Consider the following 57,671-nt stretch of genomic DNA (forward strand, 5'->3'; position numbering starts at 1 on the left):
CAGTTCCCTGGCAAGCTTGCCGAGGCGACGGCCGAAGGCAGGGTCACGTCCAGTGCCTTCACCATGCCAGAAGGGCAGTCTGGCCGAGCGTCCCGGAGCGGGTACCACCACCACACGATCGCGGGTGATCTGCTGGATCCTCCAAGAGGTGGTGCCCAGGGTGATCACGTCTCCCTTTCGGGACTCATAGACCATCTCCTCGTCCAGCTCTCCTACTCGACGGGGTTTGCCACCAGCGGCCTCTGAAGGCATGACCACACTGTAGGAGCCACGGTCGGGAATGGTGCCTCCGGAGGTGACCGCCAGGCGTTGCGCGCCGGGGCGGGCTGTCAATGTGCCTGCCTGGTGATCCCAGACCAGGATGGGGCGGAAGGCGGTGAAGTCCTGGGAGGTGTAGGCGCCGCTGAGCATGCCCAGCACCGCCCGATAGACTTGCTGGTCCAAGTGGGCGAAGGGTGCAGCCCGTCTGACTGTGGCAAGCCAGTCCTGCTCCTTGAGTGGCCCCATGGCAGCTGCGGCCACCGTCTGCTGAGCCAGAACATCCAAAGGACTGCTGGGCATGATGGTGGGTTCGATATCGGCTTGGACCATGCTTTCCATGCTGGCCGTACACTCCAGGATCTGCTCACGAGTCAGGGGGAAAAGCCTGGCTTGCGACACCCGTCCCACTTGATGGTCGGCCCGACCCACCCTCTGCAGTCCCGAGGCGGTCGACAGCGGGGCATTGACCTGGATGACCAGATCGACCGAGCCCATATCGATGCCCAGCTCCAGGCTGGAGGTGGCTACCACGCACCGCAGCCTGCCGGCCTTGAGGTCGTCCTCAACCTGGCGGCGGCGCTCCTTGGACACCGAACCATGGTGGGCCATGGCAATGGGTTGGTCGACACTCAGGCCGGAAGTCCTATCGGAAGTGGACCCGGTGGCCGAATCGTAGTGGGCGGGCTCCCTGGCCTGCCCAGCCCTGCCGGTGGACTCGACTGTTTCATGGGATAAACCTGGCTGGTCGTGATTCGTGGCCTGCAGATCTGACTGGTGCAGGTCGTTCAGCCGAGCGGTCAGGCGCTCGGCAAGACCTCGGGAGTTGACGAAGACCAGGGTGGTGTGGTGGGACAGGACCTGGTCCAGAATGGCCCGCTCGACGGCAGGCCAGATGGATCCGCTTCTTTGGTCGCCATCCTGCCCATCCTGGCCCGATTGGCCGGGCGGCGCAGCCAGATCGCCCATGTCCTTCAGGGGTTCGATAAGCCGCAGGTCCATGGCTGTGGACGACTTGGGCTGAATCAGGCTGACGGGACGGCTGCCTCCCAGAAAACGGGCCACTTGCTCGGGCGGCCGGACCGTAGCCGACAGACCTATCCGCTGCACTGGCCGTCCGACCAGGTCGTCCAGCCGCTCCAAGCTCAGCGCCAGATGAGCCCCGCGCTTGTTGCCTGCCAAAACGTGGATTTCGTCCACAATAACGGTCTGGACGTTCTTCAGTGTGCTGGCCGTCTTTGAGGTCAGCATCAGATAGAGCGATTCGGGGGTGGTGACCAGAATATCCGGAGGATGAGCAGCCAGAGCCCTACGGCCGCGGGCATCGGTGTCCCCAGTGCGGATGCCCGTCCGGACCTTGGGCACTTTTCGTCCCTGTCTGGCGAAGCGCTCGGCAATGCCGTCCAGCGGATTCTGCAGGTTGCGGGCCACGTCCGTCCCCAGGGCCTTCATGGGCGAGACGTAGAGCACAGCGACACCTGGTTCCCGAGAGCGCCGAGGGCTGGTCACGAGCTCGTCAATGGCCCAAAGAAAGGCAGCCAGAGTTTTGCCTGAACCGGTGGGCGAGATGATCAGCGCATTGCCGCCCGAGCGGATGGCCGGCCAGGCTTGTACCTGGGTCGGCGTGGGACCTTCGGGAAAGGCCTGACGGAACCAGTCCGCCGTCTGCGGGGAGAAATTACCCAAGGGATCGTTCATATGTGTCACGTTCCTCTCCCCGTCCTTTTGGACATTCCTGAAGGTCAATCAGGTATCGATCTTGCTCCGGTCGAAGTCGTCGGCATTGTCCACGATGAACTGCTTGCGGGGCGGTACGTCGTCGCCCATGAGCAGGGGGAAGATGCCGGCCGCCTGAGCGGCATCCTCCATGCGGATACGGCGCAGCATGCGGGTCCTGGGGTCCATGGTGGTGTCAGCAAGCTGGTCGGCGTCCATCTCACCCAGACCCTTGTAGCGCTGCACATCGGGATTGTAGTCGATGTGCTTGGCCTGTAGGTCGGCCAGCTTGCCTTCCAGCTCATCGTCCGAATAGGTGTAGATGAACTTCCCCTTGTTCTTGCCTGCAAGAGCGATTCGATGCAGGGGCGGCACGGCTGCGTAGACCCGCCCGTTCTCGATCAGGGGCCGCATGTAACGGTAGAAGAGGGTCAGCAACAGGATGCGGATGTGTGCGCCGTCAACATCGGCGTCGGTCATCATGATGACCTTGTTGTAGCGGGCCTGGTCGATGTCGAAGCTGGCTCCCGAGCCAGCACCGACCACCTGGATAATGGAGGCGCACTCCTTGTTGGTCAGCATCTGGGACAGGGAGGCCTTCTGCACGTTGAGGATTTTGCCGCGGATGGGCAGCAGGGCCTGGAACATGGAATTTCGGGCGGCCTTGGCCGTACCCAGGGCGGAGTCGCCCTCGACGATGAACAGCTCAGCGATGTCGTCGTTGCCAGGCATGGAATCCGAGAGCTTGGAGGGCATGGAAGCTGACTCCAGGGCGTTCTTGCGCCTGGTGACCTCCTTGGTCTTGCGTGCCTGGACGCGGGCGTGCATCTCGCCGACAATCTTCTCCAGTACTTGGCCGGACTGCTCCTTGAAGCCGCGCTTGGAGCCACTGATCATTTGGCCGAACTGATCGTCGGTCATTCGGGTGACGATGGGTTTGACCTGGGCTGTACCCAACACATCCTTGGTCTGGCCCTGGAACTGCGGCTCGGCGATGCGTACAGTGACCACGGCCACCAGCCCAGCCAAGACATCGTCGCGCTCCACCTTAGTGTGAGAGTCCTTGAGGTTGACCTTGAGGCGGCGGGCATTGGCCTCCACGGCCTTGCGCACCTGACGGGTCACGGCGTTCATGAACCCGTCCACGTGCATGCCTCCGCCGGGTGTCTCCACCACATTGACGAAGCTACGGACGACTGAATCGTAGTCATTGACCCAGCGCAGGGCGATATCCACCCCGCAGACACGTTCCACCTGCTCGGCATGCAGCTCGCCGTCCGAACCCACTCGCTGGGTCTCCTCCTGGTAGGTGTCCTGTCCACTGATCCGCCAGATGTCGCTGACCGGCTCACCCTTGGACAGGAAGTCAACAAAGTCTGTCACTCCACCGGTGTGAAGGAACTCTTCCACTCGCTGATGGCCGGACTCGTCCTCCGGCTGCAGCATCAGCCGGTCAGCCCGCTCAGTGGCCGAAAGATTGGCGTCATCCCTCTCATGATCCGATCCGTCGGAATCAGAGCCATCTGAATGTCCGACCGAGGTTAGTGCAGCATCTGCCTGCGTGTCCTCGGCACGTTCGTCTCTGGCACCTTTTTCAGAGATGTCGCCGTTGTCAGACGATTCACGAAGGTTCTCATGAATGTCCTGATCGTCCTGGACCGGAGCGGGGTCGCCGTCAACCTCCAGGCGCAGGTCCTGTTCGGCGCTTCCTGTGGCCGGAATGCGGTCGTCAATCACGGTGATCTTGAGGCCGGGCACCAGGAAGCTGGTCTGACGCACCCGGTCAATCAGCTGGGCGTAGCTGAACCGGGCCGTAGTGTTGAAGATTTCTGGGTCAGCCCAGTAACGCACCCTGGTGCCGGTACGGGACTTGGGCACGCTGCCCACTATCTCCAGGGGCGTAGGCCGGTTCTTCCTGGTGCGTTTAAAGGGCGAGTCAGGCGATGGATGCTCCGAATCTGGGTCCTGGTAGGTGCCGGGATGACCCTGGTGGAACCGCATCCGATGGGTCTTGCCATCCCTGTCCACCTCCACGTCCAGTCGGGAGCTCAGGGCGTTGACCACCGAAGAGCCCACTCCGTGCAGGCCGCCCACAGCCGTGTATGAAGAGTTACCGAACTTGGCGCCGGCGTGGAGCTTGGTCAGGACCACCTCCACGCCGGTCAGCCCTGTCCGAGGTTCAATATCGACAGGGATGCCTCGGCCGTTGTCGTCAACCTCGATAGAGCCGTCCCGGTGCAGGATGACCTTGATGTGGTCGCACTGGCCAGCCAGGGCCTCATCCACGGCATTGTCGATGATCTCCCAAAGGCAATGCATGAGCCCCTGGCTGTCCGTGGTCCCGATGTACATGCCTGGACGCTTGCGTACTGCATCCAAGCCATCCAGGACCGTCAGACTGCCGGCACCATAGGACTTTCCCTCATCAGGCTTTTTCGCCACCATTTACCTCGCCGTTCACCTCATGGCGCCCAGGAGGATACAGCTCCTCACATGGGCCGTCGCTTACGCACCGATGACCATTTCTAGCAAGGAGGCCTCGACAGTGTTCAGAGTCTCCCCACCGGGCGTAGAGGTCACTGATCCAGGAAGTCCCGCAGGGTCTGTGAGCGCGAAGGATGCCGTAGCTTGGACATGGTCTTGGACTCGATCTGGCGAATGCGCTCACGGGTGACCCCGTAGACACGGCCGATGTCGTCCAGGGTCTTGGGCTGCCCATCCTCCAGGCCATAGCGCATTTTAATGACGCCGGCCTCGCGGGGGCTCAGGGTCTCGAGAACCTGCTGGAACTGTTCCTGCAGCAGAGAGAAGGCCACAGCATCCGATGGGGCAATGGCATCGGTGTCCTCGATCAGATCACCGAACTCCGAGTCGCCGTCCTCACCCAGAGGGGTGTGCAGGGAGATGGGCTCACGCCCATACTTCTGGACTTCCTGAACCTTCTCGACAGGCATGTCCAGCTCCCGCGCCAGCTCGTCGGGGGTGGGCTCGCGGCCCAGGTCCTGCAACATCTGACGCTGAACGCGGGAAAGCTTGTTGATGACTTCGACCATGTGGACGGGCACGCGGATGGTTCGGGCCTGGTCGGCCATAGCACGGGTGATGGCCTGGCGGATCCACCAGGTGGCGTATGTGGAGAACTTGTAGCCCTTGGTATAGTCGAACTTCTCCACAGCGCGGATCAGACCCAGGTTGCCTTCCTGGATCAGGTCCAGGAAGAGCATGCCCCTGCCGGTGTAACGCTTGGCCAGGGAGACTACCAGTCGCAGATTGGCCTCCAGCAGATGATCCTTGGCCTTCTTCCCGTCATTGGCAGCCCACTTGAGCTCGCGGCGGCGCTTGAAGTCCATGCCCTCGCCCTCGGTGTCCAGCAGATGCTGGGCATAGAGGCCGGCCTCGATACGCTCCGAAAGGTCCACCTCCTGCTCGGCGTTCAGCAGGCTGACTCGGCCAATCTGCTTGAGGTAGTCCTTAACAGGATCGGCGGTGGCGCCAGCGGTGACCACACGACGCTTGGGGTTGCCTGAGGGGGTGACATTCTCGTCGTCATCAGAATCGTCGACAACGAAGGCACCCTTGACCTTGGCAGCGAGGGCATGAGCGGCCTTGCGGTCCTCCTCGGCCTCATCCTCTACCTGGGAGGCCTCATCCTCCTCCTGATCGTCCTCGTCGGGCTCGTCCTCCAGCTGATCCTCGCCCTTGTCCAGCTGGTCGTCGTCCTCCTGGTCCTCTAGCAGGTCCTCGTCGGGCTCTTGCTCCTCCTGCTGCAGGACGGGCTCCTCTTCGACCTTCTTCGTGGTCTTGGAGGCCGGGCGGTGGTTCGTCTTGGTAGCCGAAGTGCCGGCAGTGGCGGTCTTGCGGGCTGTGGTCTTGCGGGACGCCTTGCTGCTGGTCTTGGACCTGGTGGCGGTCTTGGTCTTGCCGGCGGTTGAACTGGTCCGGCCCTTTCCGGTATCCACTGTGGCTGTCTTGGCTGACTTGGTGTCCTTCGTGGCCAAATTCTCCTCCTGGATCATCCCACCCGCCGACACTGCTTTTAAGGCACAGCTATGGCAAGGTCAAATCGTAGACTCACTAAGTGAACCACCCCAGGGGGACGATTATTCCCGATTCAGCCCGATTGCCTCCAAGCTGGGTCGATACTGCGGCCGATCAGTGCTAGAACGATGGCGGCCAAGCTGCATGAGCGGTCGTCGTCCAGGGCTCCCTCAGCAAGACCGGACGCCAGTGATCCCCCACTCCACCAGTCGACATAGGCCGCGACCGCCAGGGGCTGGGACCGGAACCCCGGCGGAACCTTATCCGCCATGGCCTCAAGCATGGCCAGTCCAGCCTGACAACGTGGTTGGTCCGGCCGTGTCGCAGGATCCTTGAAGACCGCATCCAGAATGCTGCAGAGCGCCGTGACGTTGGATGGATCGTTGGGACGAACACACAGGTCCAGCAACCGATCCCTGTGTAGACCAGGCTCAGGTGCCAGGATGGACAGAATAAGCCCGTCGCGTATGGCCAGGGTCTCCTTGATGGCCACAGCCAGACGGTCAGCTGTATCGGAGTCCAAAGGCGGGTACGGCTGCTGCCCTTTCAAGCCGGCAGTCCAGTCCGTCAAGGGTTGCCGGAGCCATCGCCTGTCAGCATCTTCCACACCCCATCTTCGTCGGCCCTCTCGGTAGTTCTCAACAAGTTTTGTCATGCCGTCTTCGTGCATGTCACTCATACAGTCATCGCCTCCCATCCGCTCCCGGTCCGGGGAGCCTTGGCACCATCCTGAACCAGTTGGAACCGTTGGGAAGGCCACAGCCGATCATGTGGTCAAGTGGGGTCATCCATCCACCATGTTCCTTGCAGCCATGGGCAGTGCAGCCCACCCGCTGGGCAGATATGCAGATAGGCTCTAAGGCATGAAGAGCGTGACAGCAGCACGGGTCGAACAGCGTATGGAGGAACTGCTCCATCGCCATTGCGACCACCTGACTGCTCCGAGGCCCGGACCGGACCATCCCCTAGATCAGGACCCCTCCCAGGAGGCTTTGCAGGCGGTTATTCTCCAGGCAATCGAGGCTGGCCGAGGCGGCAAACGGCTGCGTGCCCTGCTGCTCTGCGACGTCTGGAGGGCTCTGGAATCCGAGCAGAATCCAGACCGTGAACAGGCGGTAGTGGACCTTGCCTGTGCCCTGGAGGTCTACCAGACTAGCGCCCTGGTCCACGACGACATCATTGATGGCTCCCCCCGTCGCCGGGGCCGCCCTGCCGCGCATCTGGCTCTGAGCCGGTCGGTTGCCGAAAACAATCCAAACGACCGGGCCCCCGCCCGACCTGATGCTCGCGGCACTGGCTTGGGCATCCTCCTTGGCGACCTGCTGGCATCGCTGAGCACGGCCCTGGCCCTCCAGGCGGCTGCCGACCTGCCTCAGGGGCCGGCCATCGGCAGGGTCTTCCAAGCTATACAGACAGCTGTGGTCACCGGACAAGTCCTGGACATGGGGATGGAAGAGGCTTCCTTGGACGATCCGGAACGTCTGCGCAGCCAGGCCATGCACACCATGGCATGGAAGACCGCCTCCTACACCACCATGGCCCCCCTGGCTCTGGGGTTGCTAGCTGCCGGAACGGACCTGGAAGAGCATAAAGTGTCAGTGCACGTCCTAGGCCTGGATCTGGGACTGGCCTTCCAACTGTCGGACGATCTGCTGGATGTGGCAGGCGACGACCGCCACACCGGCAAACCCGTGGGAGGCGATATTCGCGAGGGCAAGCGGACCGTCCTCCTGGCCGACACTCTGGCCATGGCCAATCCTGACCAGGCCAAGGAGGTTCGCCGTCTCTACGATTCCCCCTCCCAACGCCGCAAGGATGCCCAGGTGAATATGGTCCGTGACCTGATGCAGTCCTGCGGTGCTGTAGAGGCCAGTCGTCGACGCATAGCCGACCTGTCCGTCCGAGCCCAGGCCCGAGCCCAGGCCCTGGCCGATGACCTGCACCTGTCTGCCAGGGGCCGAACCATCTTCCTGAAGGCCTGCCGACGCTTCCTGCCGCTTGCCACCACCGCCGGGTATCATGAACGTGTATCTTCCATTGATGCCGAGGCCGGTCAGGCCTCCGAGGTGCAGAGGGCCGGACAAGACGAGCATGAGTGAAGCGGACGAGAGGACAAGCGACCGGATCATAGACGGGCGCTACCGCATTCTGCGCGAGATTGCGCAAGGTGGCATGGCCACGGTCTACGAGGCTCTGGATCTGCGGCTGTCCAGGCATGTGGCGGTCAAGATCATGCACACCGTGCTGGCCCAGGGGCCGCACAGGGCCCAGTTCGAGGAGCGTTTCCGCCGGGAGGCCAGGTCTGCGGCCGCCATCGCCAACCCCCACATTGTTCAGGTTTACGATACAGGCGTCGACCAAGGGCTGGACTACCTGGTCATGGAGTATGTCCACGGAATAAGCCTGCGGAGGGACATGGCCCGTCAGGGAGTCTATCCCCTGAAGGAGACCCTGCGCATCGTGGGCGAAATCCTGGACGGCCTGGCCTCTGCCCACCGAGCCGGCGTCATCCATCGCGACATCAAGCCGGAAAACATCCTCATCAACGACCGCGGCCATGTGGAGATCACCGACTTCGGCCTGGCCCGCGCCGCCGCTCAAGCCACTCTGTCCTCGACAGGCATGCTCATGGGCACGGCCGCCTACCTGGCCCCCGAAACCATTGAGAACAATGAGGCCTCCCCCCAGAGCGACCTCTACGCCGTGGGCATCATCGCTTACGAGATGTTGACCGGCACGGTCCCCTTCGCCAGTGACAATCCGGTAACCATCGTCTTCAAGCACGTCCACGAGGATGTCCCCTCCCTGGCCAGGGTCTGCCCGGGAATCGACCCATCCGTAGCCGCCCTGGTCTCCGGACTGACCGACCGCTCCCCCGAAAATCGTCCAGACAACGCAGGCAAGGCCCTGGAAAGCCTGAGAAAGGTGGTCAGGGGACTAGACCGGCAAGCCATGGACTACATGTTGCCTGCAACAGCCACAACGGCCGTAGCAGACGCAGCAAGCGGAGAGCCCGAACTCACCATCGCCGGGACCCTCGGACACGACCCTGAGATGCCCGAATCGCCAACTCAAAGAGCTACGGCACCCAGTGACGATGCCGAAGATGCAGCCACACAGACCATTGCTGCAGCAACCGCCCCGGAGGGTTCAGACACGGTCCTAGCTGTGCCCGCCCCGCCCGAAACCGATGCGGACGCAGCGACCAGACGCTATCGGCTCAACGACGTGGACACTCCCTCCTGGGCCGAAACTACAACCGTTCTACAGCCTCAGGACCCGACGACTTCCCCCGCTGATGTGGCGGCTGTCCCGGCTTCTGTCCAGACCATGCAGCAAGGCGCTGAAGCAGCGAAACCCAAGCACCGGCATCGGGGCTTGATCATCGTGCTGGTGATTCTGCTGGTACTGGCCCTGGCCGGAGGCGGCGGAGGCGCCTGGTGGTATTACCTGGGTCCGGGCAGTTATTACGCACTGCCCAAACCGGATGACATCTCCTGCTCCGAAAATCAGGAGTGTAAGGTACTTGGCGCCGACTACGCCAAGTACACCCGCACGCTCAAGGTCGCAGGCATTAAGGTCTATACCGACTATGACTTCAGCGATCAAGTGCCCAAAGGGGCCATCATGGCTGCGGATCCCGATGCGGTCGGGGCCCATATCAGCAAACGTGGCGGTCGCCTCAACCTGACCGTCTCCAAAGGGGTTCGCCAGGCTACAGTGCCCAAGGACATCCTGATGCCAGACACCTCCAACGGCAAGGACCCCATCCAAGCCCTGAAGGCGGCTGGGTTCGACAAGATCGTCCGTGACTCATCCAAGGACCAGTACTCCATGGATATACCCGAGGGAGCGGCGATTTCAGTGGACCCGGCCCCAGGGACCAAAACCCGGCACGATGCCAAGGTCAGCCTGGTCCTATCCAAGGGTCGGATGCCCGTGGCCATGCCCGACATCATCGGCAAGGCCAGGGACGATGCCAAGGCGGCTCTGGAAGCCCTCCGGCTCAAGGTCAACTACAGCGAGGACTGGTCAGACACGGTACCCCGTAACCAGGTGATTTCCGCCTCCCACCAGGCCCAGGAACAGCTTCACTGGGGCGATGCGGTCAACGTAGTGATCTCCAAGGGGCCGCAGTCCATCACCATGCCCGATGTAAAGGGCAAGAGCCAGGACGAGGCCACACAGATCCTGCAGAGATACGGACTCAAGGTCAACATCTCCGCACCGCTGGGCAACCTGACCCATACGGTGCGAATTCAGGATCCCAACCCCGGCACCCGAGTCAAGGTGGTCAATGATGACGGCTCACCAGCCGTCGTGACTCTGACTGTGGTCTGACTACGCTATTCTCTGCAGTCCGTCGTCAGCCCAGTTCTTCTTTGCTCTCATGCGCCTTGATGACCTGAGCATACACATCCACGTAGCGCTGCCCGCTCATCTCCTCGATCTCCTGCATAATCCTGTCGGTCAGGTTGCGGATCTCCTCGTGGGTGAGGCTGTTGACCGGCACGTAGGGCACAGTAATGGGCTTGCCGAAGATGACCTTGGTCTTGCCGCGGTGTGGAAGCACATGGCCGGGTTCCTGAAGCTGCCGAGTACCGATGATAGCGGTGGGCACCACTGTCGTTCCAGTCTCGAAGGCAAGCCGCGCCGCCCCGGTGTGCCCACGGTAGAGCCTGCCGTCAGGGCTTCGCGTACCTTCTGGATGGATGCCGAAGATATGTCCGTGTTCTAGGATGGAACGTGCGGTTTCCATGGCTCCCAGCGACTTGGAGCCGCCCGACCTATCGACGGGGAAGACTCCGACCGAGCTGAACCACCACTTCTTGAACTTGCCCTTTATTCCCTTGCCGTTGAAGTACTCGGCCTTGCCCATGAAGTGGATCATCCGCGGGCAGGTGATGGGTAGAAGGGCATCGTCGATGACGGCCAGATGATTGGAAGCGATGATGGCAGCCCCCTGCTTGGGAATGTTCCCCGTGCCTTCAACGGTCGGTTTGAACCAGGTACGCGCCAACGGACCGAGCAATTTGACGAAGAACCAGTACAGCACAGAGACTCCTTGGTAGCGAATGCGTGCGGCCGAGGTTACGATGGTTCTATGACCGAGCACAAGCATAACGACGCCGGGAATCAGTATAACAGCGAGGCGGGAACCGGGTCCTCACAGGGGAACGATGAGTGGATGGACTTTCTGAACTCGCACGCTGACGAGCTAGGTTCCCTGGAATCGTCCAAGACGGCCAAGGAATTCGAAAAGAAAGCTCGGAAGTCCGAGAAGAAGGCGGCGCTGAGGGCCGAGGACTTGAAGCGCGATTCCTTCGTCGGCGGCTCCGGGCCTCGCGATTTCCAAGGCAGGAGCTGGCTGGACACCGACGAGGTCATGGACCAGTCGTCGAACTTTGTGCCGCCTAACCCTGACCTGAGCGACCTTGGCAAAAGGCGGATGGCCTTCATCATCATGACGGTGCTGGGCCTGGTCTGCTTCTTCCTGACCATCCTGATCCCCCGCTGGTCCGGCTTGACCGGCCTGCTGGCGGGCTTGCTTCTGCTGATAGGCATCGCAGGATTGATCATTGACCGGAAGAACTTCCGCGATGCCTCAAGCGGCCTCTTCGATGATGACGAACGACACTACCGGCGATGAAGCTGTGAGCCGCCATATATAAACCGCCAATACGTTCGGGCCTCGCTGGCAGAAACATCAGCCAGCGAGGCCCGAACAGTTGTGGCAACCGTGAACCTACAACAATATCGGGCGACGTGCCCGTTCCTCTTGCTGGCAGCGGGTCTGCGCCTCCTGGGCTCCGTGAATCCAGGCGGCTAGCAGGTCGGCGGCCCTGCCCTGGTCCACAACCTCCGTAGCCAGTTGGTAGGCCTGAGCAAACCGGACACTCAGATCGGCTACGGGATCAGCTTCGATCTGTGTGCCGTCAGCTACGATGGCCGACGCTGCATTGAGCAGGGCTGTTGAACGGGAGGGAATCGACTTTCCAGCCAGGAAGTCCCTGACGACACTGGCATTGAAAGCTGGATCGCCGCCGCGTAGGTCATCCAGATCGACCGGATCAATACCTAGCTCACGAGTCGGGTCGAAGGACCGCTCCTCCACCTTGCCCTGGTGTATCTCCCAAATGGAAACCGGGCCGGTCGGGGCCATCTCGTCAAGGCCTTCGACCGAGGTGTAGACCATGCCCTCCTGACCGCGTGAGGCGTAAACCTGGGCCATCATGGGGCTCAGCTGACGCTGGGCGCATCCAATGGCCACATAGCGCGGGTTAACCGGGTTGGTCAAGGGTCCCAGCAGGTTGAAGACGGTCGGAATACCCAGCGACGAGCGGACAGGTCCTGCAAAGCGCATGGCAGGGTGGAAGGTCTTGGCAAAGACGAAGGTGATGCCGTAGCGGTCCGCCATGGCGGCCACCTCCTTGGGCGGCAGATCCAGCGGAAGACCCAGCTGTTCCAGACAGTCGGCGGTGCCGCTCTTGCTGGATGCAGCCCTGTTGCCGTGCTTGACGATCCTGACCCCTGCTGCCGCAGCCACGATGGCGCCCATGGTCGACAGGTTGACTGTTGCAGCCCCGTCGCCGCCAGTGCCGACGATGTCGGTCACGTCACCACTGACCTTCAGCGGCACCGCATGACCCACCATGGCCTTGGCAGCCCCTTCGACCTCCGGACTGGTCAGACCCAGAGTGGACTGCATGGACAGGGCGGCCCCCACCTGCACCGGGTCGGCATTTCCGTCCATCAGGTCGTTCATGCACCACTCGGCCTCATCCGCGCTCAGGTGTCGACCGGACACCAAGGAGTTCAGGACGGATTTCCAGCTAAGTGGCCGCATGATGACTCTTTTCCTTAGAATAAGCGGGGCTGGATGCCCCGCTGTTTGCTCTAGGTTTACTGCCCTGCCCCTCCCTGACACAAGGCCATCCCACATTTCGGTCACTTGTCTACCAATATATGAAAGCACCTAATCCAATATATGGAAACGGCCACCGCCCTAATGAGCGATGGCCGTCGAGTAAATCAGCAACCCTGCCTAGGCAGTCCGCTGCAGATTATGCATACGTATCATTTCTTCTCGTTCTGGCCGTGGCACATCTTGTACTTGCGTCCAGACCCGCAGGGGCAAGGGGCGTTTCGAGGCGTGCCTGGGAAGGTACGGCCATCGGCCCAGGGCGAGTGATCTTCTACGGCCTTAGGCCTCTTATTGGCGGGAACCTTGCCCTCGGCATGACTGATGGGCGCAGGTCCGACCGGAGCCGGAGCGCTAGCGTCATCAGCCTCGCTCGCTTCAGCGATATCCTCGGAAGAGTCTTTATCGGAATCCTCTTCCGAATCCTCCTGGACGCTGCCAGCGGGAGCACCTTCGTCACGCTCCTCGGCTGTCTCGTCGATGTCAGTAGTCTCGTCCTCGGCATCAGGCTCTTCAGGCGCCTGATAGTTGACCGGCTCGGACTGGCTCTCCTCATTCTCCTTGCGCTCCTCGCGGGCCCGCCGCTCGTTCTCCTGGCTGGCCGCGATCTGCTTGAGGTCCACGTTGAAGAGCAGCTGTACAGTCTGCTCCTTAATGGCATCGATCATGGAGTTGTACATCTGGTAGCCCTCACGCTGGTACTCGACCAGAGGGTCACGCTGACCCATGCCGCGCAGGCCTATGCCGTCCTTCAAGTAGTCCATCTCGTAGAGATGCTCACGCCACTTGCTGTCCAGGACGGAGAGGACCACCTGGCGCTCCAGCTGCCTGGAGCCCTTCTCGCCCAGCTCATCCTCACGCTCCTGGTAGATGGAATCGGCATCCTCCACGACCTTGTCGGCCAAGGCTTTAACGGCCTTGTCGCCCTTTAGATCCTCCAGGGAGTCCATGGTCTCATCCTGATCAAGACTGATCGGATATACGGAGGCCAGCGCCTTCCAGAGCCCGTCGGCATCCCAGTCCTTTGGCTTGTCCGAACCGTTCTGAGCCCCGCGGATGTAGGAGGTCACGGTCTCTCGGATGAAGCGGAGGATGTCCTCATGGATGTCCTCACCCTTGAGCACGGCCTGACGCTCGCCATAGATGACCTGACGTTGCTTGTTCATCACGTCGTCGTACTTGAGCACGTTCTTGCGAATCTCGTAGTTGCGGGATTCAACGGACTTCTGTGCATTGCGCACACCTTTGGAGACACTCTTGGTGCCAATGGGTTGACCTTCGGGCAGACTCTTGGAGGACATCATTCGGGCCACCAGCTGGGTGTTGAACAGGCGCATCAGGTCATCCTCCAAGCTCAGATAGAACCTGGACTCACCGGGGTCGCCTTGACGGCCGGAACGGCCGCGCAGCTGGTTGTCGATTCGGCGCGACTCGTGCCGCTCGGTGCCCAGCACATAGAGGCCACCCAGCTTGACGACCTCCTCGTGCTCGTCCTTGACCTGCTCCTTAACGGAGTCCAGCATCTTGGGCCAGCGCTTCTCATACTCCTCTGGTGTGTCGTCTGGCGAGTAGCCCTGCTCCTTGAGCTTCTGATCGGCAAGGAACTCTACATTGCCGCCCAACATGATATCGGTGCCGCGTCCAGCCATGTTGGTGGCCACGGTCACGGCCCCCTTGCGCCCTGCGACTGCCACAACCGCAGCCTCACGCGCATGCTGCTTGGCGTTGAGGACCTGATGGTCGATGCCGGCCACGTCCAGCAGGGAGGAGACCACCTCGGAGGACTCCACGGATGCGGTGCCCAGCAGAATCGGCTGGCCCTTTGCATGCCGTTTGGCAACATCGCGGACGATGGCGGCCAGCTTCTCCTTCTTGGAGCGATAGATCAGATCGTCCTGATCCTTGCGGATCATGGGCTTGTTGGTGGGAATGGGCAGCACGCCCAGCTTGTAGGTATTCATGAACTCGGCGGCCTCGGTCTCTGCCGTGCCGGTCATGCCCGCCAGCTTGTCGTACATACGGAAGTAGTTCTGCAGGGTGATGGTGGCAAAGGTCTGGTTCTCGGCCTTGACCTCCACACCCTCCTTGGCCTCGATGGCCTGATGGAGACCCTCGTTGTAGCGACGTCCCTTGAGCAAACGGCCGGTGTGCTCGTCCACGATCAGGACTTCGCCGTTCTGGACGACATAGTCGCGGTCGCGCAGGAAGAGCTCCTTGGCCTTGATGGCGTTGTTCAGGTACCCGATCAGGGCGGTGTTAGCGGGCTCGTAGAGGTTGTCGATGCCCAGGTAGTCCTCCACCTTGGTGATGCCAGGATCCAGGATGCCGACAACTTTCTTCTTCTCGTCGACCTCGTAGTCCTCATCCCTGGTGAGCTTGGGGACCAGCTTGGCGAACTGCCGATACCATCGGGTCACGTCGCCCTCGGCCGGGCCGGAAATAATCAGAGGAGTTCGTGCCTCGTCGATCAGGATGGAGTCCACCTCGTCCACGATGGCGAAGTGGTGTCCGCGCTGAACCAACTCGTCCTTGTCCCAGGCCATGTTGTCGCGCAGGTAGTCGAAGCCGAATTCGTTGTTGGTGCCGTAGGTGATATCCGCTTGGTATTGCTTGCGGCGCTCGGCGGGGCGCTGGTCGGTGATGATGCAGCCCACGCTCATGCCCAGGAAGCGGAAGATGCGCCCCATAAGCTCGCTCTGGTAGGAGGCCAGGTAGTCGTTGACCGTAACCACATGCACACCCTTGCCCTCCAAGGCATTCAGATAACTGGGCAAGGTAGCCACCAAGGTCTTGCCTTCTCCGGTCTTCATCTCGGCTATGTTGCCCCAGTGCAGGGCCGCTCCACCCATCAACTGGACATCGAAATGCCGCTGGCCCAGGGTACGCTTGGAAACCTCGCGTACCGTGGCGAAGGCTTCGGGCATTAGGGAATCGAGGGATTCGCCGTTCTCCAATCGCTGCTTGAACTTAGGCGTCTGCGCCTTGAGCTCCTCATCACTCATGGCCGAGATCTGATCCTCGAAGGCGTTCGTCGCCTTGGCCACCCCCTGAAGCTTGCGAATCTGACGACCCTCGCCCATACGGAGGACCTTGTCCAAGACTGCTACCACGTTGCGCTCCCTACCGTTTCTTTATGGCCTTCACACGCCCTCAGCTGGCGTAGGCCCAGACCTTGATTATCTTACGCGAATGCACCGATTTTCTCGAAACCGATTGTTCCACAAACCCAGCTGCGGCCTTAGCAGCTGGACCGGGCATTGAAGAAGGGCCATTCTCCGGTGGTCAGACAACCTGCCGCCGGGGAATCGCCCCACAGTTCAATATCCGTTCTTCGGTTACTGCTTTCGGCCTACATGCTCAGGCGTATCGATCTCGAAGACGCCATAGCTCCATCCGTGCCGACGGTAGACCACCGATGGCCGCTTAGTCTCCTTGTTGACAAAGAGGAAGAAGTCGTGGCCGATCAGCTCCATCTCATATAGGGCCTCGTCGATACTCATAGGCTCCGCGATGTGCAGCTTGCGGCGAATGACGATAGGGGTGTCCCCCACCTGCACTTCGACCGACTGGCCCGGCGCCAGGTCCGAGGCCACGGCGCTCTGGGCGCTGTTGTCGGGATTGGACTCCTGGCCCTGCTCTCCCTGATCGCCTGCCTGATTATCCACGGGCAGATCGACGGGCAGGGGCGGATGCTCCAGTCCACGGCGGTGGTCCTTGCGGCGGTCGCGGACTCGCCGCAGACGCTGGGTCAGTTTGTCCAAAGCCATGTCCAGCGCGCTGAACTCGTCGGCGCTGGAGGCCTCGGCGCGAATCACGGTCTTGCCGGCCTGGACAGTGAGCTCCACCCTCTTGGCGCTGTCAGCCTGGCGGGGATTGCCTTCATGTGTCAGAACGACCTGGATGCGCTGGGCATCGGGGGCGATGGCCGTCACCCTGTTCATCTTGCTGTCCACAACATCGCGGAACCGCTGCTTGATTTGGGTATGTCGACCGGTAATGACGATCTCCATGGGAATCTCCTTGCACTCGTGAGCGGACGAACCGCTGGTGCGATGGCGGACTTGGTCACCATCGACTGTGCTTCCGATTGTATCCGAAGAGCAAGGCTGACTCACTGATTGAGCTTGAGGCCACAGCGGAATCATCACCACTGGTACGGTCGTTCAGTTCCGCTATGCTGTATCCCCGAGACCTCTCGGATGGCCGCGGCCCCTCCTCTTGGGAAGGGTTGAGGAACTTCCGGGCTCCATAGAGCACGATGGCGGATAACGTCCGCCCAGGGCGACCTGAGAGATAGCGCAACAGAGAACAGACCGCTCGTCCTGTAAAGACGGGTAAGGGTGAAACGGCGGTGTAAGAGACCACCGGGTCGACGGTAACGCCGACCGCATGGCAAGCCTCATCGGGAGCAAGGCCAAGCAGAAGGCATTCAGGGGTTGCTCGTCCCGCCTTCGGGTAGGCCGCTAGAGCCTGGCGGCAACGTCAGGTCGAGATGGATGGCCATCCGTCGTCCGGATTTCTATCCGGTCGATGACAGAACCCGGGGTATATGAGAGGTCTCATCTACTCTTCTACTGTGTGGTGCTTTGGCAGCAATCAGCTCAATCGAGAGGGTCGTCAGAAGCGAAAAGGTCTGCTGCGACCTGGTTGAGGAGGTCGGGGCTGTGGCCCTTGCGGGATCCAGCACTCCAGAATCGCCGTTTGCGTACCTTGAGATCGAGTCCGGCTGTCTTGCGGGCCACCTTGCGACCGAGCTCATAGGCTGAGTCGACGAAGAGTCCCTCACGAGAGGCCTGGGCCACCACCTGCGCAGCCAGTCCTGAATCCAGACCCTTGCGGGTCATCTCCGAGAGCACGCCCCGCTCCCCCAGTGTTCGATGCAGGCAGGAACGCAGAAGATCCTGGGCATAGGCCTGGTCATTCACAAGACCCAGTCTGGTCAACCGGTCGATCACCTGATTGATCACGTTCGTGTCGAACCCCTTGTCGGCCAGACGACGGGCCAGGGCTCCGCTTGAACGGGCCGCCGCATCCAGCAAAGTCAGGGCAGCCTCCCTGCAAACATCTGCGTCATCCGCATCTGCTCGTGGGACTGCAGGCGCAGAACCTCCGCCAAAGCCGCCAGCACGTGGGTGACGGCCACGACGGCGGGCCTTTCTGTCAAAACCCCGGGAAGAACGGTGCCCCTGGGAAGGATGGTGACCTGCCAGTGATTCGTCAGACATATCAGTATTGGCAGCACTGTCAATATCTTCCAGACTCCCTCCAAATCGAGCGCCATGCTCCAGCCCCAGGGCAGCAGCTTGCACTGGGCTGCTGTCTTCCTTGTAGCAGTCATTCTTCTGGCTAGCAACGGGGCGAACATCCGCAGTGGGCAGGGAATTTACGGTATGCGGAAAGCCTGAGTCAGACCGCGAATCAGTAGCGAAATCTGGGACTGTTCCCATACCCGCCGCACCTACTGAACCTGCCGAGCCAGGCGCACCTGCGGAGTCTGCTTGGAACCGGTCCGGTCGAGAATCCCGCGGCTCTGTGCTGGAGTCGGCAGAATCCTCGGCCTGAACCAGTCGGACAGGATTTTCCTTGAGGAAGTCCTCAGCCGAGATCATGGGGTCATGCAGCCTGGGCAGTAGGCACAGTGCCGTTGACGTCGACAGGAGCTGAGTCGTCTTCCTTGCTGCCTTGGTCGGCATCAGCCTGATCGTCGTTGTTATCCTCGGAGGGAGCAGGGATAAGGCCGAAGGCAACCTTGACCTTATCCTCAATCTCCTTGGTCAGACCAGGGTTGTCCTTGAGGAACTGACGGACGTTCTCCCTGCCCTGACCAAGCTGGTCGCCCTCATAAGTGAACCAGGACCCCGACTTCTTGACAATATTGGTCTGCAAGGCCATATCCAGAACCGAACCCTCCTTGGAGATGCCCTCTCCGTAGAGGATGTCGAATTCGGCCACCTTGAAAGGCGGAGCCATCTTGTTCTTGACCACCTTGACCTTGGTGCGGTTGCCCACCGCCTCGTCGCCGTTCTTCAGAGTCTGGATACGGCGGATGTCCAGGCGGACCGAGGCATAGAACTTCAGGGCCTTGCCGCCAGTGGTAGTCTCCGGGCTGCCGAAGAAGACGCCGATCTTCTCCCTGAGCTGGTTGATGAAAATGGCCGTAGTGTTGGCCTGAGACAGGGCGCCAGTCATCTTGCGCAGGGCCTGGCTCATCAGCCTGGCTTGCAAACCCACATGGCTGTCGCCCATGTCGCCCTCAATCTCGGCCTTGGGCACCAGGGCAGCCACCGAGTCAATGACGATAACGTCCAAGGCGCCCGAACGAATCAACATGTCGGCGATCTCCAGCGCCTGCTCGCCGTTGTCTGGCTGGGAGACGATCAAAGAGTCCGTGTCCACACCCAGCTTCTTGGCGTACTCGGGATCCAAAGCGTGCTCGGCATCGATGAAGGCAGCCACTCCACCGCCAGCCTGCGCATTGGCCACCGCATGCAGGGCCAGGGTGGTCTTGCCCGAGGACTCAGGACCGTAGATCTCGACGATACGGCCGCGGGGCAGTCCACCGATGCCCAGGGCCATGTCCAAAGCCAGGGACCCGGTGGGGATGACCTCCACGTCCTGGGCAGGCTTATCACCCAGGCGCATGGCCGAACCCTTGCCGAAGCTCTTTTCGACCTGCGCGAGGGCCGTGTTCAAGGCTGCCTGGCGACGGGGGTCGATCCCGCTCTCCTCTTCCTTCTTCGCCTTGCCACTGTTGCTCTGACGTGCCATATGGCTCTCCTTCTTCGTAACCGACCTCACGATGACGACATCCTGATTGACAACCTCACGATTGACAGCCTATCCGTCGTCGGAACCCGTCTGCAGTCCCGGCGCCCGATGTGGTCGAACGTGCCGATGGTCACCGGACCATGGGTATCAGTATACCCGACCATGCGAACAAATGTTCGAAAATCGCCTGGAGCAGGAAATAAATTCGCGGAGGATAAAACCCGCTGATCAGGCTGCCGGCAAGGGCGGCGCATTGTGGTCCTTCCCCCAGCGGCGGGAGTCTGGGATCTCCATCTGATCGCAGAGCACGTTCCAAACTACGCGCGGCTCCACGCCTGCATCCAGGGCCTCTATAACGGTCATGGCATCCAGGGCAGTCAGCCTTTGGTCGCGGGCCAGACTGCGTCCGTAGACCCGGCCAAAGACCTCCTCCAGCAGTTGCCAGAATTCCCGTTCACGCACCCGACATCACCTTTCGTCCAAGGCCCACCTTGTCACACCCCTTCTACGGTAGCAACCGACAGTCAGCAGAAGAGGGCGCCTGGTTCATAAGAACCGGACGCCCTCAAGAACGGTCCGCCGGATCAACCAGCCGGATCGGACGTGCTTACTCCTGAGTGGACTCCAGATAGTCCGCCACCATCCGCAGTGTCTGAGGCACACCCAAGCCCAGCGCGTCGGCGATGGAGCTCAACAGTTCAGAGCTGGCCTCCTTCTGGCCACGTTCCACCTCGGACAGGTAGCCCAGGGAGACGCCTGCCTTCTCGCTGACCTCACGCAGGGTCTTGTGATCATTAGTCCTCAGCTCGCGCAGCACGTGGCCCAGGGCCTCGCGCAGAGAGACGGTGTGGGTGACGGCACGGCCGTCGTTGGCGGAGGCTGCCCGCTGACGGCTGGCTTCCATGCCGTCCTCCTCCATCCACATCTTGTTCAGGTTGGCCTGGCGCTCCTCCTTGGCCTTCTTAGCGGCCTTGGCACGAATCACCTGCTGCTGGGCGAAGACAACGGCACGACGCTGGGCGGGTGTCAGATCACGAACCCGCGCATTGCGCTCCACTCCGGGTGCGGCTGGCTTGACATCATAGGTATTGTTGGTTCGAGTCATCACGGTCTCGGTGCTGGCCATAGCAGCCCCTTTCGCCATTATCGTGTTCAACTTCTTACGCAATGACCAACAGACGAGCCCAAAGATTATTCCAGGGGAGGAACCCGAAAGGCCCGTTTTGTGACCAAAGTCACGTATGCGAAAGACCAGAGCCAGGAGGGATGGCTCAATACAGCTAGCCTCTTGCCCCGGGCCTGCCGGCTACAGCAAATACTGCAAGCGCAAGACCCGACATCGGCTTGCGGAAGCCATAAAAGCAACTTACCACATCATGCCCTCAGCCCCGCGAATGCAGGGCCCGATCCAGCTGGTCCAGAATCCTCATGACCGTGCCCCTGCGCACCTGCTCCCGGTCGCCATCCAAGTGCAACTCATAAGCATAGGTCCGGTAGGCATGGGACTGAAGGCCAGTCTCCATACGGCCACCCATCACCCGGACTGGTAGGGCCAGACCGATGTAGACCAGTCCGGCAGGATCATCCCCATCAGGACCCGGACCAGCTACACCTGTAGTGGCCATACCGATAACCGTGTCCTCGTGCCCTGGCCGGGTGTAGAGCCTGGCCGTGCCCTCGGCCATCTCCTGGGCAACGCGTGGATGAACTGCGCCTTGGGTGGCCAGCAGGTCCTGATCCACCTTGAGGATGGCAGCCTTGGCGGCGATGTCGTAAGTGACGGCTGACCCAAGGAAGACGTCTGATGCGCCGGGGATCCTGACGAAAGCATCGGCCAGCAGCCCCCCGGTCAGCGATTCGGCAACGGCCAGCAACAGGCCCGAATCACGGCAGGTGTCGATAATCCTTCCAGCCAGGTCATCGCAGCGGCCCTGCATGCTCTTGCCAATCATCGCCGCATCCCTATCACGTATTCCGCTCCTGAATAGAGGCAGAGGGCCAGGGCCACCAGAATTACCACGCGGGTGGTCACCAGGTACCAGGGCCAGACCGGCGACAGGGGCACCATGAGCATGCCCAGACCGATACATTCAAACAAGGTCTTGTATTTGCCAGCCTGGGAAGCGGCGATGACCCGTCCCTGCCTATTGATGACCAGAACCCGCAGCAGGGTAATGCCCAGCTCCCGCACCAGGAAGAGCAGGGTGACCCACCACCAGAGTTCGCCGAAGACGGATGCCACAACTAGCGCCGAGCAGATCAGCAACTTGTCGGCGATGGGATCCATGAGCTTACCCAGCTCGGTCACTTGATTGTACCGGCGGGCCAGCCACCCGTCCAGCTTGTCGGTCGAGGCGGCGAGGATGAAGAGCACTGCGGCGGTCCACCGCATACCAGGCCTGCGCTCCCCCCAGGGACCAGCCATCAGATCCAGGGCGATGAAGATCAAGACCAGGAGGATACGGGTGTAGGTGACCAGATTTGGGGGTGAATTCCATCCTTCGAGAAGCCTGCGCCTCTCACGACCGGTCTCTGACTCGGCATGCTCCTGCATTGCCACTCCTTATACGCGATACTGGTGCGCTCGGGCCGTCCAACAATACTTGCCGGGCGGCAGTTTCATCATAACGGTAGACCAGGCCTAGCTTTTTGGACCAATGTTCAGCCCTGCGCTTGCTCATCCGGGGCGGAATCCATGGAGGTGGCGTCACCGCGGATGAAGGCCAGAGCCTGCTGCAGCTGCGGCGGCTGAATGAGCACCTCACGGGCCTTGGAACCCTCCGATGGCCCTACGATTCCCCTCGACTCCAGCAGGTCCATCAGCCTCCCTGCCCTGGCGAAGCCCACACGCAGCTTGCGCTGGAGCATGGAGGTGGATCCGAACTGTGTCGTCACCACCAGCTCGGCCGCCTGGAGCAGTTCGTCCATGTCGTCGCCGATCTCCTCCTGGATCTCATTCTTGTGGTCGGCCTTATCGGCCATCTGCTCAATGTCCTCGCGGTAGTGGGGCTTGCGCTGGGTGCGCACATAATCCACCGCCTTGCGAATCTCGGACTCAGAAACCCAGGCTCCCTGGACACGGGTGGGCTTGGCCTGGCCCATGGGCAAGAAGAGGGCATCGCCCTGGCCGATCAGGGTTTCAGCGCCAGTGGCATCCAGAATGACTCGGGAATCCGTGGAGGAAGATGTGGCGAAAGCTAGCCTGGAGGGAATGTTGGCCTTGATCAGGCCGGTGACCACATCCACTGAAGGCCGCTGGGTGGCCAGGACCAGGTGGACGCCGGCGGCACGCGCCAGCTGGGTGATCCGCTGAATGGAGCTTTCCACGTCGTTCTTGGCCACCATCATCAGATCAGCCATCTCGTCGACGACCACGACCAGGTAGGGATAAGGGGCTACTTTGCGATTGGAACCGGCCGGGGCGTGGACCTTGCCCTCGCGCACGGCCTTGTTGAAGTCCTTGATGTGCCGGAATCCGAAGAACTGCAGGTCGTCGTAGCGGGCATCCATCTCCTTGACCACCCACTCCAGGGCCTGGGCGGCCTTCTTGGGCTCGGTGATGATGGGCGTGAGCAGGTGGGGAATGCCGGCGTAGGCGCTCAGCTCCACGCGCTTGGGGTCCACCATGATCAGGCGGACCTGCTCCGGCGTGGCCCGCATGATCAGCGAAACCAGCATGGAGTTGATGAAGCTTGACTTGCCCGAACCCGTAGCACCGGCCACCAGCAGGTGAGGCATCTTGGTCAAGTCGGCGGTCACATAGTGGCCCTCCACGTCCTTGCCCACGGCCGTCATCATGGGGTTGTCGTCCTGCTGGGCCTTGTCGGAGCGCAGCACGTCGCCCAGGTGGACGATCTCGCGGTCCACGTTGGGAATTTCGATGCCGATGGCCGACTTGCCGGGGATGGGCGAGAGGATGCGCACGTCCGAGCTGGCCACCGCGTAGGCGATGTTGCGCTGAAGGTTGGTGACCTTCTCCACCTTGACGCCCGGGCCCAACTCCACCTCGTACTGGGTGACCGAGGGACCGCGCAGGAAGCCCACCACCTTGGCGTCCACGTCGAACTGCTGGAAGGTTGATTGCAGGGCCTTGATGACCGCATCGTTGGCCGAGGTCCTGACAGCGTGAGGCTTGCCTTTGACCAGCAGGTCCGTGCTGGGCAGTACATAGGGCCGGCTCTCGTCTACCTGGCGAGCATCGGAGGAGCTTGAAGCGTCGGCAGCCTGGGTCTGGTCCCCTGCTCCCGGAGCGGTCTGGGCTTCCATCTGCACGGTGTCGGCTGCAGCTGCGGCAGCGGCCCATGGATCCGATGCTCCCACGCCGGACAGGGCGGCCGCATCCACCTTGGGGTGCCCCTGCTCCCTGGCATCCAGAAGGGCGGCCGTAGCCGGGGCCTCCACCGCAGGCATGTTCTGTGTGGACACCTGGTCGGCTTCGGGACCCTGCACCAACTGATCACCCTGGTCAGCCCCCTCCAGCGAAGCCGCCTGGGAGAAGGGCTCATCAGCCTCGTAACGCTCAAGATGGGTGTCCGTATCCTTGCCGATACGGCCATGCAGCAAGCGACTGAACCATCCTGCCAACCCGCCCCGGCCGGAGTCCTTGGCAACCTCCTGATCCGGCTCCTGGTGGATGGGCACGCCGGGAGCCAGGGGCAGGGTGTCATCCCCCAGCCTGACCTCGTTGGGAGCGGTCGGCGCGGAAGCCGAGCTGGAGGCATTGGTCCTCTTGCCTCGCAGCCAGGCCATCAGGTCGCTCATATGGAATCTAAAGGTGATGAAGAGACCGAAAATGGCCACAAGGACAAAGATGATGACGGCGAAGACCTTGGACAGCCCCCAGGCCAGGGGCGATCCCAGGACAAACCCCAGAAGGCCACCTGAATCACTTATGGCCTTCATGTCGAAGCCCCGATAATCCGAGGCCTTGAGAACGTCAAGAATGGAACAGACCGACCAGAGCACCATCATGAGACCGCCCACCACAGGCAGGTTGCCGGCCTCGCGCCCGGTGTAACAGACCAGCCGGAAGGCTGCAAAGAGCAGGACCACCGGCAGGATGATGCTGCAGAGTCCCAGAACGCCCGCAGCCAGGGCGTGCAGTCCCCGCCCCAGGAAGCCGTTGACGCGGAACCATTCGCTGGCACAGAAAAGCACGGCCAGAATGACCAGCACGAAGCAGAGCCCGTCCTTGCGGTAGGCGGAGTTGTCGCCGTTTTTGCCGGCCACCGCACGCACCAGGGATCCCAAGCCCCGGGGCAGGGCCAGCAAGGCCTTGTGCCAGAAGGGTTCCGAGTCCTGGCTCTCCTTGGATGTGGTCCGGCCGCGACCGCGTGCGTCTGCTTGCTGCTTACGTGTCATAACCCCTTCAGCCTACCCAGAACCCCAGTCCGCGTCGGGCCCGACCGATCAGTGTGCACAACTCTTCCAGACGTGGGCCTGCAGGGCTAGCATCGTTGGCATGACACCAGCCGAACGTCAGAGCGCCGTGGCCTTCGCCCTGCGCAACCTGCTTTTGGATGACCGTCAGCCCGGTCCTTGGGCCCTTCAGGTGGCCAGCGACTTTATGGCGGGCAGAAGGCAGGCCGAGGCGCTGGCCGATCAGGCCCGACGCTTGGAGGCCGAAGGTGGCAGCAAGAACGCCGGGGAGAATGCCCCGACGGATGCCCTCTTTCTGCGGACCATCCTGGTCTGTCAGCGGCCTTGGGCGACTGAGGGCGATCTCGCAGAGCTGCGGGCCATCCACCGCCGACTGCTGCCCGGCCTGTCAGAAGAACAGATCCTGCGCCGATCTCAACCAGACGACGACGCCAGTCTGTACCCGGCATCCATGCTGGAGCAGGGAGCAGCAGCCATCGGTCAGGAACTGGCTACCGAACGCAACCTGGCCAGCCTGGACCGCCCGGTCTTCGTTGAGCGCCTGGCCCACTACTACGATGAACTCTCCTACCTGCATCCCTTCGCCGACTGTGACGGTATGACCCTGCGCATCTTCCTCTCGCGCCTTTCCCACGATGCCGGCTGGGACCTGGACTGGGGACGGGCCGATCCGACCGCCCACCGCCGGGCCCTCCAGCGAGCGCTCCGGTGCAGCACCGACGACCTGCAGGCCCTGATTGCGGGCATGGTCCGTCCGGTCAACCCAACCAGGATATTTCTGATCGCCGGATGGGACCAGGGCCCAGCCCACTGAGCCGACAGCCTCAGCCTGCCAGCCGCTCGTTACCGCTGCGCTTGGCGGCCTCGATGATCTGGGCACTCTGGTTGATCAGTTCTGTCGCCCCAGCCTGGTCGTGGTCGCGGATGTGCCCCCAGTATTTTATTTTGAGCTGCACATACCGCTTCCGTGCGCGCAGGTCGGCCATCTGCTGGCTCAGCCGCCGTCCCTGCTCGGCTAGGAGCTCAATCTGCCTTCCGGCGGTCTCAGCTCCCCCGGCGCGGTTGCCCAGATACTCCCGCATGTGCTCCAGGGACATGCCCGTGGCGCTCAAGCAGGAGATGGTCTCCAACAGGTCCAGATCCTTCTGGTTGTAGCAGCGGTGGCCACTTGAGGGATCCCTGGCGATGGGCGGAATGATGCCGATGGTCTCGTAATAGCGCAGAGTGGTCTCTGGCATTCCCGACATGAGCGAGGCCTGTCGGATGGTGTACCAAGGCCCGGATTCCTGGTTGACCTGAATTTGAGGGGTCTGGGTTTCAGCCTGAGGCTGCATGATGGTGGTCATACTCGTCCAGCCTAGGAACTTCAAGTACTTGAAGTCAAAGCGCGCCCAGATGGTGTCTGGTCACCCTCCCCTTGTCCGATTGGTCGGCCTGAGCATCCGCCTGGTCGAAGCAGCCTCGGTCGGACTGGTCCACCAGGTCCAGGGCCTGTTCAGCCAGGTCCGGGGCCAGGGCATTCAGCCAGTGGATGCGCGGATCCCTGCCGAACCAGCCCATTTGCTTGCGGGCCAGGCGCTTGGTCTTCTGCGCTATCAGCTCGAAGGCGGCATCCAGGTCGGTGCGGCCGTCCAGGTAGTCAAGAATCTGCTGATAGCCCAGGGCGCGTGAGGCCGTAGTCCCCAGGCGGTTGCGTAACCCTCGCACCTCGTCAACAAGCCCCTGATCGCGCATGGCCTGGGTACGCTGGTCGATTCTGTGGTCCAGCTCCTCCCGGTGCAGATCCAGTCCCAGCTGCAGGGCGGGCAGCAGGTAGCGGTATCGGGGCAGACTGGCCGAATAGGGCCGTCCGGTAATCTCCATGACTTCCAGAGCCCGCACGGTCCTCCGTACATTCCTAGGATCCATCCGGGCCGCAGCCTCCGGGTCCCGGTCCTGGAGCTCGCGGAAGAGCAGGCCGGGGCCCTCCTCTTGGGCCCGCTCCTCCAGCCTGGCCCTGACCGCCGGATCGGTGCCGGGGAAGGACAGATCGTCGATGACAGCCCGGGTATAGAGCCCGGATCCGCCCACCAAGATTGGCCTGATTCCCTGCGCCCGCAGGTCAGCTATCAGGGACCGGGCCATGGTCTGGAAGCGGGCCACGCTCATGGCCTCCTCCGGCTCGATGATGTCGATCAGGTGGTGGACCACCGCCTGCCGCTCCTGGGCCGAAGGTTTGGCCGTGCCCACATCCATTCCCCGGTACATCTGGTAGGCATCGGCATTGACGATCTGAGCCTCCTGCCCGCGCTTTTGGAGAGCTTGTGCCAGGGCCACGCCCAGGTCAGTCTTGCCCGAGGCCGTGGGACCCACGATAGAGACGATACGTGGCCCCTCCCCGGCAGGCTGCTCCGGTTCAGCGGATGTCATAAACCTGACCTACCTGGGGATCCGGATCAGCAATCAGATAGTGGGGTCCGGCCTGGGTGACGGTGCAGGTCACGAGGTCCCCGGGCTTTGGCGCAGGCATCCCCTTGGGCACGCCGACGTGGACCAGCACGCCGGTGCGCTCATGCCCGGTCACCCGATGGGTGCTGCCGTCATGCCGACCGTGCCCGTCGCCGATGAGTACCTCCACCTGCCTGCCCAGGAAGGCCTGCATGTGCTCCATGGTGATGGACTCCTGCAGGGCCTGCAACCGTTCGAACCTGTCCTGAACCACGGCCTTGGGCAACTGGGGCATGCGCGCGGCCGGCGTGCCCGGACGGGGCGAATACTCAAAGATGTAGGCCGATGAGAAGCGCGCCCGGCGCACCACATCCATGGTGGCCTGGAAGTCCTCCTCGGTCTCTCCGGGGAAACCTACGATGATGTCGGTGGTGATCAGGGCATCGGGCATGGCGGCCCGCACCTTGTCAAGTATGTCCAGAAAACGCTGGGACCGGTAGGAGCGCCTCATGGCCCGCAGAATCCGGTCCGAGCCCGACTGCAGGGGCATGTGCAGCTGGTGCATGACTGTGGGCGTCTCGGCCATGGCCGCGATCACATCGTCGGTGAAGGCCGCAGGGTGGGGCGAAGTGAAGCGGATCCGCTCCAGCCCAGGCACCTGGCCGCAGGCGCGCAGAAGCCGAGCGAAGGCGTAGCGATCCCCCGTGGACCAGCCGTAGGAGTTTACGTTCTGCCCCAGCAGAGTCACCTGGCGGGCCCCGGATCGCACGCAGTCCTCAACCTCCTGCAGAATGTCGTCCATGGACCGGTCCCGCTCCCGCCCGCGCACGGAGGGCACGATGCAGAAGGTGCAGGTGTTGTTGCAGCCGACCGATATGGACACCCAGGCCTGCGAGCGCGAGGATCTGACCGCCGGCAGCCTCCCGGGCAGATCCCGCAACTCCTCAGAAACCCCCACCTGGGGTCGCCCGTCCCTGCGAGCCTTGTCCAGCAAGCCGGGCAACGAGCCAATGTCCCTCGTGCCAAAGACCGCATCCACCCAGGGCGCCGCCTTTACGATCCGCTCCCGGTCCTTCTGGGCCATGCAGCCGCCCACAGCGATGCGCGTGTCGGGCTTGTGCTGCTTGAACCTGTGCCAGCGTCCGATGGTCCCGTACATGCGCTGGGTGGCGTTGTCGCGTACGGCGCAAGTGTTGAGCACCATCACATCCACCTCGCGCGCGCGAACCTGCTCGGGCGTAGCCTGCTGGTAGCCCTGGTCCCGGAGCACCCCGGCGATCCGCTCGGAATCGTGCTCGTTCATCTGGCAGCCCAGGGTCCGTACATAGTAGACGCCCCTGCTGTCCTTACGCTGAGCGGTCACGCTCATACCCTCGCCTGCTTCCATAAGCCATGATTGTATGCGCAGGTCGGGTCCCGCGGCCATCGGGGCCTGTGCGTACCATGAGTCTTGGTTACGAACGGCGGCATGGGAGGTTCATGTGATACTTGACCGTAACAGTGCCATGAGCGCATCCGAAATGAAGCAGCGACTGTCAGACTTGGACGAAAAGGACCGTCCCAAGCTGGACATCGACGAGATAACGGAATTCGTCAATCTCATGCAGACCTACGAGGGGGCCATGTACGAGATTTCGACCAAGCTGGACGTGCTGGACACCGAGTTCCAGGTCCGGTTCAGTCACAACCCCATCCACCACATGGAGCGTCGACTCAAGAGCGTGGACTCCCTGATCGGCAAGCTGCACCGCAAGAACCTGCCCGTCACCATCCCCTCGGTGCGCGATCACATCTTCGACGTGGCCGGCGTGCGCGTCATCTGCAACTACCGGGACGACGTCTACTCGGTCTCCCGCTATCTCTCCGACCAGTCGGACATCCAGGTGCTGAGGGTCAAGGACTACATCCGCAACCCTAAGATGAACGGCTACCGCAGCCTGCACGTCATCTACGCCGTGCCGGTCTTCCTGACCTCTGGTCCCCACTACACGCCGGTCGAGGTGCAGTTCCGCACCATCGCCATGGACTACTGGGCTTCCCTGGAGCACCAGCTGCGCTACAAGTCCGACCTGCCAGACGCCCGCCTGGCCGAACATTCGCAGACCCTGCTGGACTGCGCCCGCTCCCTGCAGAACATCGAGGTGCAGATGCAGTCCATCCACCGAGACATTTCAGGTTCGCCCCAGGAGCAGGAGTCCGACGACGAAGCCATCAGTGGGAATAACGATTAGCTGAATCCTCACAAATCCTTTACCATAGGAATCAGGCCAGGTGGAAGGGTTGGGGCTTCTGCCGGGTCCCGGGAGGAGGCCCCGCCTTCAAGGTCGGGTCTCCTCCTGTACCACCATCACTCAGAAGTCGAAGTTGTCGGGATCCGCGCCTGTGCGCTCGTCCCTGTTCATGGCGGTGATGGCCTTCATATCCTCATCACTCAGCTCGAAGTCGAAAACCTGCGCGTTCTGCTCAATCCGCTCCTTGTGGGTGGACTTTGGGATGACGATGACCCCACGCTGCAGGTGCCAGCGCAGCACAATCTGCGCCGGGGAGCGGTCATAGCGCTCGGCCATGGTCTTGAGCCTGGGATCGGCCAGCAGGTTGCCGCCGGTGCCTCCCAATGGGCTGTAGGCCTCCACATCCACGCGCAGGGTGCCATGGCAGTAGTCGATCAGGTCGTCGTTGACGAACTGGGGCGAGGACTCGATCTGGTCGACCGCCGGCTTGGTGCCGCTGATGGTGTGCAGCTCGTCCAGGTGGTGCTTCTGGAAGTTGCAGACCCCGATGGCCCGCACCCGCCGCTGGGTGTAGAGCTCCTCCATGTCCTCCCAAGCCTGCTGCCAGCCCTTGGCGGGCCAGTGGATCAGGTAGAGGTCCAGGTAGTCCACACCCAGCCGGTCCAGGCTCTCTTTGAAAGCCTCTTTGGTGCGTCCCGCACGGATGTCGTCATTCCAAAGCTTGGTGGTCAGGAAGACATCCCGCCGGTCGACACCAGAGCGACGCAGACCCTCCCCCACTGACTGCTCGTTGCCGTAGATCATGGCGGTGTCGATGTGGCGATAGCCCGCCTGCAGGGCCCAGGTGACGGCCTGGCTGGTGGCCTCGCCGTCGGGTGTTTGGAAGACCCCAAGCCCCAGCTGGGGGATGCTGACCCCGTTGTTGAGGGTGATGACGGTATCGGTGACGTTTCCTGTCATATAGGCATACTCCTTGTCGACCAATCGAAGGTCGCGACGTGTTGTGTTTATTCTAGCTGGCAGGCAAGATGGAAAAATGCCAATCACGACTTTATCGATTGGCGGCTGCTGCACACGCCTAACTTTATGCACTTTATGCATTTACAACTCGCACATTATCTGTTGTCTTGGTGGTAGGGTAAAGGGCGGGATGTCGAGAGACGACTGGCTTCCGCCGGGATTCGCGCAATCTGATACACATCTTACGTCGGCAGGCAGAAGGGCTTCCGACAGGCAGAACTTTAGGAGGCAAACGGCGCTGATTCTGCATGGTGCCGGTGGGGGGTTGGTGTCATGCGTCTGGTTTCCCGTCTGCGTCGCATCTGTGCGATGATGATTGTCCTGCTGGGCCTGCTGGCGGGCCTGGGCGTCGCATCCGCCCAAGCGGACGCTCCTGCACCCGCCGGATCAGGCCCTCGCGTAGCTGAGCAAACCCCCGCCATTCCCCCCAGCAGCGCAACCAATACCCCCCTACCTTCGCCCTCGCCTCTGGAAACCGCCTCGCCGCTGAACCCCACGCCGAGCGCTACAACATCGTCATCGCCGACGGGCACACCAGAAAACACAGACTCCGCTTCAGACAAGCCATCCGATCAGACGGATGATCAAGCCTCGCATATGGTGCGCTTCGACCCTGCCGACGGGAGCAAGACGACACAGGAGAGCGTGAAGACCGGGATTCTCGCCTCCCCTCCGGAACGCAACCCTGTACGTGATGGCTTCCGGTTCGACGGGTGGACGCATGACGGCCAGCCCTACGACTTCCAAACCCCGGTCCTCCAGGATATGACCCTGAAAGCCCAGTGGTCGAAAACCACGGACTGGACGCTGAGCCCGGACCATGGGCCCGCCTCCGGCACCCGTCTGACCATCAGCCCGCCCGGCCTGCAGAAGCCGTACTACGTCAGCATCCACACAGCAGGCGGCCCGACAGTCGGATTGACCGGCAACGGCCGCATCTACACATGGACGAAAGACAGCACTCCCAAACAGGTGCCCTTCCCCACCCAGGCTGCCGAAGGGTTCCACTACCTGCAGGCCGCAGCCGGCAGCCGTTGGCGGGCCGCACTCGGATCCGACCAGCAGGTCTACACCTGGAACAGCGGACAGACTGAACCCGTGATCCTCAACACTGATCAGAACACCGGGTTCACCAGCATCAGCATGCACGATGACCAGCTGCTGGCGGTGGACCGGCAGGGACGGATCCACGCCTTCCAGGCCGGCAGCCAGGACGAGACCCCGGAATTCACCGAACAATCCACGGCCAGCCTGCCCGGGCATTCTCAGGCCGTCACCGCCGTCGCCTCCGACAAACGGATCCTCATCGTGGACGCGGACGGGCAGGCCTGGACCTGGGAGACGAGCAAGATTGGAAAAGCCGAACCCGAACGCGTCATGCAGGGCCAGGGCAGGCGCATCATCCAAGCCCACGCTCTCAGCCAGGGGTTCATCCTCCAGGACGCGGACGGGCACGCCTGGTACCTGGCCGACGGCTCGACCAAAATAACAGCCGCCAGCCTGCCGGAAAGTATGAAAGCCCGCTCAATCACCACCAACGGCAGCCAGGCCGTCATCACCGGCAAGGACGGCCAAGTCTGGGCCTGGAAGCCCGGCAGCAAACCCGTGCGCGCGGACGACGGCAGCCAAGCCTACACGCAGGCCGCCGAAGCCGACGGCAGGATCACCGCCATAGACAAACAGGGCCGCCTGTTCACGTGGAGCCTGGACGCTCAGGGCAAACCCGGCAAGCCATCCAAGCTCGACACCAGCACCGCGCCCACATTGGAAACAGCCAGCCTGGACGGCCAGCCGCTCACACTCACCAAGACCGGCGACGCCTGGCAGGCGGACATGCCCGCCCGCAAGCCCGGACCAGCCGCCATCACGATCACCGGCAGGCAAGGCAGCCAGCCCTTCACCAAGAGCCTGGACTACACGGTCGACCAGACCCTGACCAGAGACGCCACTACAGACTCCACCCATACAGTCACCTTCGACACAGAAGAGGGAAACACCAAGCCCGAAGACCAGCAGGTCCCCTACCCGTACGGCAGGGCCAAACGACCCTCACCCGACCCGGTACGCGACGGCTACCAGTTCGACGGATGGTTCACAGGCAACACCGCCTACGACTTCAGCACACCCGTCACCCAAAACCTCACCCTCACCGCCAAATGGACGCCAGGCAGATGGACCATCAACCCCGACAGGGGCAGCCAGCTGGGCAACGAAACCACCACCATCACCCCGCCTGACAACACGAGTCGAGGCGTCAGATTCAACCAAGTCAGCGGATCAAAAAACGACAGCAGTATTCCCTATGGTTTTTCCTTGGCTGTGGGCAGTGACGGGAACGCTTACGCGTGGGGCGACAACAGGTATGGCCAGCTCGGCGACGGCACGACCACCAGCCGGCATACACCAGTCATGGTGAAGAAGCCTGATCGTAAGACGTATACGGACCTGCCGGCGGATTTCACCTACGTGCAGGTCAGCGCCGGAAGCTATTACTCGTTGGCCTTAGGCAGCGACGGATACGCCTACGCCTGGGGATGGAACCCGTATGGCCAGCTCGGCAACAACACAACCAGCGGCAATAATGCGAATCCTGTTCCTGTTCGAGTGCGCGACCCAGCCAGCCCTGAGGACGCAAGCAAAGGACTACAAGCCGTACAGGTGAGCGCCGGATACTCTCATTCGCTAGCCGTGGGCAGCGACGGATACGCCTACGCCTGGGGATACAACGAGTATGGCAAGCTCGGCAACAACAACAACCATCCGTCTGATGTTCCTGTGCACGTGTGCGACCCCGCTGACGCAAGCAAAGGACTGAAAGCCATTCAGGTGAGCGCGGAATGGAGGCATTCGCTGGCAATCGGCAGCGACGGTTACGCCTACGCCTGGGGATACAACAAAAATGGGCAGCTCGGCAACAACAGCACCAGCGGCGAGAATGCGAATCCTGTTCCTGTCCGGGTGCGCGATCCCGCCAGCCCCGAGGACGCAAGCAAAGGACTACAAGCCATCCAGATCAGCGGCGGGTACTCTCATTCGCTGGCTGTAGGGAGCGACGGATACGCCTACGCTTGGGGATTCGACTACTGTAGTCAGCTCGGCAACAACAGCACAACGGATTCAACTGTTCCTGTGCACGTGCGCGACCCCGCCAGCCCTAATGACGATGATAAAGGACTGCGAGCCACGCAGGTGGACGGCGGATACGAGCATTCGCTGGCCGTGGGCAGCGACGGATACGCCTACGCCTGGGGAAACAATGACAAGGGCCAGCTCGGCAACAACGCAACCAGCGGCTACTATTCCTACCCTGTGAAGGTGCTCGCCTCCGAGCAGTCCTCGAGCAAGGCCGGCCCCTGGCTGCACGCCGTGCGAATAATCGCCGGTGACCAGCATTCGCTGGCCATCGACACGGACGGAAACACCAAAGCATGGGGACGCAACGACTCTGGACGGCTCGGCGACGGCACCACTAGCAGCTCGAGTGTTCCTGTGCCGGTGGCGTTCAAACTGCAGCTGGTGATCACTGATGTCTGGTTCGACCAGACCCCCGTATCAGGGCTGACCAGCGGCGATGGCAACAGCGTCACCGTGACCACGCCCGAACACCTGCCGAGCACGGTCACGGTCAGCGTAGACTATACGCTGTGCGGTGCACCCCAGCAGCCGGACACATCCCTCAAATACACGTACACGCCTGCGGGCGTACTCCCCCAGGCCGGAGGGGAAGGCATCCTGCTCGCCCTGACCACCGGCATGACCGGCATGGGCGGGGTCCTGGCATCCCGCCGTCACCGAAGAGAACAGCAACAGCTGTCACACGCTTCGCCCGAATAAAAGAGGCCAGGAGGCGTATCAATCCCCCGCCCTGACCTACACAGGGGAGCAGGGAGGAACGTGCCAGTCAAGGCTCAAACCCCACGGGTCCGATACTCCTCCCGCGCCCCACCACGTCCATCCTGCCAAGTGCTGGGCAACCGCGATGACGAGAAGTGGGCATGCAACCATCCCGCCATGGCAGCCATCCTCGCCTGATTCCAGCCAGAGCAAATACCTTTTATATGGCCAAACCGGCCATGTAGAATTGAACCAGACGATCATCCGCCACAGGCGGGAACGACAAGGAGGAGCAGATGGCTTTCAACGGGGATTCGCGGCCGCAGGCCCCATACAGTCAGTACGCACAGCAACCGATGCCTACCACGCAGGGTGGTGAACCCTACGGCATGGGTTCGCCCATCGACACCAACGCAGCATACAGCTTTGAAAAGGCGGAACGGGTCTCCATGTCCCGTGCCTATGCAGAGATGGCCATCGGCCTGCTGGTCACCGCCCTGACCGCCTACCTGACAGCCCGGACCGGTCTGCTCCTGGCCTTCATGCAGGCCACGGGCACCTTGGGCTGGATCGGCATGGCCGTGGTCCAGGTGGCCTTCGCCATGGTCCTGAGCGTCCGTGTTATGCGCATGCGCACCTCCACCGCCCGGGTCATGTTCTACATCTATGCAGCCCTGATGGGCTTCACCCTGAGCACCATCTTCATGACATACTCCCTGCCGTCAATCATGCTGACCCTGGTGATCAGCGCAGGCTTCTTCTTCGTCCTCAGCATGCTGGGGCTGACCACGCGGCGCAACATGCTGGGCATGGGGTCCATCTTCATGGCCGGCCTGCTCATGCTGATCCTGGTCCAGGTGGTCATGCTTTTCGTGGCCCCCTCCAACACGGCCCTGCGCGTGGTCTCGGCCATCGGCATCATCCTCTTCGCCGGGCTGACCATGTATGACGCCCAGCAGACCAGGGTCATCTTCGCCACCTACCGCAGCCAGGGGCCGGAGGCCATTAAGCGGGTCTCCATCCTCTGCGCCCTCAACCTCTACCTGGACTTCGTCAACCTCTTCCTCTACATCCTGGACCTGGTCGGCGATCGCAACTGACAAGGAAATCCCCGCCCCTGGCATTGGTGGCGGGGATTTTTTATATCTTCTTCAGGCTTCCTGGTTAGCTCTGGACAGCAGACCACGCAGCACGTACTGCAGGATGCCGCCGTTGCGGTAATACTCGGCCTCGCCAGGTGTGTCGATACGCACCTTGGCCGCAAACTCCACCTTGCTACCGTCGGGCCGCTGAGCCCGTACCTGGACCTGCTCGGGCAGGGAGCTGTTCAGGACATCGACACCAATCAAGTCATAGGTCTCCTGACCGTCCAGCCCCAGGCTTTGGGCCGACTCCCCCGCTGGGAACTCCAGCGGCAGCACGCCCATGCCGATCAGGTTGCTGCGGTGGATGCGCTCGAAGGACCTGGCGATGACGGCCCGCACACCCAGCATCCTTGTGCCCTTGGCCGCCCAATCCCTTGAGGAGCCTGTGCCGTACTCACTGCCGGCCAGTATCACCAGGGGCGTGCCCTGCCTGGCGTAGTCCTGTGCCGCCTCGAAGATGGTCGTCTCCTGACCGTCCAGGAAGTCGTAGGTGAACCCTCCCGGGCGCACATCCAGCCCCACCGAGGCCAGCAGCTGATTGCGCAGACGGATGTTGCCGAAGGTGCCCCTGACCATGACCTCGTGGTTGCCGCGCCGGGAGCCGTAGGAGTTGAAGTCCCTGGGGGCTATGCCATGTTCCTGCAGATAGCGGCCGGCCGGAGCGTCAGCCTTGATGGCCCCTGCAGGCGAGATGTGGTCGGTGGTGACCGAATCCCCCAGCAGGGCCAGCACCCGGGCCCCATGGATGTCTTCCAGGCGGTCGGGCTGGGCCTTCATGCCGTCGAAGAAGGTCTGGCGACGGATGTAGGTGGAATCCTGGTCCCAGTGGAAGAGCTCGCCCTCCGGCACCTCCAGCTTCCGCCAGCGCTCATCCCCGCCGAAGACATCCGCATAGTCGCGCAGGTACATGTCCCGGTCCAGGGCGGTGCCCACCACGGACTCGATGGCCTCCTGGGAGGGCCAGATGTCCGCCAGCATGACTGGTTTGCCCTGGCTGTCCTGGCCCAGGGGGTCGTGCCAGGGGTCGAAGTCCATGGTGCCTGCCAGGGCGTAGGCCACCACCAGGGGCGGCGAGGCCAGGTAGTTCATCTTCACATCCGGGCTGATGCGCCCTTCGAAGTTCCTGTTGCCCGAGAGCACAGCCGTCACCGTCAAGTCATGATCGGCGATGGCCTGGTGAATGGCCGGGTCCAGAGGGCCGGAGTTGCCGATGCAGGTGGTGCAGCCGTAGCCGACCAGCTCGAAGCCCAGGGCGTCCAGGTCCTCGCTCAAGCCGGTCCGGGTCAGATAGTCCGTCACCACCTGGGAGCCAGGAGCCAATGAGGTCTTGACCCAGGGCTTGGGCTTGAGGCCCCGGGCGCGTGCCAGGCGGGCCAGAAGACCAGCAGCCACCATGACCGAGGGGTTGGAGGTGTTGGTGCATGAGGTGATAGCCGCAATGACCACATCCCCGTCCCGCAGGCTGAACTCGCTGCCGTCGGCCTTCTTGACCGGCACAGCCTCGCCGTTGTCCCTGCCCTGGTCGCTGTAATCTTTGAGGTCCCGATGGAAGGTCTTTTGGGCCTGGTCCAGCAGGATGCGGTCCTGGGGCCGCCGGGGGCCGGCGATGGATGGCCGCACCGTAGACAGGTCCAGCTCCAGCACCTGCGAATACTCAGGCTCGGGGCAGTCGGCATCCTCCGGGTCCATCCACAAGCCGTTGGCCTTGGCATAGGCCTCCACCAGGCGCACATGGTCGTCGCTGCGACCGGTCAGACGCAGGTAGTCCAGGGTGATTTGGTCGATGGGGAAGATGGCGCAGGTGGAGCCGAACTCAGGGCTCATATTGCCCAGGGTGGCCCGGTTGGCCAGGGGGACCTGGGCCAGGCCCTTGCCGTGGAACTCCACGAACCTGCCGACCACGCCCACCTCGCGCAGCATCTGAGTCACGGTCAGCACCACGTCGGTGGCGGTAACCCCCTCGGGGATGGATCCGGTCAGCTTGAAGCCCAGGACCTGGGGCACCAGCATGGAGATGGGCTGGCCCAGCATGGCCGCCTCGGCCTCGATGCCGCCCACGCCCCAGCCCAGCACGCCCAGGCCGTTGACCATGGTGGTGTGGGAGTCGGTGCCCACGCAGGAATCCGGGTAGACCAGAGCCGGCCCCTCCCCCTGGGTCCTGTCCCTGCGCATTACCACTTGGGCCAGATACTCCAGGTTGACCTGGTGGATGATGCCGGTGCCCGGGGGCACCACGCGGAAGTTTTGGAAGGCCTGCTGGCTCCAGCGCAGGAAGCGGTAACGCTCACTGTTGCGCTGGTATTCAAGATCCATGTTGTGCTCCAGGGCGCCGGGCACGCCCGAGCTGTCCACCTGGACAGAGTGGTCAATCACCATCTGCGCTGGGATGAGCGGGTTGACCAGAGAGGGGTCGTCGCCCAGGGCCTTGACGGCATCGCGCATGGTGGCCAGGTCGACCATACAGGGCACGCCGGTGAAGTCCTGCATGAGCACCCGGGCGGGGCTGAACTGGATCTCCCTGTCAGGCTGGGCCTTGGGGTTCCAGTTCAGAAGTTGGTCCAGTTGGTCCCGGGTCACCGTGGTTCCGTTCTGGTGCCGCAGCAGATTCTCAGCCAGGATGCGCAGGCTGTAGGGCAGATGATCAATCCCCGGCAGGTCGCTGATTCGGTAGTATTCGAACTCCTCGGAGCCCACCTTGAGCTTGGAACGACCGGCATCTTGTGCGGATTCTGACATGCACCACCCCTTCCTTGGACGCTCAGGCATTAGTCCTTGCGCCCATGTGGACCGGCGGCGGGAGAGCCCCAAACCGTCAGCGACGCTTATCTGTGCTTTTGAGGTTCATTCTTAGCGCCCATGTGTTACCTGCCGGATGTAACGTGCGCATGCTGGATAGCCCAGGACGGCCAGGACCATGAGCAGAGCACCAACTAGGGCGAAGGCCACGGTGGCGGCCAGGGCAGGACCGGTGGGCAGACTGATGGCGAAGAACTGCGCCACTATGGGAATCAGGGCTCCGATCACTCCGGCTGTGGCGAAGAAGAGGACCAGTAGGCCCCTCCAGGAGCGCAGAGGTCGGGCCACCTGGGTCAGGACTAGCACGCCCATGCAGAAGAGAATGATGGCGCAGACGGACCGCCAGCGTCCCAGATCCCCGGGCCGAGCCAGGTTCAGGTCCAACAGACCGGGCAGGCTCCAGGCCGCCGCCAGCACAATGAAAGCCGTGGCGATGCCCGAGGGCAGGGCGAAGGTAACCACCCGCTTGAGGAAGCCGGGCCGGTAGCGCCTGGTGTTGTGGGCCAGCGCCAGGAAGAAGGCCGGTGTGCCGATGGTCAGGGCGCCGATGTAGGTGATGTGCCGTGGCAGGTAGGGGAAGGGGATGCCGGTCAGGACCACGCCCAGGGAGATCAGGGCCGAGTAGACGGTCTTGACCAGGAAGAGGCCGGCCACACGCTCCATGTTGGCCATGACTTGCCTACCCCGGGCCACCACGTCAGGCAGATGGGAGAAGCGCGAATCCACCAGGACCAGCTGGGCCACGGCCTTAGTGGCGGCCGCAGCATTGCCCATGGCGATGCCCAGATCCGCCTCCTTCAAGGCCAGGGAGTCGTTGACCCCGTCGCCGGTCATAGCCACTGTGTGACCCTTCAGGTGCAGGGCCTGGACGATGGCCTTCTTCTGGTCGGGCAGAACCCGGCCCAGCACGTCCACGTCCTCCAGGACCTCGGCCAGAGCTGCCGTGTCTTCGGGCAGCTGACGGGCATCCATGGCCCGGGGTGCCCGGTCGCCGGTCAGACCCACCTTGCTGGCGATGGCCGCCACCGTGGCCGGGTTGTCGCCCGAAATGACCCGGCAGCGCACGCCCTGTTGACGGAACCATGCCAGAGTCTCGGCAGCGTCGTCGCGGATGTGCTCAGAGCAGGTGATCAGGGCCAGGGGCTTCAGGTTCCCGGGCAGATCGGGACTGCTGGTGAAGTAGTCAGACTGGTCGGTGCTCGGATACCCATCGGGGGCGGCCAGCATCAGCACCCGGTAGCCGCGGTCGGCTAGGTCGGCCACTTGCTGATCCACCTGGGGCCATCTGCCCGCCTGGGATGCCAGGAGCACCTCCGGGGCGCCGAAGTACCAGATCCGCCCGGACTGGTCGGCCACGGCGCTCCACTTGCGGGCCGAGGAAAAGGGCAGGCGGCTGACGGCTCTGCCAGGATGCAGGTCGTCTATCCCCTTGAGAATGGCCCGGCCGGTGGCGTTGGGGCTCTCCTCTGCGCAGACGTCCACCAGGGCCTGCCGGAGCTGCTGTGCCGGCAGATCCTCGGCCAGCTGGTGCAGGTCGTCATAGACGATGCCCCCGTCGGTGATGGTGCCGGTCTTGTCCAGATTCAGGGCATCCACCCTGGCCAGGGTCTCCACGGACTCCATCTGCTGGACCAGGGTCTGATGCCGGGCCAGGCGGATGGCGGCTAGGGCGAAGTTCAGGGAGGTCAAGAGGACCAAACCCTCGGGGATCATGCCCACAACACCGGCCACGGCAGACACCACAGCCTGCCGCCAGGCTCCCGTGGCCAGCGCCGTCTGGAAGCCGCCCACGGTCCGCATCTGGGTGAAGATGAGCAGCAGACAGAGGGGAATGACCACTACCGTCATGACCTTGAGGATGGTGTTGATGCCCTCGTTCAGGTCAGAGCGAACCTTCTTGTAGACCTTGGCCTTGGCCGTCAGCGTGGCGGCGTAGGAGTCGGCGCCCACGGCGGTCACCTGGGCCAGAGCCATGCCCGAGACGGCTGTGGAACCCGAGTAGACCTGGTCGCCCGGCTTGTGCTTGACTGTGCGCGACTCACCGGTCAGCATGGACTCGTCCAGCTCCAGACCGTAGGTGTCGATGATCTGCGCGTCTGCGGGCACCTGGTCCCCGGAGCGGATCCAGAGCAGGTCCCCCTTGACGATGGCATCGTGGGGCACGGTCAGGTTGCGCCCATCCCTGCGCACCGTGTAATCGGAGGCCACCAGGATGGACAGCCCGTCCAGGGTGTGCTTGGCCTTGAGCTCAGTGGCCACGCCAATGCCGGTGTTGATGATGATGATCAGGCCAAAGACCGCGTCATTCCACTGCCCGGTCAGCAGGACCACCACCATGGCGGTCAGGATGATCCCATTGAAGAGGGTGAAGACGTTGTCACGGATAATCTGGCCCAGGCTGCGCGAGGTTTGGTCCTGGGAGACGTTAACCAGACCCTGGGCCTTCAGCTGCTCCACCTCCTGCGAGCTCAGCCCCGGCCGGTCAGTGTCAGGAAAGCCTGTGCCCACTGTCGGCTCTTGCTCACTGCCTGTGCTCATCCTCGGCCCCCTCTCGGTCGGCGCTCAGGCGCACGGCCATGATCCTGGCATGCGGCCCGTCGTCCACTATGGTCTGCAGAGCGTCAGCCAACATAGGCGAGTGCGGATGCCCAGCAGGATCCACCGGGTGGACCGTAGCCGCATAGTAGAGCCTACCTGGGTCAGGGGTCCAAGCCTTGGCGCTTTGAGCGAACTCTACCACAGGGATGCCCGCCTTCCGGGCCGTCTTCAGGACGGGAGTCCAGTTCCCGGCCCCGGGCCGACGGATCAGAATCAGACTGACACCCCGGTTGACGGCATCCTGCACCCCATCCTGCTGATCGCTAGTGGACTGCGCTGAGGAGAAATAGCCCTTTATACGCTCCGCCTTCAGCGATGCCAGGATGCGGCTGTCAAGACCGGCATCTGGGTCCTTGTCACCTGTCTGCGGGCAGCCAATCAAAGCCACTAGTATGTCGGAGCGATCGACACCGTCATGGGGCACGGTGCCATCATTCCAGGAGTCGCCCACTGCCCTGCCCTTTGGGGCACAGCCGGTCAGCATGGGCAAGCCTGCCAACAGGGCGACCGCCATCAACAGACCGCAGAGCCGCCTGACCACTGCCAAGACCCGCCCGGCGCGGTTCAAGTCAGCGCCGCCTTCCCGCCGTGCGGGTGAAGACCGCCACCGTCTCCACGTGGTGGGTCATCGGGTAGATGTCAAAGGCCTCAAGATGCTTGGGACTATAGCCTAGGGAAATCAGGGTGGACGTATCCCTAGCTAGGCTGGTCGGATCGCAGGCCACATAGATGATGGTCCCAGCCCCGCTGGCGGCCAGCAGTCGACAGACCGCAGCCTTGGCGCCGGCTCTAGGAGGATCAAGTAGGATCAGGTCGGGATGGCCCAGTCCCTTGGGCGGACCTCCAGTCAAAACCTTGGCCACATCACCTCGACGCAGGACCACTCGGTCCAGTCCAGCCCGTTTCACATTGTTTTTCGCACTGGCAATGGCTCCGGCGGAACCCTCCACAGCCAGGAGCCGGGCTCGTCCGTCCGCCAGGGCAGCCAGGGGCAGGGTGAAGAGACCTGATCCGCAGTAAAGATCCCAGATGACCGGCTCAGCGACCCCAGCCAGGGCCCTCTTAGCCTGGTCCAATACCGCCCTGGCCAGCACGACTGGAGCCTGACGGTGAACCTGCCAGAATCCGTCAGCCTGGACCCGGTACTCAGGTCCCGTCCCTGCCTCCAACCGCTCTGTTAGCAGGCGGCTCCCCTGGCGCAGACGGCCATTGACCAGTAGGGCGTAGTTGTCGCCAATCGGTCCCCCGTCGCGCGGCTGGGGCGCAGCCAGACGTATACGGGCTCCTGCGGGCAGGCCGCCTTCCCAGATACCCAGGTCCTCGGCCAGCTTCAGCAACTCCTGCGTAGCAAGGGGCATGGTCTGAATCGGTAGACGGTCATGCGAACCCCGCCGACGCATGGAGGGACGGCCCTGTTCGTCGGCCACCAGCTCGATTCGGGTCCTCCAGTGTAGACCGCCCAACTCTTCATCGCCTGGAACCCGAGCCACAGGCACCTGGACATCCACCCCACCCAGCCGGGCCATCTGCTGGCCGATCAGATCGGCCTTCCAAGCCAGCTGACCGGGAAGGCTCACGTGAATCAAATCGGCGCCACCCAGGCCTCCTCCCCAGGCCAGCGGTCCAGCCAGGGGCCAGACTGGCTCACGGCGGTCAGGACTGGCCTCCAGCACTTGAGTGATCTCGCCTGTGGCGAATCTACCGGCTCGGCCGTGAGGCTCGTCCAAAAGAACCTCCACCAGCTCCCCAGGCAGGGCAAAGCGGACGAAGACCACCCGGCCGTCCTCCAAGTGGCTCACGCAACGGCCCTGGTCGGCATAGCGTTCGATGCGCAGACGAACCCTGGTTTCAGTCATGATCGGCATGGACCTCCTGGTCGACCTGGCGACGATGATAAGGGCCTCCGATCAGCAGCCAGCTGATCCAGATGCCCAGAGCAAACAGGGGCAGGCCCAGGATCAAACGCGCTGCGCCGAGGAACCCGACGGAGCCGGCCATGTAGAGCGGCAGCTGAACCAGCAGACGAAGCGCAAAGACGGCGATCCAGACCAAGGTGGCCTGGGTATAGGCCCGAATCAGATCAGGTTCGCCCCGCCAGGAGACCAGCCATTGCTTCCAGCCTGAGACGACGGGTCGGCGCAAATACTCCACCAGCAGGCCTATGCCGGGCATCCGTGCCAGCAGTGAGGCGGCCAAAACGATAATCCAGAATCCGTTGGTCAGGAATCCTGGCAGGTAATAGTTGCGGGCATCCCGGGTCAACCATGCAGCCACCAAGCAGATGCCCACCGAGAGCAAACCGGTCAGAGCTCCCAGAAAAGACTGCCGCTGGACCAGACGAATCAAGAGTTGCAACAGGGCCATGGCTGCTGAAACCGCAACGGTCAGACCCAGACGGCCGGTCACCAGGAAGAAAAGCAGAAATACCAGTCCTGGCAGCAAGGACTCGACGATCCCCCGCCATCCGCCGATGGCCTCCATGACGGAGAAATCGTCGTCGGCCAGCGCTGCCAGCCCGGAATGCTTCTGCTTCACAGCCTTAGCGAACCTCCGAGAACATGGGTCCGCGAGACAGTGTGGTCTTCACCTCGGTCTGCTGGTCCGAGTCGAAGGGCCCCTCCGGCTTGCCAGGGATCTGCGCACTCTCATCGTCCTTGGACTCCGAGTCTTCAGCTTCCCCGCGGCGCTGATTGGGGGTGATGGGCGCATGCATGGGAACCAGGTCACGAGGGGCCAGAGGCTCATCGCCACGGACCACCACCAGGTCGGCCAGGTAACCGTCAAGAACATCCTTCTCCTTGCCGCCCTTGGCTGCCGGGCCGGAGAAGATGCCACGCAGCATCCAACGGGGTCCGTCGATGCCCACCACCCGAGTCAGCAGGTTCTTGCCCTTGACCTTGACAGGCAGGGTCAGCTCCTTGCCAAAGACGCCGTCCACCTCCTTGCAGGAGGGGTTGGCCTTTAGCAGGTCGGCCCGAACCTCGTCCCACAGGCCTAGAGACTTGGGGGCAGCGAAGGGCTCCAACTCCAGACTGGAAGACTTATAGGTGATGGTGGCTCCCAGCACGTCGCCGGTCTGCGAGTTGGCCTTGAGCCTCAGCTCGCTGCCCTGCAGGAAGGGAAGCATCAGGGCGCCGATGTCCAGATACTCATCGGTATCGGGGGCCTCGGGATCCATGCTGTCCCAAGGGCCTTGGCCGCTCTGCTCGGCTTCGTCCTGCTCCGCAGCCGTCTCGTCACGATCCGTCTCTGACGTCAGATCAGATTGCTCAGTGGATTCCTCAGCGTCCTTGGACTTGTCGAGCCCCTTGGACTTGTCCTCCTGATCCTTGATGTCCTCCTCGGCCTGCCTCTTGGCGCGTTTCCTGCCGAAACCGAACAATCCCATGATGCCTCATTTCCTTGTGAGTCTGTGCAAAGGATACCTAGTCGAGACCCAAGCGCAGCTTACCGCCTGGGATCGCGTCCAGCAGATCCTTGGTGTACTGGCGCTGCGGATGGTCGAAGACCTCGTCGGTGGTGGCGTGCTCCACCAGCCGGCCGTGCTGCATGACCACCACCTCGTCGGCGATCTGCCTAACCACGGCCAGATCGTGGGTGATGAACAGGTAGCTCAGACCTTGCTCGGCCTGAAGGTCGTTGAGCAGCCGCAGCACCTGGTCCTGGACCAGCACGTCCAAGGCGGAGACGGCCTCGTCGCAGATGATCACATCCGGATTCAGGGCCATGGCCCGAGCGATGGCTATGCGCTGACGCTGACCGCCGGAAAGCTCGTTGGGATAGCGCCCCATGACCGACTCGGGCATCTCCACCATGTTCAGCAGCTCCTTGACCCGCTTCTGCCTGGACTTGGCGTTGCCGATCTTGTGGATGCGCAGGGGCTCCTCAATGGAGCGGTAGATGGAGTACATGGGGTCCAGGGAGCCGTAAGGGTTCTGGAAGACCGGCTGCACGTGCCGCCGAAACTCCATGAGCTGACGGCTGCCGAAGTCGGCGATGTCCTGGCCCTCGTAGGTCACGCGGCCCGAGGTGGGCTTGAGCAGGTGCAGAACCATGTTGGCCACGGTGGACTTGCCCGAGCCGGACTCCCCCACGATGGCCAGGGTGGTTCCCCGCTTGACCGAGAAGGAGACGTCGTCCACTGCCTTGAACATCTCCTTACGACGCGGCAGCCTGAACTCGCGGGTCAAGTGCTCCACAGTGATGACGTGCTCGCTGCGCTCCAGGGTGCTCTCGCCCTTGACATGATGCTCCAGCAGCCCCTCGGCATCCTGACCACGTTGCTTGGCGGATATGATGCGCTGGGAGGCCAGCGAGGGCGCAGCCTGGACAAGCCGCTTGGTGTAAGGGTGCTGGGGGTGTTGCAGGACCTCCAGGCTAGGACCTGACTCCACCACCTGACCCCGGTACATGACCACGATGTGCTGGGCGCGCTCGGCTGCCAGACCCAGGTCGTGGGTGATGAAGAGCACCGCGGTGCCCAGGGATTCGGTCAGGCTGCGCAGGTGGTCCAGAATCCTCTTCTGGACCGTCACATCCAGGGCGCTGGTGGGCTCATCCGCAATCAGCAGGTCAGGGCGGGAAGCCAGGCCGATAGCGATCAGGGCGCGCTGGCGCATGCCGCCGGAGAACTCATGCGGATACTGCCGTGCCCTGGTTGCGGCCTCAGGCAGCCCGGCCTCCGACAGCAGACCGGCAATACGGTCATCCATATCCGATCCGGTCACATGCTCCTTGGCCAGCGTCCAGGCTTTGTCGTCATTCACACCGGCATCGATCAGGGACTTGGCCACACCCCATCGGGTCTCGGAACCCACATCCCACTCGGCCTTCATGGCCTCCATGGTCTTGTCCACGTCGGCAACCCCGGCGTCGCTCAGGGCCTGGCGAGCGGCCTCGAGCAGACCAGGCAGGTCCTTGGAGGAGATGAAGAGCTCGTCGTCAGACTTCTTTACTTTCACCTCTTCGTCGCTAGCCAGAGCCTTGGCCAGCCGGGAGCGCTTCTCCCGGGAGACATCCATGTGGTTGGCGGTCAGCGCCTCCTTGACCTGGGAACCGATGCGCCAGACCGGGTTCAGATTGCTCATTGGGTCCTGCGGAACCAGGCCCACCTGGGAGCCACGTAGCGCCTCGTAGTCCTTGCGGCCCAAGCCCACCAGCTCACGCCCCTTGAGCCGGATGCTACCGCCGGTCACCTTGCCGGTGCCGGGTAGAAGGCCCAGCACAGCCATGGCCGAGGTGGACTTGCCCGAGCCGGACTCCCCCACGATGGCTACCCACTGGCCGGGATAGACGTTGAAAGAGGCATTGCGAACTGCGTGGACGATGCGCCCATCGGCGGTGAAGTCCACCTGCAGGTCCCGTACATCGAGCAGGGGCTGATTCTCCTGATTGGTGGTCATGTTCTTATCTGCTTCAGTCATGCTTCCTCCACTCAGGCCGTTCTGCTCTTGGGATCCAACGCATCCTTGACCGCGTCACCCATCATGATGAAGGCCAACACAGTGATGGCCAGGGCTGCGGAGGGATAGAAGAGGACCGAGGGATTGGTGGTCAGGAGGCTCTGGGCCGTCGAGATATCCCCTCCCCAGGAGACCACGGTGGAGGGTAGACCGATGCCCAGGAAGCTCAGAGTGGCCTCAGAGACGATGTAGCTACCCAGCGACATGGTAGCCATGACAATGACCGGAGCCAGTGAGTTGGGCAGGATATGCCGGAAGAGGTTGCGCAGAGGCGTGGAGCCCAAGGCCGTGGATGCGGTATTGAACTCCAGGTTCTTGGCTTCCAGGACGGCGCTTCGGGTGATACGTGCCATGTTGACCCAGCCGAAGAGGGTCAGGGTCAGGATGATCTTCCACAGTGAGGTGGAGGTACGGAACATCTGCAGGAGCACGATGGCACCCAAGATCATAGGGATGGCGAAGAAGATGTCGGTGATGCGGCTGAGTACTGCGTCGACCCAGCCCCCGAAGAATCCAGCGATTGCGCCGATGAGTCCGCCGAAGACGGTGACCAGGATGGTGGTCATGACGCCGATGGCCACCGAGGTCCGAGCCCCATGGATGACGCGGCTGTAGACATCGCAACCCTGCAGGTCGAAGCCGAAGGGGTGTCCCGGCCGACCTGGCTCCACAGAGTTGGACAGGTTGCAGGCCATGGGGTCCTGCTTGGCGAAGAGGTTGGGGAAGAGGGCCACCAGGATGACCACAATCGCCAGGATTGCAGAGATGATGAAGAGCGGGTTGCGCCTCAGGGTCTTCCAGGCATCGGCCCACATGCTGGTAGGCGGCACGTCCTCATCCACCGAATCCACCTCGCGCAGTGGCGTCTCGTCAATGGGGGCCACGAACCGCTCCTGCCCCGGCAGGGGGTCCGGGAAGTATACGTGGACCTGGCTTTCGTTCTGTTCGCTTGACTCGTTCATTGCCGTTTCACTCATAGTCGGTCCCTCTCCCTCACGCATACCGGATTCGCGGATCGAGCACTGCGTAGAGCAGGTCGACCAGGAGGCTGGTGATGACGAAGATCAGGACCAGAATGGTCACGATGGAAACCACCAGGGTGCCTTCGCCCCTCAGGATGGCCTGGTAGAGGGTGTTGCCCACGCCCTGGATGTTGAAGATGCGCTCGGTAATCATGGCCCCGCCCATGAGTCCACCGATGTCAGCACCCAAGTAGGTGACTACGGGAATCAGGGAGTTGCGCAATACATGCCGGACGATGACGGATCGGTTGCTCATGCCCTTGGCCCGGGCCGTGCGTACATAATCCTCAGAGATGTTGGAAGTGATCTCCGTTCTGGTCAGACGGATGATGGAGGCCATGGATACCGAACCCAGCACGATGGCCGGCATGAGCAGATCAATAAAGCCCGGATTGGCTCCCGCCGTGGCTGGCAGCAGATGCCATTTGACACCAAACAGATACTGAAGGATGAAGCCGGTGACGAAGGTAGGCACCGAAATCAGCAGCAGGGAGAGGACCAGGATGATGTTGTCCGACCACTTGCCCTTGGTCAGGCCGCCGATGATGCCGAAAATCACACCGAAGATGCCCTCGAAGACGAAGGCCATCAAGGCCAGCTTGATGGTTACCGGGAAGGCCCTGCCGATCACACTGATCACGGGCTGACCGGCGAAGGTGTTGCCGAAGTTCAGGGTCAGCGCGTTCTTCAGGAAGAGCACATACTGCACGATGAAGGGCTTGTCGAGATTATATTCCGAACGTATCTGTGCGGCAACGGCCTGATTGACCGGCTTGTCCCCGAACATGGCGGCCACAGGGTCACCAGGAAGCGCGAAGACCAGCGCGTATATCAGCAGTGTCGTGCCGAGAACGACGGGGATCATCTGCAGAATACGTCGCAGAAGATATTTTCCCATCGGCTATTCTCCTTTGTCATCCGCGACCGGGATCGGCATGGGGATCGGGGCCGCCGCAAAAATTCTTGTTTGAGTCTACCAGCACACCTCAACAGGGGTGTAAGAACACCAGGGCCGGCGCGGAGTAAATCCTTCCGCGCCGGCCCGGGCGGTGTCAGTTTTAAGGTGCGGGATTCAGGCTCCCGTCACCTCACTTGCTGATGTTGTAGTAAGCGGGGACACCCTTCCAATTGAAGGAGAATCCCTTGATGTTCTTGGCGGCCACGCCGTTGGAATTCTGGTAGTAGAGCGGGACTGCGGGCAGGTCACGGAAGAGCAGCTCCTCGGACTGCTGATAGATCTTGTTGGCCTCGTCAATACCCTTGGCGGAGGCTGCCTTGTCCATCAGGTCGTCGAACTCGGGGTTCTTGTAGTCGCCGTCGTTGGACCCGTTGCCGTTGGCAGCCGAGCTGGCGAAGTTGCTGGACAGATAGCTCTCAGGCGAGGGGTAATCAGGCTGCCAACCGGAGCGGAAGGCCGAGTCGGTGAACTTGCGGTTCTGCACGTTGGAGCGGAACTCGCTAAAGGTGGGCAGAGGGTTGCCCGAAGACTGGATTCCCAGGGCGTTCTTGATGGAGTTGGTGACGGCGTCGTAGATCTCCTTATGGGCACCATCGGCGTTGTAGGCGATCTTGAAGGTATCGCCCTCTCCCCATGGGGAGATCTTGTTGGCCTCGGCCCAGAGCTCCTTGGCCTTGGACGGGTTGTACTTGAGCACGTCGGATCCCTTGATGCTGGTTGAATAGCCGGGGATGACAGGGGCGGTGAAGTCGTGGACCTCCTTGGCGGTTCCGGACAGCACTTTTTTGATGATGGTTGGCCGGTCGATGGACATGGAGATTGCCTGGCGACGGAGCTTGCCCTCCTGATCCTGGCCGAAGTGCTTCATGTAGGTAGGAATGGTGAACATCTGGATGACCGAGCCCGGGTCGTTGATGGCCTGGACCGTGTTGTCGGTCTGGAAGGTCTTGCGAGCCGAGGCAGGCAGGGTATCCAGCACGTCCAAGTTGCCGGCCTGAACGTCGCGGTAGGCTGCTGTGGCATCGGTGTAAGCGCGGAACTCAACGCCGCCGTTCTTGACCTTGACGCCGCCCTTGTATGAAGGATCCTTGACCAGCTTAATGGACTTGTTATGCTCCCAGGACTTGAACTTGTAGGGTCCAACGGTCACCGGCTTCTCGCCGAAGGCCTTGGTGTCCTTGTAGAAGGATTCAGGTAGCGGCGCGAAGGCGGTGTAGCCCACCTGGATGGGGAAGGTGGAAGAGGGCGAGCTCAGGTCCACGGTGAAGGTCTTGTCGTCGATGACCTTGAGGCCAGACAACTGGGCATCGCTAGGGGTGCCCTCCTTCTGCAGATCGTCATAGCCCTTGATGTTGGCGAAGAAGCTGGAACCCAGCTGCTTATTGGCGATGCTGGATGCCCAGGACCAGGCCTTGGTGAAGGACTGTGCGGTGACCGGGGTGCCGTCCGAGAACTTCCAGCCGTCGTTGATGGTCACCGTGTACTGGGTGTTGTCCTCGTTGGCCTTGATCTGCTTGGCGATCTCGTTGGCTGGCTTGCCCTTGTCGTCGAAGCGGACCAGCTTGGAGAACATGACGTCGATGGGGTTGCCGCCGCCCACCTCGTTGGTCATGCTGGGGATGAGTGGATTGGCCGGCTCCGGGTTGAAGACCGAGATCATGGCATCCGAGCTACCACCGTTGGTCCCCTTGGCTGAGGAGTCGGATCCGCCGGAACCGCCGCAGGCGCCCAGCGTGAGCGCCATGACGCACAGTCCGGCGCCAGCAATGGTCAGGGCCGATTGCTTCTTCATATATACTGCTCTTTCCTTTAGTTGGTTTCCCGAATCCGCTGCCAGTGCATAAGACCCGGGTACGGATTCGCTTTGCTGCGAAGCCGGCCGGGTCGGCGACGACGGATTATGCCGTTTCCGGCACGATCATTACTTTTTCTTGGACAACTCCGCAAGGTTCGCATGGCCGTCCCAGCGCATGACCAATCCCTGCACATTCTTGGCTGACGCACCCTTGTTATTGGAGTAGTAGAGCGGAACCGCAGGCATGTCTTGTAGAAGGATCTCCTCGGCCTGCTGGAAAAGCTTGTTGGCTTCGTCAGTGTTCTTGGCCTTGGCAGCCTGTTTCAGCAGGTCGTCGAACTTGGGGTTCTTGTAATCGCCGTCGTTGGACCCGTTGCCGTCGGCAGCCGAGCTGGCAAAGTTGCTCAACAGGTAGCTCTCAGGAGATGGGTAGTCGGGCGACCAGGCCGACCGGAAGGCTGCATCCTTGTAGGCGCGCTTGTTGACGTTGCCACGGAATTCGCTGAAGGTGGGCACAGGAGTAGCCACTGCATTGATCCCCAACGTATTCTTAATAGAGTTGGCCATGCCGTCATAGAAGTCCTTGGCACCGCCATCGGCGTTGTAGACCAGCTGGAAGCTCTTGTCAGCAGGCCACTGGCTGATGGCATCGGCCTTGGCCCAAGCATCCTTGGCCTTCTTGGCATCGTACTTCAAGTTATCGGAACCCTTGAGGTTCTTGGCATAGCCTGGGATGGTCGGTGCGGTGAAGTCGGTAGGCTGCACGCCCAGACCGCCCAGCACCTTGTCAATCAGCATCTTGCGATCTAGAGCCATGGAGATGGCCTGACGGCGCAGGTGGCCCTCCTGATCCTGGCCGAAGTGCTCCATGGTGGTGGGGATGGTGAACATCTGCAGGACGGAGCCGGGCTTGTTGTAGCCCTTGACCAAACTGTCGGTCATAAAGGTCTTCTGAGCCGAAGTAGGGATGGTATCGATCGCGTCCAGGTTGCCTGCTTGTACATCAGCATAGGCCGAGCCGATATCGGTGTATATCTTGTAGTCGATGCCCCCGTTTTGGATCTTGACATCACCCTTGTAGGAGGTGTTCTTACTGAGCTTGACCATGGTGTTGTGCTGCCAGGAATCGAACTTGTAGGGACCCGAGCTTACAGGATTTTCACCGTAGGCCTTGGTGTCCTTATAGAAGGAATCGGGCAGCGGGGCGAAGGAAGTGTAGCCCACCTGGATAGGGAAGGTGGAGGAAGGCGAGCTTAGATCCACAGTGAAGGTCTTGTCATCTACGACTTTCAGCCCGGACAGCTGGGCATCAGCAGGCGCACCCTCCTTCTGCACATCGTCATAGCCCTTGATGTTGGCGAAGAAGCTGGATCCAAGCTGGCCATTGTTCACATTGGCTGCCCAGGACCAGGCCCTGGTGAAGGACTTGGCCGTGATGGGAGTACCGTCCGAGAACTTGCGCCCATCAGCCAGGGTGACCTTGTACTGAGTCATGTCATCATCGGCCTTGATCTCCGAGGCCAGATCATTGTGGGCCTTGCCATGGTCGTCGAAGCGGACCAACTTGGAATTGATGGCGTCGACGATCGAACCGCCGCAACTCTCCACAGTATTGCTAGGAATGAGCGGCTGGGCCGGCTCACATCCACGGATTGAAACGACAGTATTATTGCCGGACTGGCTGCTGGACGATTGCTGGGCGCCCTTAGTGTCAGAACCACTGCCGCAGCCGCTGGCCAAAAGCGCCAAGGCGCAGATAGTGGCGGATACGAGCGTAAGCTGTGAACCCTTCTTCATTACTGCTCCCTTTATTTGTTTATTGAGTGTCAACGTCACGTCTACAACCAAGGACACTAGGATGACCGAACCTCAAAGATCCCTGACAGACGTGTAAGCCACAATACGCTATATTCTGGTACGAAGATGTTTCGTAAGGCAAGTCTCATCTCATTAGCCGGTCTCAGGCCCGTAGCTGCTCGACGGAAACTCTGGCGCACATAGGGCTGTTCGCAATCATCACTGGTCCTTGGAAAGCTCCGCGAAGATCGGATAACCGTCCCAGCCCAGACGCATCCCATGGACCTTCTTGGCGGACGCGCCATTGTTGGTGGGGTTGTAGAGCGGCACCGCAGGCATGTCCTGCAGAAGAATCTCCTCGGCCTGCTGGAAGAACTTGTTGGCTTCATTGGTGTCCTTGGCCATGGCAGCCTGCTTCAGCAACGAGTCGAACTTCGGATTCTTGTAGTCACCGTCGTTGGATCCGTTGCCATCGGCCGCAGAGCTGGCAAAGTTACTCATCAGGTAGCTCTCAGGCGAGGGATAGTCAGGCGACCAGGAGGATCTGAAGGCCGCATCATTGTAAAGGCGCTTTTTGATGTTGCCACGGAACTCACTGAAGGTGGGCACAGGGGTGGCCTCGGCCTTGATGCCCAGCGTGTTCTTGATGGAGTTGGCCATGCCGTCATAGAAGTCCTTGGAACCGCCATCGGCGTTGTAGAGCATCCGGAAACTCCTGTCAGCAGGCCACTTGCTGATGGCATCAGCTTTTGCCCAGTACTCCTTGGCCTTCTTGGCGTTGTACTTGATGTTGTCCGAACCCTTGAGGTGCTTGGCATAGCCTGGGATAGTCGGTGCGGTGAAGTCGGTGGGCTGCACACCCAGACCGCCCAAAACCTTGTCAATCAGCATCTTGCGGTCAATTGCCATGGAGATGGCCTGACGGCGCAGGTGGCCCTCCTGATCCTGCCCAAAGTGTTCCATGGCGGTGGGGATGGTGAACATCTGCAGGCCGGAACCGGGTTCGTTATAGCTCTGCACCATGCTATCGGTCATGAAAGTCTTGACAGCAGAGGTTGGAATCCTGTCGATCACATCCAGGTTGCCTGCCTGCACATCGGAATATGCCGAACCCATCTCAGTGTAGACCTTGTAGTCGATGCCGCCGTTCTGAACCTTGACCTCCCCTCCGTAATCGCTGTTCTTGCTGAGCTTGACCATGGTGTTGTGCTGCCAGGAATCGAACTTGTAGGGACCCGAGCTGACCGGCTTCTCCCCATAGGCCTTGGTGTCCTTATAGAAGGACTCAGGCAGCGGTGCGAAGGCGCCATAGCCCACCTGAATGGGAAAAGTGGACGAGGGCGAGATGAGGTCCACGGTGAAGGTCTTGTCGTCGATGACCTTCAACCCGGAGAACTGAGCATCCGCAGGCACACCCTGCTTCTGCAGATCGTCGAAGCCCTTGATGTTGGCGAAGAAGCTGGCATTCAGCTGGCCGTTGTTCACATTGGCAGCCCAGGACCAGGCCCTGGTGAAGGACTTGGCCGTGATAGGGGTGCCATCAGAGAACTTGCGTCCGTCGACCAGGGTGACCTTGTACTGGGACATGTCATCGTTGCCCTTGATCTCCGAGGCCAGATCGTTGTGGGCCCTGCCCTGGTCGTCGAAGCGGACCAGTCTGGAGTTGATGGCATCAACGACCTGCCCGCCGCAGCTCTCCACTGTGTTGCTGGGAATGAGCGGCTGGGCCGGTTCACACCCATGGACCGAGACCACGGCGTTGTTGCTGGACCGGCTGCCGGAGGACTGCTCGGCACCCTCGGTGTTGGTACTGCTGCCACTGCCGCAACCGCTTGCCAAAAGCGCCAAGGCACAGATGGTCGCGGACACGAGCGTAAGCTTTGAACCCTTTTTCATTGCTGCTGCTCCCTTTAACTGGTTCTCAACCTCGCGCATACACTTCGAAGGTACTGGACTGACGTACCTTGACTGACATGTAGGCTGCGATACGCCACATTCTGATACCAGGATGTTTCACAGGACAAGACTTGTCTCATTTGCCGAATCTCAAGCCCGTGGAAAAGCCTGCCTATATCGGGCCCGCAACTGCTCGATGGAGACGTGGGTGTAACGCTGGGTGGTCCGCAGGGAGGAGTGACCCAGCATCTCCTGAACCTCGCGCAGGTCGGCTCCCCCATCCAGCATATGCGTGGCTGCCGAGTGTCGCAGGGCGTGGGGGGCGATGTCGGGTACCCCAGCCTGGCCAGCCGCCTGATGAACCACCTTACGGACCTGCCGCTGGCCAACCCTGCCGCCAAGCTGACCCAGGAAGAGGGCCTGACCTGCCTTGCGGGCCGCTTTGGCCGTTGAGCCCGCCAGGACCGGCCGCCCCTCCCGCAGCCAGCGGTCCAAGGCGCGATCGGCTGGCAGGCCGTAGGGCAGGACCCGCTCCTTGGACCCCTTGCCCAGAACCTTTGCAGTGCGGCTGTGCCGGTTCACGTCATCCAGGTCCAGTCCGCAGAGCTCGGCCACACGCATGCCCGTGGCGTACAGCAGTTCCAGCATGGCCGCATCGCGCACCTGCAGGGCCGCCTGAACTTTCTTGTCTTCTCGGGGCTCGACCGGATCCTGGTCAACCGTATCCATCAGGGTGCGGGCCTGGTCATGCGTCAGGATTCGAGGAAGGTGTTCGGACTGCTTGGGACTGCTCAGGGCCAGGGTGGGGTCGGTCTCGATCCGGCCGTGCCTGCTCAGCCAGCCGAAGAAAGACCTCAGCGCCGCCGTCTTCCGGGCCATGGTCGAACGGGCGTGAGTGGCTGCCTCGTGGGTCAGCCAGGATCTGATGGCGGCCAGGTCGATCTGGGCAGGGTCATTGATGCCATGCAAATGCATCAGATGCAGAAAGCCCGCCAAGTCGGCCCGGTAGGAGCGCACGGTGTTGGGGCTCTTGCCTGCCACCCGGGAAAGATAGTCGGTGAAGTCCTGCAGATCCTGGTCCACTGCGAGCACTCCCTTCACTTGGCTGTGCAGTATGTGCAATACAGTCTAGGCGCTTTCGTCCTCGTCGCAGCCGCAGGTGATACTGATCCAGGAGGTGGATGGCCATGCGTTTGCCAGCAACCATACCGGCCGGAGCGCGGCTGGTGGTCAGGATTGCTCTGGGGCCAGACCCGGAAGACGGAAGGACCAAGTTCCGCGACTACGTAGGGCATGTGGTTGACTGGAACGGACGGCGGCTGATCCTGGACAGGGATCCAGCAGCCAACGGATCGCGTCCCGGGGAGCGCGTGACCCTCCAAGCAGAAGACATGGTGGCACTGAAGCCGGTTCCGGAACGCCGTTCACCTCGCCCGGACCCTCAGAATTTCAGTCGATGACCGGCGGGTGCAGCACCCGGGCCCTGCTGGTGGTCAGGAAGGCCGAGACCTGTTCGCCGCGCAAGGCCGAATCCAGCAGCTCCTGCCGCCAGTTGCCCCCCTGCGGATCCAACTCCAAACCAGTTGTGGGCATCTGCTCCTGGTATGCCAAGGCAGCCTTGTAGCGCCGGAAGGGATCGGCCTGAAGGAAGAAGTCCTGACGCTTTCCATCGGCCTCTGGCTCCTGGTCCCGCAAAAGAGAAGCTATGCCCTGCAGATTCTCGACCAGGACATCCAGAAGATCGGCCACTTGGTCGGCGTTCTCCTCCACCATGGCCCGGGTCCGTTCCGGGTCGGTCAGGGCTACACGGGTCATATCCCGCCAGGATCCGGCCGCCAGAGCCGAGGCCACACGACGGTCAGACGATCTCGTCAGCATGTTGGCCAGGGCGGTGGCCACCACATGAGGCATATGCGAGATCAGTGCCGCAGCCCGGTCATGAGTGGCATCGTCCAGAGCAATCAGTCTGTTCCCCAGCCCCTGGGTGACCATATCGGCTACGGTCAGGAAGCGGCTGTAGTCCGTACGCTCATCGACGCAGAGGGCCCAGAGGGCATCTTCCAGCAGGGCAGGGTCCGAGTCCTCATAGCCGGAGCCCTCGCTGCCAGCCATGGGATGGGCGCCCACATAACGATCGGCCAGACCTGCCTGCTCGACCTGACAACGGACCGGACCCTTGACGCTGCCCACGTCGGTCAGGGTGGTACCACGGGTCAGCACCGGCGCCAAGGCCTTGAGCACGTCGGGCATGGCACGCAAGGGTGTGGCAAGTACCAGCACGTCTGCTTTGCCCTTGGCCAGCTCCTCCAAGGTGTCCACGCAATGGATCCCTTGGCTGCGGGCCTGCTCGTAGGGACGGTCATTATGGTTCCACGCAATCACGAATCGACCCCGGGCGGCGAGGCGTCGGGCCAGTGATCCGCCGATCAGACCCAGCCCTGCAACGGCAATCTTGTGGGCCGATGTCAGCACTGGTGAGGCGGCCATGCCCGCTATCGGATGCATGTGCTCGGGCCCAGACAGGTCCATATGTGGGAAAGACGCGGATTCATCTACCATAACAACTCCTTGCTGATCGTCTCGGAATCGGGGTCCTCACCCCGGAAGGCCCCCGCCCTGGGCAGCATCCATTCACGTATGGGTGGGGCTGGATGCGGGGTGCGCGGATGAACCGCCAGTGTCTTGAGCCAGTCCCCCCTTTCCAGCAGGTTGTCCAACACCTGATGCAGACCCTTCTGCCATGGTGCGGCGTCGATGCTGGCTACGAAGCTGTAGGTCCCGTCGTGCCCCTTGATGGGCCGGGACATGAATGAGGTCATGTTCAAGCCTGCATCGCGCAGACGGTCCAACAGGTTCGCCAGCACGCCCGGCCCCGTATTCAGGGGAATAAAGGTGATGATGGACTCGAAATCCCCGCCCGGCGCCAGGCGGCGTGCCAGCCCGGCGGCCTGATTCCGGGGAGCCAACAGAAGAAAATCGGTTCGGGCCCCCTGATAGTCCTGCACCTCACGCCGATAGGTCTCCAGCCCGTAGAGGCTCCCACAGATGCGCGGACCCAGAGCCACCTGATCAGGGCCCAGATCACGGCAGGCCGCAGCGTTGGAGTTGGCTGTCACCGGATTCAGGCCGGTCTCTTTGATGAAGCCCTTGCACTGGGCCAGTCCGTGAGGGTGGGCGCCGACCTGGCTCAGGGGGCCATGGTCGGACCGGACGAAGGCGTCGAAAACGATGGGCAGACGGACCATGCCGAAGCCCGCTACCGCTTGAGCATCAATCAAGGCGTCCATGTTGGGCACCACATGGCCCTCCACGTTGTTCTCCCAGGCCAGCACTCCCCAGCCTCGGCCCTCCTCCACGGCGGCCACAATGGCAGCTGCATCCGTACAGGGACTCAGATCAGCCTGGCAGCCCAACCTTGTCTCCATGAGGTTGGTGGCCTCAAGGGCGGCCTGATGGGTGAAGGTCCCCTCGGGTCCCAGGAAGTGCAAAGGAATACGATCGGGCAGAGTCACCCGTGATTCTGACAGAGCCTGACTCATGCGGATCCCCCCTGACGACGCAGGGGGCCGTCAGAAAACCAGGAGGCCGGCAGGCAGATGGCCAAGGTCT

Annotated in this window: 45 protein-coding genes and 1 other RNA gene (2 of these 46 only partly in view); 10 read left to right on the forward strand and 36 right to left on the reverse strand. The window is 62.0% G+C overall.

What is annotated here, in order from left to right; translation table 11 throughout:
* From H3T90_RS01875 to H3T90_RS01890, 4 genes are all read right to left on the reverse strand, one after another.
* Positions 1 to 1,956: the 5' portion of an ATP-dependent helicase gene (locus H3T90_RS01875; RefSeq protein WP_198229400.1), read on the reverse strand. Its footprint begins 2,964 nt before the window's first position; only the first 1,956 of its 4,920 coding nucleotides appear in the window; it begins with the start codon at positions 1,954 to 1,956; its stop codon lies off the left edge, out of view.
* A gap of 48 nt (positions 1,957 to 2,004) precedes the next feature.
* The gene (locus H3T90_RS01880; protein ID WP_198229401.1) at positions 2,005 to 4,419 is read right to left on the reverse strand and encodes a DNA gyrase/topoisomerase IV subunit B; all 2,415 of its coding nucleotides are present in this window, start codon (positions 4,417 to 4,419) and stop codon (positions 2,005 to 2,007) included.
* A 131-nt stretch (positions 4,420 to 4,550) separates the two neighbouring features.
* On the reverse strand, positions 4,551 to 5,972 hold the full coding sequence (locus tag H3T90_RS01885; RefSeq protein WP_232350485.1) for an RNA polymerase sigma factor: 1,422 nt from the start codon (positions 5,970 to 5,972) through the stop codon (positions 4,551 to 4,553).
* A gap of 113 nt (positions 5,973 to 6,085) precedes the next feature.
* Entirely contained in the window at positions 6,086 to 6,691 is a 606-nt protein-coding gene (locus H3T90_RS01890) for a DUF4192 family protein (protein ID WP_181415085.1), read from the reverse strand.
* A gap of 193 nt (positions 6,692 to 6,884) precedes the next feature.
* On the opposite strand from H3T90_RS01890, the gene H3T90_RS01895 reads away from it, so the two are divergent.
* Both H3T90_RS01895 and H3T90_RS01900 read left to right on the forward strand, forming a co-directional pair.
* Positions 6,885 to 8,111 (forward strand): polyprenyl synthetase family protein, encoded by a 1,227-nt coding sequence (locus H3T90_RS01895; protein ID WP_198229403.1) that lies wholly within the window; start codon positions 6,885 to 6,887, stop codon positions 8,109 to 8,111.
* A complete protein-coding gene (locus H3T90_RS01900) occupies positions 8,104 to 10,353 on the forward strand; it encodes a protein kinase domain-containing protein (protein ID WP_198229404.1) in 2,250 nt (749 codons plus the stop codon). Before H3T90_RS01895 ends, H3T90_RS01900 begins: the two co-directional genes overlap by 8 nt.
* 25 nt (positions 10,354 to 10,378) lie before the next feature.
* On the opposite strand, the gene H3T90_RS01905 is transcribed toward H3T90_RS01900, so the two are convergent.
* Complete coding sequence (locus tag H3T90_RS01905) at positions 10,379 to 11,068, reverse strand: lysophospholipid acyltransferase family protein (RefSeq protein WP_046322784.1); 690 nt, start codon at positions 11,066 to 11,068, stop codon at positions 10,379 to 10,381.
* Positions 11,069 to 11,116: 48 nt separating this feature from the next.
* Here H3T90_RS01905 and H3T90_RS01910 point away from each other — a divergent pair, with 48 nt between their 5' ends.
* Entirely contained in the window at positions 11,117 to 11,662 is a 546-nt protein-coding gene (locus H3T90_RS01910) for a hypothetical protein (protein WP_121913353.1), read from the forward strand.
* A gap of 96 nt (positions 11,663 to 11,758) precedes the next feature.
* Here the strand turns inward: H3T90_RS01910 and trpD are convergent, their stop codons facing one another.
* The 3 genes from trpD to hpf all read right to left on the reverse strand — a co-directional run bounded on the left by trpD (position 11,759) and on the right by hpf (position 16,944).
* Complete coding sequence (gene trpD, locus H3T90_RS01915; RefSeq protein WP_198229405.1) at positions 11,759 to 12,859, reverse strand: anthranilate phosphoribosyltransferase; 1,101 nt, start codon at positions 12,857 to 12,859, stop codon at positions 11,759 to 11,761.
* A 230-nt stretch (positions 12,860 to 13,089) separates the two neighbouring features.
* Complete coding sequence (gene secA, locus H3T90_RS01920) at positions 13,090 to 16,044, reverse strand: preprotein translocase subunit SecA (protein ID WP_198229406.1); 2,955 nt, start codon at positions 16,042 to 16,044, stop codon at positions 13,090 to 13,092.
* A gap of 225 nt (positions 16,045 to 16,269) precedes the next feature.
* A complete protein-coding gene (hpf, locus tag H3T90_RS01925) occupies positions 16,270 to 16,944 on the reverse strand; it encodes a ribosome hibernation-promoting factor, HPF/YfiA family (RefSeq protein WP_110425114.1) in 675 nt (224 codons plus the stop codon).
* Positions 16,945 to 17,121: 177 nt separating this feature from the next.
* Here hpf and rnpB point away from each other — a divergent pair.
* Positions 17,122 to 17,499: RNase P RNA component class A (rnpB, locus tag H3T90_RS01930), an RNA gene on the forward strand.
* 36 nt (positions 17,500 to 17,535) lie between these two features.
* Here rnpB and H3T90_RS01935 read toward each other — a convergent pair.
* From H3T90_RS01935 to H3T90_RS01970, 8 genes are all read right to left on the reverse strand, one after another.
* A complete protein-coding gene (locus H3T90_RS01935; RefSeq protein WP_046322778.1) occupies positions 17,536 to 17,973 on the reverse strand; it encodes a regulatory protein RecX in 438 nt (145 codons plus the stop codon).
* Between the two features lie 2 nt (positions 17,974 to 17,975).
* The gene (locus H3T90_RS01940; RefSeq protein ID WP_198229407.1) at positions 17,976 to 18,272 is read right to left on the reverse strand and encodes an intermembrane phospholipid transport YdbH family protein; all 297 of its coding nucleotides are present in this window, start codon (positions 18,270 to 18,272) and stop codon (positions 17,976 to 17,978) included.
* A gap of 275 nt (positions 18,273 to 18,547) precedes the next feature.
* Positions 18,548 to 19,702, reverse strand: a complete 1,155-nt coding sequence (gene recA, locus H3T90_RS01945) for a recombinase RecA (protein WP_046322775.1) — start codon at positions 19,700 to 19,702, stop codon at positions 18,548 to 18,550.
* A gap of 228 nt (positions 19,703 to 19,930) precedes the next feature.
* Positions 19,931 to 20,164, reverse strand: a complete 234-nt coding sequence (locus H3T90_RS01950) for a DUF3046 domain-containing protein (RefSeq protein ID WP_024627845.1) — start codon at positions 20,162 to 20,164, stop codon at positions 19,931 to 19,933.
* 145 nt (positions 20,165 to 20,309) lie between these two features.
* Positions 20,310 to 20,828: a helix-turn-helix domain-containing protein gene (locus H3T90_RS01955; RefSeq protein WP_110425112.1), complete on the reverse strand. Its 519-nt coding sequence runs from the start codon at positions 20,826 to 20,828 to the stop codon at positions 20,310 to 20,312.
* A 256-nt stretch (positions 20,829 to 21,084) separates the two neighbouring features.
* Positions 21,085 to 21,639: a CinA family protein gene (locus tag H3T90_RS01960; protein ID WP_198229578.1), complete on the reverse strand. Its 555-nt coding sequence runs from the start codon at positions 21,637 to 21,639 to the stop codon at positions 21,085 to 21,087.
* Between the two features lie 11 nt (positions 21,640 to 21,650).
* A complete protein-coding gene (pgsA, locus tag H3T90_RS01965; protein ID WP_110425110.1) occupies positions 21,651 to 22,256 on the reverse strand; it encodes a CDP-diacylglycerol--glycerol-3-phosphate 3-phosphatidyltransferase in 606 nt (201 codons plus the stop codon).
* Between the two features lie 107 nt (positions 22,257 to 22,363).
* Positions 22,364 to 25,063, reverse strand: coding sequence for an FtsK/SpoIIIE family DNA translocase (locus H3T90_RS01970; RefSeq protein WP_198229408.1), 2,700 nt, complete (start codon positions 25,061 to 25,063; stop codon positions 22,364 to 22,366).
* Positions 25,064 to 25,163: 100 nt separating this feature from the next.
* On the opposite strand from H3T90_RS01970, the gene H3T90_RS01975 reads away from it, so the two are divergent.
* On the forward strand, positions 25,164 to 25,895 hold the full coding sequence (locus tag H3T90_RS01975; RefSeq protein WP_198229409.1) for a Fic family protein: 732 nt from the start codon (positions 25,164 to 25,166) through the stop codon (positions 25,893 to 25,895).
* Positions 25,896 to 25,905: 10 nt separating this feature from the next.
* On the opposite strand, the gene H3T90_RS01980 is transcribed toward H3T90_RS01975, so the two are convergent.
* The 3 genes from H3T90_RS01980 to miaB are packed head-to-tail and all read right to left on the reverse strand — an operon-like array spanning position 25,906 to position 28,877.
* Complete coding sequence (locus tag H3T90_RS01980) at positions 25,906 to 26,427, reverse strand: MerR family transcriptional regulator (protein ID WP_198229410.1); 522 nt, start codon at positions 26,425 to 26,427, stop codon at positions 25,906 to 25,908.
* A gap of 34 nt (positions 26,428 to 26,461) precedes the next feature.
* Positions 26,462 to 27,490, reverse strand: a complete 1,029-nt coding sequence (miaA, locus tag H3T90_RS01985; protein ID WP_198229411.1) for a tRNA (adenosine(37)-N6)-dimethylallyltransferase MiaA — start codon at positions 27,488 to 27,490, stop codon at positions 26,462 to 26,464.
* Entirely contained in the window at positions 27,477 to 28,877 is a 1,401-nt protein-coding gene (gene miaB, locus H3T90_RS01990) for a tRNA (N6-isopentenyl adenosine(37)-C2)-methylthiotransferase MiaB (protein ID WP_232350486.1), read from the reverse strand. The genes miaA and miaB overlap by 14 nt, the downstream gene beginning before the upstream one ends.
* A gap of 151 nt (positions 28,878 to 29,028) precedes the next feature.
* On the opposite strand from miaB, the gene H3T90_RS01995 reads away from it, so the two are divergent.
* Complete coding sequence (locus H3T90_RS01995) at positions 29,029 to 29,739, forward strand: GTP pyrophosphokinase (RefSeq protein WP_046322765.1); 711 nt, start codon at positions 29,029 to 29,031, stop codon at positions 29,737 to 29,739.
* A gap of 120 nt (positions 29,740 to 29,859) precedes the next feature.
* On the opposite strand, the gene H3T90_RS02000 is transcribed toward H3T90_RS01995, so the two are convergent.
* Positions 29,860 to 30,699 carry an aldo/keto reductase gene (locus H3T90_RS02000; RefSeq protein ID WP_198229413.1) on the reverse strand — a complete coding sequence of 280 codons (840 nt, stop codon included), beginning with the start codon at positions 30,697 to 30,699 and terminating at the stop codon, positions 29,860 to 29,862.
* Between the two features lie 333 nt (positions 30,700 to 31,032).
* Between H3T90_RS02000 and H3T90_RS02005 the strand changes: the two genes are divergently transcribed.
* From H3T90_RS02005 to H3T90_RS02015, 3 genes are all read left to right on the forward strand, one after another.
* Complete coding sequence (locus H3T90_RS02005; protein ID WP_198229414.1) at positions 31,033 to 34,593, forward strand: RCC1 domain-containing protein; 3,561 nt, start codon at positions 31,033 to 31,035, stop codon at positions 34,591 to 34,593.
* A gap of 60 nt (positions 34,594 to 34,653) precedes the next feature.
* Positions 34,654 to 34,791 (forward strand): hypothetical protein, encoded by a 138-nt coding sequence (locus H3T90_RS02010; protein WP_198229415.1) that lies wholly within the window; start codon positions 34,654 to 34,656, stop codon positions 34,789 to 34,791.
* A gap of 98 nt (positions 34,792 to 34,889) precedes the next feature.
* Entirely contained in the window at positions 34,890 to 35,693 is an 804-nt protein-coding gene (locus tag H3T90_RS02015) for a Bax inhibitor-1/YccA family protein (RefSeq protein ID WP_198229416.1), read from the forward strand.
* A 51-nt stretch (positions 35,694 to 35,744) separates the two neighbouring features.
* On the opposite strand, the gene acnA is transcribed toward H3T90_RS02015, so the two are convergent.
* The 13 genes from acnA to H3T90_RS02080 form a co-directional block, all read right to left on the reverse strand.
* Positions 35,745 to 38,474 (reverse strand): aconitate hydratase AcnA, encoded by a 2,730-nt coding sequence (gene acnA / locus H3T90_RS02020; RefSeq protein ID WP_198229417.1) that lies wholly within the window; start codon positions 38,472 to 38,474, stop codon positions 35,745 to 35,747.
* Between the two features lie 111 nt (positions 38,475 to 38,585).
* The gene (locus tag H3T90_RS02025; protein ID WP_198229418.1) at positions 38,586 to 41,072 is read right to left on the reverse strand and encodes an HAD-IC family P-type ATPase; all 2,487 of its coding nucleotides are present in this window, start codon (positions 41,070 to 41,072) and stop codon (positions 38,586 to 38,588) included.
* A complete protein-coding gene (locus H3T90_RS02030; protein ID WP_198229419.1) occupies positions 41,056 to 41,700 on the reverse strand; it encodes a substrate-binding domain-containing protein in 645 nt (214 codons plus the stop codon). The genes H3T90_RS02025 and H3T90_RS02030 overlap by 17 nt, the downstream gene beginning before the upstream one ends.
* Position 41,701: 1 nt before the next feature.
* Positions 41,702 to 42,988, reverse strand: a complete 1,287-nt coding sequence (locus H3T90_RS02035) for a class I SAM-dependent RNA methyltransferase (RefSeq protein WP_198229579.1) — start codon at positions 42,986 to 42,988, stop codon at positions 41,702 to 41,704.
* The gene (locus tag H3T90_RS02040) at positions 42,981 to 43,667 is read right to left on the reverse strand and encodes a DUF3159 domain-containing protein (RefSeq protein WP_198229420.1); all 687 of its coding nucleotides are present in this window, start codon (positions 43,665 to 43,667) and stop codon (positions 42,981 to 42,983) included. The genes H3T90_RS02035 and H3T90_RS02040 overlap by 8 nt, the downstream gene beginning before the upstream one ends.
* A 4-nt stretch (positions 43,668 to 43,671) precedes the next feature.
* Positions 43,672 to 44,520, reverse strand: a complete 849-nt coding sequence (locus H3T90_RS02045) for a DUF3710 domain-containing protein (RefSeq protein ID WP_198229421.1) — start codon at positions 44,518 to 44,520, stop codon at positions 43,672 to 43,674.
* 37 nt (positions 44,521 to 44,557) lie between these two features.
* A complete protein-coding gene (locus tag H3T90_RS02050; RefSeq protein ID WP_198229422.1) occupies positions 44,558 to 46,555 on the reverse strand; it encodes a dipeptide ABC transporter ATP-binding protein in 1,998 nt (665 codons plus the stop codon).
* A gap of 11 nt (positions 46,556 to 46,566) precedes the next feature.
* Positions 46,567 to 47,556: an ABC transporter permease gene (locus tag H3T90_RS02055; protein WP_121913669.1), complete on the reverse strand. Its 990-nt coding sequence runs from the start codon at positions 47,554 to 47,556 to the stop codon at positions 46,567 to 46,569.
* Between the two features lie 31 nt (positions 47,557 to 47,587).
* Positions 47,588 to 48,514: an ABC transporter permease gene (locus H3T90_RS02060; RefSeq protein ID WP_110412669.1), complete on the reverse strand. Its 927-nt coding sequence runs from the start codon at positions 48,512 to 48,514 to the stop codon at positions 47,588 to 47,590.
* Between the two features lie 190 nt (positions 48,515 to 48,704).
* A complete protein-coding gene (locus tag H3T90_RS02065; RefSeq protein WP_198229423.1) occupies positions 48,705 to 50,366 on the reverse strand; it encodes a peptide ABC transporter substrate-binding protein in 1,662 nt (553 codons plus the stop codon).
* Between the two features lie 129 nt (positions 50,367 to 50,495).
* On the reverse strand, positions 50,496 to 52,166 hold the full coding sequence (locus tag H3T90_RS02070) for a peptide ABC transporter substrate-binding protein (RefSeq protein ID WP_198229424.1): 1,671 nt from the start codon (positions 52,164 to 52,166) through the stop codon (positions 50,496 to 50,498).
* Between the two features lie 219 nt (positions 52,167 to 52,385).
* On the reverse strand, positions 52,386 to 54,062 hold the full coding sequence (locus tag H3T90_RS02075; RefSeq protein WP_198229425.1) for a peptide ABC transporter substrate-binding protein: 1,677 nt from the start codon (positions 54,060 to 54,062) through the stop codon (positions 52,386 to 52,388).
* A gap of 150 nt (positions 54,063 to 54,212) precedes the next feature.
* Positions 54,213 to 55,145 (reverse strand): tyrosine recombinase XerC, encoded by a 933-nt coding sequence (locus tag H3T90_RS02080; RefSeq protein WP_198229426.1) that lies wholly within the window; start codon positions 55,143 to 55,145, stop codon positions 54,213 to 54,215.
* Positions 55,146 to 55,249: 104 nt separating this feature from the next.
* Between H3T90_RS02080 and H3T90_RS02085 the strand changes: the two genes are divergently transcribed.
* Positions 55,250 to 55,522, forward strand: coding sequence for a DUF6725 family protein (locus tag H3T90_RS02085; RefSeq protein WP_198229427.1), 273 nt, complete (start codon positions 55,250 to 55,252; stop codon positions 55,520 to 55,522).
* Here the strand turns inward: H3T90_RS02085 and H3T90_RS02090 are convergent.
* The 3 genes from H3T90_RS02090 to H3T90_RS02100 all read right to left on the reverse strand — a co-directional run.
* Positions 55,512 to 56,549: a prephenate dehydrogenase gene (locus H3T90_RS02090; protein ID WP_198229580.1), complete on the reverse strand. Its 1,038-nt coding sequence runs from the start codon at positions 56,547 to 56,549 to the stop codon at positions 55,512 to 55,514. The two genes, H3T90_RS02085 and H3T90_RS02090, sit on opposite strands and share 11 nt — an antisense overlap.
* Before the next feature lie 65 nt (positions 56,550 to 56,614).
* Positions 56,615 to 57,601: a prephenate dehydratase domain-containing protein gene (locus tag H3T90_RS02095; protein ID WP_198229428.1), complete on the reverse strand. Its 987-nt coding sequence runs from the start codon at positions 57,599 to 57,601 to the stop codon at positions 56,615 to 56,617.
* On the reverse strand, positions 57,598 to 57,671 hold the end of the coding sequence (locus H3T90_RS02100; protein WP_198229429.1) for an alcohol dehydrogenase. It continues 391 nt past the right edge of the window; the window shows 74 of its 465 coding nt (coding positions 392-465); its start codon lies beyond the right edge, outside the window — the gene reads right to left on this strand; its stop codon occupies positions 57,598 to 57,600. Before H3T90_RS02100 ends, H3T90_RS02095 begins: the two co-directional genes overlap by 4 nt.

Origin of the sequence: Bifidobacterium polysaccharolyticum, from assembly GCF_016101585.1 — a bacterium.
In the GTDB taxonomy this organism is placed as follows: domain Bacteria; phylum Actinomycetota; class Actinomycetes; order Actinomycetales; family Bifidobacteriaceae; genus Bombiscardovia; species Bombiscardovia polysaccharolytica.

Excerpts from the sequence above, each read along its gene's own strand:
- H3T90_RS01880 (WP_198229401.1), bottom strand. The coding sequence starts at position 4,419 with ATGGTGGCGAAAAAGCCTGATGAGGGAAAGTCCTATGGTGCCGGCAGT.
- H3T90_RS01890 (WP_181415085.1), bottom strand. The coding sequence starts at position 6,691 with ATGAGTGACATGCACGAAGACGGCATGACAAAACTTGTTGAGAACTAC.
- H3T90_RS01900 (WP_198229404.1), top strand. The coding sequence starts at position 8,104 with ATGAGTGAAGCGGACGAGAGGACAAGCGACCGGATCATAGACGGGCGC.
- H3T90_RS01910 (WP_121913353.1), top strand. The coding sequence starts at position 11,117 with ATGACCGAGCACAAGCATAACGACGCCGGGAATCAGTATAACAGCGAG.
- trpD (WP_198229405.1), bottom strand. The coding sequence starts at position 12,859 with ATGCGGCCACTTAGCTGGAAATCCGTCCTGAACTCCTTGGTGTCCGGT.
- hpf (WP_110425114.1), bottom strand. The coding sequence starts at position 16,944 with ATGGAGATCGTCATTACCGGTCGACATACCCAAATCAAGCAGCGGTTC.
- H3T90_RS01940 (WP_198229407.1), bottom strand. The coding sequence starts at position 18,272 with ATGACTGCTACAAGGAAGACAGCAGCCCAGTGCAAGCTGCTGCCCTGG.
- recA (WP_046322775.1), bottom strand. The coding sequence starts at position 19,702 with ATGGCACGTCAGAGCAACAGTGGCAAGGCGAAGAAGGAAGAGGAGAGC.
- H3T90_RS01955 (WP_110425112.1), bottom strand. The coding sequence starts at position 20,828 with ATGGCCAGCACCGAGACCGTGATGACTCGAACCAACAATACCTATGAT.
- H3T90_RS01960 (WP_198229578.1), bottom strand. The coding sequence starts at position 21,639 with ATGCAGGGCCGCTGCGATGACCTGGCTGGAAGGATTATCGACACCTGC.
- pgsA (WP_110425110.1), bottom strand. The coding sequence starts at position 22,256 with ATGCAGGAGCATGCCGAGTCAGAGACCGGTCGTGAGAGGCGCAGGCTT.
- H3T90_RS01970 (WP_198229408.1), bottom strand. The coding sequence starts at position 25,063 with ATGACACGTAAGCAGCAAGCAGACGCACGCGGTCGCGGCCGGACCACA.
- H3T90_RS01975 (WP_198229409.1), top strand. The coding sequence starts at position 25,164 with ATGACACCAGCCGAACGTCAGAGCGCCGTGGCCTTCGCCCTGCGCAAC.
- H3T90_RS01980 (WP_198229410.1), bottom strand. The coding sequence starts at position 26,427 with ATGACCACCATCATGCAGCCTCAGGCTGAAACCCAGACCCCTCAAATT.
- miaA (WP_198229411.1), bottom strand. The coding sequence starts at position 27,490 with ATGACATCCGCTGAACCGGAGCAGCCTGCCGGGGAGGGGCCACGTATC.
- miaB (WP_232350486.1), bottom strand. The coding sequence starts at position 28,877 with ATGAGCGTGACCGCTCAGCGTAAGGACAGCAGGGGCGTCTACTATGTA.
- H3T90_RS01995 (WP_046322765.1), top strand. The coding sequence starts at position 29,029 with ATGAAGCAGCGACTGTCAGACTTGGACGAAAAGGACCGTCCCAAGCTG.
- H3T90_RS02000 (WP_198229413.1), bottom strand. The coding sequence starts at position 30,699 with ATGACAGGAAACGTCACCGATACCGTCATCACCCTCAACAACGGGGTC.
- H3T90_RS02005 (WP_198229414.1), top strand. The coding sequence starts at position 31,033 with ATGCGTCTGGTTTCCCGTCTGCGTCGCATCTGTGCGATGATGATTGTC.
- H3T90_RS02015 (WP_198229416.1), top strand. The coding sequence starts at position 34,890 with ATGGCTTTCAACGGGGATTCGCGGCCGCAGGCCCCATACAGTCAGTAC.
- acnA (WP_198229417.1), bottom strand. The coding sequence starts at position 38,474 with ATGTCAGAATCCGCACAAGATGCCGGTCGTTCCAAGCTCAAGGTGGGC.
- H3T90_RS02025 (WP_198229418.1), bottom strand. The coding sequence starts at position 41,072 with ATGAGCACAGGCAGTGAGCAAGAGCCGACAGTGGGCACAGGCTTTCCT.
- H3T90_RS02035 (WP_198229579.1), bottom strand. The coding sequence starts at position 42,988 with ATGACTGAAACCAGGGTTCGTCTGCGCATCGAACGCTATGCCGACCAG.
- H3T90_RS02045 (WP_198229421.1), bottom strand. The coding sequence starts at position 44,520 with ATGGGATTGTTCGGTTTCGGCAGGAAACGCGCCAAGAGGCAGGCCGAG.
- H3T90_RS02050 (WP_198229422.1), bottom strand. The coding sequence starts at position 46,555 with ATGACTGAAGCAGATAAGAACATGACCACCAATCAGGAGAATCAGCCC.
- H3T90_RS02055 (WP_121913669.1), bottom strand. The coding sequence starts at position 47,556 with ATGAACGAGTCAAGCGAACAGAACGAAAGCCAGGTCCACGTATACTTC.
- H3T90_RS02060 (WP_110412669.1), bottom strand. The coding sequence starts at position 48,514 with ATGGGAAAATATCTTCTGCGACGTATTCTGCAGATGATCCCCGTCGTT.
- H3T90_RS02065 (WP_198229423.1), bottom strand. The coding sequence starts at position 50,366 with ATGAAGAAGCAATCGGCCCTGACCATTGCTGGCGCCGGACTGTGCGTC.
- H3T90_RS02070 (WP_198229424.1), bottom strand. The coding sequence starts at position 52,166 with ATGAAGAAGGGTTCACAGCTTACGCTCGTATCCGCCACTATCTGCGCC.
- H3T90_RS02075 (WP_198229425.1), bottom strand. The coding sequence starts at position 54,062 with ATGAAAAAGGGTTCAAAGCTTACGCTCGTGTCCGCGACCATCTGTGCC.
- H3T90_RS02085 (WP_198229427.1), top strand. The coding sequence starts at position 55,250 with ATGCGTTTGCCAGCAACCATACCGGCCGGAGCGCGGCTGGTGGTCAGG.
- H3T90_RS02090 (WP_198229580.1), bottom strand. The coding sequence starts at position 56,549 with ATGGCCGCCTCACCAGTGCTGACATCGGCCCACAAGATTGCCGTTGCA.
- H3T90_RS02095 (WP_198229428.1), bottom strand. The coding sequence starts at position 57,601 with ATGAGTCAGGCTCTGTCAGAATCACGGGTGACTCTGCCCGATCGTATT.